This window comes from Methylobacterium sp. W2 (genome assembly GCF_020662345.1).
In the GTDB taxonomy this organism is placed as follows: Bacteria; Pseudomonadota; Alphaproteobacteria; order Rhizobiales; family Beijerinckiaceae; genus Methylobacterium.
In genome coordinates this window covers 1-55642 of sequence record NZ_VMOA01000027.1, presented here as the reverse complement: position 1 = coordinate 55642, position 55642 = coordinate 1, and the positions used below count along the sequence as shown (strand labels likewise).

The 55642-nt window shown below is 62.8% G+C and carries 55 protein-coding genes and 5 pseudogenes (1 of these 60 cut by a window edge); 21 read left to right on the top strand and 39 right to left on the bottom strand.

Annotation, left to right across the window (positions count from 1 at the left end; all coding sequences use genetic code 11):
* The 9 genes from trbE to FPV16_RS15840 all read right to left on the bottom strand — a co-directional run.
* A protein-coding gene (gene trbE, locus FPV16_RS15880; protein ID WP_227439359.1) for a conjugal transfer protein TrbE crosses the window boundary here: on the bottom strand, positions 1 to 139 show its start. 2300 nt of this gene lie to the left of the window's left edge; 139 of the gene's 2439 nt are visible here — the first part of the coding sequence; its start codon is at positions 137 to 139; its stop codon lies off the left edge, out of view.
* 13 nt (positions 140 to 152) lie between these two features.
* Positions 153 to 434: a VirB3 family type IV secretion system protein gene (locus tag FPV16_RS15875; RefSeq protein WP_127966060.1), complete on the bottom strand. Its 282-nt coding sequence runs from the start codon at positions 432 to 434 to the stop codon at positions 153 to 155.
* Positions 434 to 766: a TrbC/VirB2 family protein gene (locus FPV16_RS15870; protein WP_227439358.1), complete on the bottom strand. Its 333-nt coding sequence runs from the start codon at positions 764 to 766 to the stop codon at positions 434 to 436. Before FPV16_RS15870 ends, FPV16_RS15875 begins: the two co-directional genes overlap by 1 nt.
* Positions 763 to 1773, bottom strand: a complete 1011-nt coding sequence (gene trbB / locus FPV16_RS15865; RefSeq protein ID WP_227439357.1) for a P-type conjugative transfer ATPase TrbB — start codon at positions 1771 to 1773, stop codon at positions 763 to 765. Before trbB ends, FPV16_RS15870 begins: the two co-directional genes overlap by 4 nt.
* Positions 1774 to 2030: 257 nt before the next feature.
* On the bottom strand, positions 2031 to 2414 hold the full coding sequence (locus FPV16_RS15860) for a VOC family protein (RefSeq protein WP_227439374.1): 384 nt from the start codon (positions 2412 to 2414) through the stop codon (positions 2031 to 2033).
* 284 nt (positions 2415 to 2698) lie between these two features.
* Positions 2699 to 3136 carry a CopG family transcriptional regulator gene (locus FPV16_RS15855; protein ID WP_227439356.1) on the bottom strand — a complete coding sequence of 146 codons (438 nt, stop codon included), beginning with the start codon at positions 3134 to 3136 and terminating at the stop codon, positions 2699 to 2701.
* A gap of 12 nt (positions 3137 to 3148) precedes the next feature.
* Positions 3149 to 5140, bottom strand: coding sequence for a conjugal transfer protein TraG (locus tag FPV16_RS15850; RefSeq protein WP_227439355.1), 1992 nt, complete (start codon positions 5138 to 5140; stop codon positions 3149 to 3151).
* A 149-nt stretch (positions 5141 to 5289) separates the two neighbouring features.
* Positions 5290 to 5640 (bottom strand): VOC family protein, encoded by a 351-nt coding sequence (locus tag FPV16_RS15845; protein WP_227439354.1) that lies wholly within the window; start codon positions 5638 to 5640, stop codon positions 5290 to 5292.
* A 17-nt stretch (positions 5641 to 5657) separates the two neighbouring features.
* Complete coding sequence (locus FPV16_RS15840) at positions 5658 to 5954, bottom strand: DNA -binding domain-containing protein (protein ID WP_227439353.1); 297 nt, start codon at positions 5952 to 5954, stop codon at positions 5658 to 5660.
* Positions 5955 to 6160: 206 nt separating this feature from the next.
* Between FPV16_RS15840 and FPV16_RS15835 the strand changes: the two genes are divergently transcribed.
* On the top strand, positions 6161 to 6373 hold the full coding sequence (locus FPV16_RS15835; RefSeq protein ID WP_227439352.1) for a helix-turn-helix domain-containing protein: 213 nt from the start codon (positions 6161 to 6163) through the stop codon (positions 6371 to 6373).
* On the opposite strand, the gene FPV16_RS15830 is transcribed toward FPV16_RS15835, so the two are convergent.
* Complete coding sequence (locus FPV16_RS15830) at positions 6365 to 7264, bottom strand: LysR family transcriptional regulator (RefSeq protein WP_227439351.1); 900 nt, start codon at positions 7262 to 7264, stop codon at positions 6365 to 6367. The genes FPV16_RS15835 and FPV16_RS15830 overlap by 9 nt on opposite strands.
* Before the next feature lie 107 nt (positions 7265 to 7371).
* Positions 7372 to 8268, bottom strand: coding sequence for a DMT family transporter (locus FPV16_RS15825; protein WP_227439350.1), 897 nt, complete (start codon positions 8266 to 8268; stop codon positions 7372 to 7374).
* Between the two features lie 95 nt (positions 8269 to 8363).
* Between FPV16_RS15825 and FPV16_RS15820 the strand changes: the two genes are divergently transcribed.
* Both FPV16_RS15820 and FPV16_RS15815 read left to right on the top strand, forming a co-directional pair.
* Positions 8364 to 9251, top strand: coding sequence for a LysR family transcriptional regulator (locus FPV16_RS15820; RefSeq protein ID WP_227439349.1), 888 nt, complete (start codon positions 8364 to 8366; stop codon positions 9249 to 9251).
* 270 nt (positions 9252 to 9521) lie between these two features.
* Entirely contained in the window at positions 9522 to 10778 is a 1257-nt protein-coding gene (locus FPV16_RS15815; protein ID WP_227439348.1) for an IS701 family transposase, read from the top strand.
* 439 nt (positions 10779 to 11217) lie between these two features.
* Here the strand turns inward: FPV16_RS15815 and FPV16_RS26440 are convergent, their stop codons facing one another.
* The 12 genes from FPV16_RS26440 to FPV16_RS15755 all read right to left on the bottom strand — a co-directional run bounded on the left by FPV16_RS26440 (position 11218) and on the right by FPV16_RS15755 (position 20390).
* Positions 11218 to 12450: a DUF3363 domain-containing protein gene (locus FPV16_RS26440; RefSeq protein ID WP_413629309.1), complete on the bottom strand. Its 1233-nt coding sequence runs from the start codon at positions 12448 to 12450 to the stop codon at positions 11218 to 11220.
* Positions 12451 to 13558: 1108 nt separating this feature from the next.
* Positions 13559 to 14473: a lytic transglycosylase domain-containing protein gene (locus tag FPV16_RS15805; protein WP_227439346.1), complete on the bottom strand. Its 915-nt coding sequence runs from the start codon at positions 14471 to 14473 to the stop codon at positions 13559 to 13561.
* 4 nt (positions 14474 to 14477) lie between these two features.
* Entirely contained in the window at positions 14478 to 14813 is a 336-nt protein-coding gene (locus FPV16_RS15800; RefSeq protein ID WP_227439345.1) for a DUF736 domain-containing protein, read from the bottom strand.
* A 68-nt stretch (positions 14814 to 14881) separates the two neighbouring features.
* Positions 14882 to 15427, bottom strand: coding sequence for a S26 family signal peptidase (locus FPV16_RS15795; protein ID WP_227439344.1), 546 nt, complete (start codon positions 15425 to 15427; stop codon positions 14882 to 14884).
* A complete protein-coding gene (locus tag FPV16_RS15790) occupies positions 15424 to 15945 on the bottom strand; it encodes a DUF2840 domain-containing protein (protein ID WP_227439343.1) in 522 nt (173 codons plus the stop codon). The genes FPV16_RS15795 and FPV16_RS15790 overlap by 4 nt, the downstream gene beginning before the upstream one ends.
* Positions 15942 to 16196, bottom strand: coding sequence for a hypothetical protein (locus FPV16_RS15785; RefSeq protein ID WP_227439342.1), 255 nt, complete (start codon positions 16194 to 16196; stop codon positions 15942 to 15944). The genes FPV16_RS15790 and FPV16_RS15785 overlap by 4 nt, the downstream gene beginning before the upstream one ends.
* Positions 16193 to 16846, bottom strand: coding sequence for a ParA family partition ATPase (gene parA / locus FPV16_RS15780; RefSeq protein WP_227439341.1), 654 nt, complete (start codon positions 16844 to 16846; stop codon positions 16193 to 16195). The genes FPV16_RS15785 and parA overlap by 4 nt, the downstream gene beginning before the upstream one ends.
* Complete coding sequence (locus tag FPV16_RS15775) at positions 16843 to 17994, bottom strand: replication initiator protein A (protein WP_227439340.1); 1152 nt, start codon at positions 17992 to 17994, stop codon at positions 16843 to 16845. Before FPV16_RS15775 ends, parA begins: the two co-directional genes overlap by 4 nt.
* On the bottom strand, positions 17995 to 18264 hold the full coding sequence (locus tag FPV16_RS15770) for a helix-turn-helix transcriptional regulator (protein WP_113866491.1): 270 nt from the start codon (positions 18262 to 18264) through the stop codon (positions 17995 to 17997). It lies immediately after the preceding gene.
* A 191-nt stretch (positions 18265 to 18455) separates the two neighbouring features.
* Entirely contained in the window at positions 18456 to 18947 is a 492-nt protein-coding gene (locus FPV16_RS15765; RefSeq protein WP_227439339.1) for a DUF2285 domain-containing protein, read from the bottom strand.
* Between the two features lie 46 nt (positions 18948 to 18993).
* Positions 18994 to 19248, bottom strand: coding sequence for a transcriptional regulator domain-containing protein (locus FPV16_RS15760; protein ID WP_227439338.1), 255 nt, complete (start codon positions 19246 to 19248; stop codon positions 18994 to 18996).
* A gap of 299 nt (positions 19249 to 19547) precedes the next feature.
* Positions 19548 to 20390 (bottom strand): DUF932 domain-containing protein, encoded by an 843-nt coding sequence (locus FPV16_RS15755; RefSeq protein WP_227439337.1) that lies wholly within the window; start codon positions 20388 to 20390, stop codon positions 19548 to 19550.
* Between the two features lie 390 nt (positions 20391 to 20780).
* Here FPV16_RS15755 and FPV16_RS15750 point away from each other — a divergent pair, with 390 nt between their 5' ends.
* Complete coding sequence (locus FPV16_RS15750; protein ID WP_227439336.1) at positions 20781 to 21158, top strand: hypothetical protein; 378 nt, start codon at positions 20781 to 20783, stop codon at positions 21156 to 21158.
* A 67-nt stretch (positions 21159 to 21225) separates the two neighbouring features.
* Here FPV16_RS15750 and FPV16_RS15745 read toward each other — a convergent pair whose 3' ends face one another.
* Positions 21226 to 21543 carry a DUF736 domain-containing protein gene (locus FPV16_RS15745; protein ID WP_227439335.1) on the bottom strand — a complete coding sequence of 106 codons (318 nt, stop codon included), beginning with the start codon at positions 21541 to 21543 and terminating at the stop codon, positions 21226 to 21228.
* A gap of 806 nt (positions 21544 to 22349) precedes the next feature.
* On the opposite strand from FPV16_RS15745, the gene FPV16_RS15740 reads away from it, so the two are divergent.
* From FPV16_RS15740 to FPV16_RS15730, 3 genes are all read left to right on the top strand, one after another.
* Positions 22350 to 23060, top strand: a complete 711-nt coding sequence (locus tag FPV16_RS15740; protein ID WP_227439334.1) for a dual OB domain-containing protein — start codon at positions 22350 to 22352, stop codon at positions 23058 to 23060.
* Between the two features lie 138 nt (positions 23061 to 23198).
* Positions 23199 to 23837: a DUF488 family protein gene (locus tag FPV16_RS15735; protein WP_183195496.1), complete on the top strand. Its 639-nt coding sequence runs from the start codon at positions 23199 to 23201 to the stop codon at positions 23835 to 23837.
* Between the two features lie 14 nt (positions 23838 to 23851).
* Entirely contained in the window at positions 23852 to 24289 is a 438-nt protein-coding gene (locus FPV16_RS15730; protein ID WP_227439373.1) for a DUF488 family protein, read from the top strand.
* Positions 24290 to 24310: 21 nt separating this feature from the next.
* Here the strand turns inward: FPV16_RS15730 and FPV16_RS15725 are convergent, their stop codons facing one another.
* The 3 genes from FPV16_RS15725 to FPV16_RS15715 all read right to left on the bottom strand — a co-directional run bounded on the left by FPV16_RS15725 (position 24311) and on the right by FPV16_RS15715 (position 27889).
* A complete protein-coding gene (locus FPV16_RS15725; RefSeq protein ID WP_227439333.1) occupies positions 24311 to 24721 on the bottom strand; it encodes a hypothetical protein in 411 nt (136 codons plus the stop codon).
* A gap of 137 nt (positions 24722 to 24858) precedes the next feature.
* Positions 24859 to 26907, bottom strand: a complete 2049-nt coding sequence (locus FPV16_RS15720; RefSeq protein ID WP_227439332.1) for a ParB/RepB/Spo0J family partition protein — start codon at positions 26905 to 26907, stop codon at positions 24859 to 24861.
* A 355-nt stretch (positions 26908 to 27262) separates the two neighbouring features.
* Positions 27263 to 27889, bottom strand: coding sequence for a hypothetical protein (locus FPV16_RS15715; RefSeq protein WP_227439331.1), 627 nt, complete (start codon positions 27887 to 27889; stop codon positions 27263 to 27265).
* Positions 27890 to 27989: 100 nt separating this feature from the next.
* Between FPV16_RS15715 and FPV16_RS15710 the strand changes: the two genes are divergently transcribed.
* Genes FPV16_RS15710 through FPV16_RS15700 form a run of 3 tightly spaced genes read left to right on the top strand, consistent with a single transcriptional unit; the run spans position 27990 to position 33074 of the window.
* Positions 27990 to 29171 carry a Fic family protein gene (locus FPV16_RS15710; RefSeq protein WP_227439330.1) on the top strand — a complete coding sequence of 394 codons (1182 nt, stop codon included), beginning with the start codon at positions 27990 to 27992 and terminating at the stop codon, positions 29169 to 29171.
* A gap of 13 nt (positions 29172 to 29184) precedes the next feature.
* The gene (locus tag FPV16_RS15705; protein ID WP_227439329.1) at positions 29185 to 31167 is read left to right on the top strand and encodes an ATP-dependent nuclease; all 1983 of its coding nucleotides are present in this window, start codon (positions 29185 to 29187) and stop codon (positions 31165 to 31167) included.
* Positions 31168 to 31169: 2 nt separating this feature from the next.
* The gene (locus tag FPV16_RS15700; protein WP_227439328.1) at positions 31170 to 33074 is read left to right on the top strand and encodes a UvrD-helicase domain-containing protein; all 1905 of its coding nucleotides are present in this window, start codon (positions 31170 to 31172) and stop codon (positions 33072 to 33074) included.
* Positions 33075 to 33179: 105 nt separating this feature from the next.
* Here the strand turns inward: FPV16_RS15700 and FPV16_RS15695 are convergent, their stop codons facing one another.
* From FPV16_RS15695 to FPV16_RS15685, 3 genes are read right to left on the bottom strand one after another with little or no spacing between them, the layout of a single operon-like run.
* Positions 33180 to 33860: a hypothetical protein gene (locus FPV16_RS15695; protein WP_227439327.1), complete on the bottom strand. Its 681-nt coding sequence runs from the start codon at positions 33858 to 33860 to the stop codon at positions 33180 to 33182.
* Positions 33857 to 36991, bottom strand: coding sequence for a class I SAM-dependent DNA methyltransferase (locus FPV16_RS15690; protein ID WP_227439326.1), 3135 nt, complete (start codon positions 36989 to 36991; stop codon positions 33857 to 33859). Before FPV16_RS15690 ends, FPV16_RS15695 begins: the two co-directional genes overlap by 4 nt.
* On the bottom strand, positions 36988 to 37284 hold the full coding sequence (locus FPV16_RS15685; RefSeq protein ID WP_169575355.1) for an XRE family transcriptional regulator: 297 nt from the start codon (positions 37282 to 37284) through the stop codon (positions 36988 to 36990). The genes FPV16_RS15690 and FPV16_RS15685 overlap by 4 nt, the downstream gene beginning before the upstream one ends.
* Positions 37285 to 37602: 318 nt before the next feature.
* On the opposite strand from FPV16_RS15685, the gene FPV16_RS15680 reads away from it, so the two are divergent.
* Positions 37603 to 39381: a site-specific integrase gene (locus tag FPV16_RS15680; protein ID WP_227439325.1), complete on the top strand. Its 1779-nt coding sequence runs from the start codon at positions 37603 to 37605 to the stop codon at positions 39379 to 39381.
* Here the strand turns inward: FPV16_RS15680 and FPV16_RS15675 are convergent.
* Both FPV16_RS15675 and FPV16_RS15670 read right to left on the bottom strand, forming a co-directional pair.
* Positions 39357 to 39551 (bottom strand): annotated as a pseudogene (locus FPV16_RS15675) (IS630 family transposase); the annotation flags it as partial. The gene FPV16_RS15680 and the pseudogene FPV16_RS15675 sit on opposite strands and share 25 nt — an antisense overlap.
* 4 nt (positions 39552 to 39555) lie before the next feature.
* Positions 39556 to 39750, bottom strand: a pseudogene (locus tag FPV16_RS15670) (integrase); the annotation flags it as partial.
* Between the two features lie 673 nt (positions 39751 to 40423).
* Between FPV16_RS15670 and FPV16_RS15665 the strand changes: the two are divergent.
* Positions 40424 to 41110: a zinc metallopeptidase gene (locus FPV16_RS15665; RefSeq protein WP_227439324.1), complete on the top strand. Its 687-nt coding sequence runs from the start codon at positions 40424 to 40426 to the stop codon at positions 41108 to 41110.
* Positions 41111 to 41260: 150 nt separating this feature from the next.
* Here FPV16_RS15665 and FPV16_RS15660 read toward each other — a convergent pair whose 3' ends face one another.
* The gene (locus FPV16_RS15660) at positions 41261 to 41881 is read right to left on the bottom strand and encodes a tyrosine-type recombinase/integrase (protein ID WP_227439323.1); all 621 of its coding nucleotides are present in this window, start codon (positions 41879 to 41881) and stop codon (positions 41261 to 41263) included.
* 197 nt (positions 41882 to 42078) lie between these two features.
* Complete coding sequence (locus tag FPV16_RS15655) at positions 42079 to 42984, bottom strand: LysR family transcriptional regulator (protein ID WP_227439322.1); 906 nt, start codon at positions 42982 to 42984, stop codon at positions 42079 to 42081.
* Positions 42985 to 43083: 99 nt separating this feature from the next.
* Here FPV16_RS15655 and FPV16_RS15650 point away from each other — a divergent pair, with 99 nt between their 5' ends.
* Entirely contained in the window at positions 43084 to 43710 is a 627-nt protein-coding gene (locus FPV16_RS15650; RefSeq protein ID WP_227439321.1) for a LysE family translocator, read from the top strand.
* Between the two features lie 176 nt (positions 43711 to 43886).
* Here the strand turns inward: FPV16_RS15650 and FPV16_RS15645 are convergent.
* Both FPV16_RS15645 and FPV16_RS15640 read right to left on the bottom strand, forming a co-directional pair.
* A pseudogene (locus FPV16_RS15645) lies at positions 43887 to 44410 on the bottom strand (epimerase); the annotation flags it as partial.
* Positions 44401 to 45029, bottom strand: a pseudogene (locus FPV16_RS15640) (IS3 family transposase); the annotation flags it as partial. The pseudogenes FPV16_RS15645 and FPV16_RS15640, both read right to left, overlap by 10 nt.
* A gap of 224 nt (positions 45030 to 45253) precedes the next feature.
* On the opposite strand from FPV16_RS15640, the gene FPV16_RS15635 reads away from it, so the two are divergent.
* Positions 45254 to 45997 carry an SDR family NAD(P)-dependent oxidoreductase gene (locus FPV16_RS15635; RefSeq protein WP_227439320.1) on the top strand — a complete coding sequence of 248 codons (744 nt, stop codon included), beginning with the start codon at positions 45254 to 45256 and terminating at the stop codon, positions 45995 to 45997.
* A gap of 27 nt (positions 45998 to 46024) precedes the next feature.
* Positions 46025 to 46345 carry a hypothetical protein gene (locus FPV16_RS15630; RefSeq protein WP_227439319.1) on the top strand — a complete coding sequence of 107 codons (321 nt, stop codon included), beginning with the start codon at positions 46025 to 46027 and terminating at the stop codon, positions 46343 to 46345.
* On the opposite strand, the gene FPV16_RS15625 is transcribed toward FPV16_RS15630, so the two are convergent.
* Both FPV16_RS15625 and FPV16_RS15620 read right to left on the bottom strand, forming a co-directional pair.
* Positions 46334 to 47725, bottom strand: coding sequence for an MFS transporter (locus FPV16_RS15625; RefSeq protein WP_264483875.1), 1392 nt, complete (start codon positions 47723 to 47725; stop codon positions 46334 to 46336). The genes FPV16_RS15630 and FPV16_RS15625 overlap by 12 nt on opposite strands.
* Positions 47726 to 47806: 81 nt before the next feature.
* Complete coding sequence (locus tag FPV16_RS15620) at positions 47807 to 48553, bottom strand: SDR family NAD(P)-dependent oxidoreductase (RefSeq protein WP_227439317.1); 747 nt, start codon at positions 48551 to 48553, stop codon at positions 47807 to 47809.
* A 168-nt stretch (positions 48554 to 48721) separates the two neighbouring features.
* Between FPV16_RS15620 and FPV16_RS15615 the strand changes: the two genes are divergently transcribed.
* The gene (locus FPV16_RS15615; RefSeq protein WP_227439316.1) at positions 48722 to 49624 is read left to right on the top strand and encodes an AraC family transcriptional regulator; all 903 of its coding nucleotides are present in this window, start codon (positions 48722 to 48724) and stop codon (positions 49622 to 49624) included.
* Positions 49625 to 49668: 44 nt separating this feature from the next.
* On the opposite strand, the gene FPV16_RS15610 is transcribed toward FPV16_RS15615, so the two are convergent.
* Positions 49669 to 50658, bottom strand: coding sequence for a saccharopine dehydrogenase NADP-binding domain-containing protein (locus FPV16_RS15610; protein WP_227439315.1), 990 nt, complete (start codon positions 50656 to 50658; stop codon positions 49669 to 49671).
* 175 nt (positions 50659 to 50833) lie between these two features.
* Here FPV16_RS15610 and FPV16_RS15605 point away from each other — a divergent pair, with 175 nt between their 5' ends.
* The 5 genes and pseudogenes from FPV16_RS15605 to FPV16_RS15585 all read left to right on the top strand — a co-directional run.
* Positions 50834 to 51727, top strand: a complete 894-nt coding sequence (locus tag FPV16_RS15605) for an AraC family transcriptional regulator (RefSeq protein WP_227439314.1) — start codon at positions 50834 to 50836, stop codon at positions 51725 to 51727.
* 454 nt (positions 51728 to 52181) lie between these two features.
* A complete protein-coding gene (locus FPV16_RS15600; RefSeq protein WP_227439313.1) occupies positions 52182 to 52925 on the top strand; it encodes a Crp/Fnr family transcriptional regulator in 744 nt (247 codons plus the stop codon).
* A 424-nt stretch (positions 52926 to 53349) separates the two neighbouring features.
* Entirely contained in the window at positions 53350 to 54102 is a 753-nt protein-coding gene (locus FPV16_RS15595) for a bacteriorhodopsin (protein ID WP_227439312.1), read from the top strand.
* Between the two features lie 110 nt (positions 54103 to 54212).
* Entirely contained in the window at positions 54213 to 55043 is an 831-nt protein-coding gene (locus FPV16_RS15590; protein WP_227439311.1) for a Brp/Blh family beta-carotene 15,15'-dioxygenase, read from the top strand.
* A gap of 481 nt (positions 55044 to 55524) precedes the next feature.
* Positions 55525 to 55642: pseudogene (locus tag FPV16_RS15585) on the top strand (IS630 family transposase); the annotation flags it as partial.

Sequence of the window (55642 nt, the reverse complement as noted above, 5' to 3'; positions counted from 1 at the left end):
GGTCGGGGCCGCGAAACCGCGCGGTGCGCTGGAAACTGCCGTCCTTGTTGAGGACGACGCCTTCACCCACGAGCGCGACCCAGGGCAGGAAGTCGGCGAGACGGGCGGCGGTGCGGCGATATTCTGCGAGGTTCATCATGGGATCGGCCTCCTCAAACGCCGAGATGGCCGGGGATGCGCAGATGGCGGCGCACCACATCGACGAACATCGGATCGCGCTTGGCCGCCCAGACGGCGGCGAGATGGCCGACCGCCCAGATGGCAAGGCCGACCAGCCAGAGGCGCAAGCCTAGGCCAAGCGCCGCCGCCAATGTGCCGTTGAGGATGGCGAGGCCACGCGGCGCGCCGCCGAGCAGGATATGCTCGGTCAGCGCCCGGTGGACCGGCACGGAATACCCCGGCACGTCACCGCCCTGTTCGACAAGGCCGGCCATCAGACGAGCGCCCCGCCGCCGAACGAGAAGAACGACAGGAAGAAGCTCGACGCGGCGAACGCGATCGACAGACCGAAGACGATCTGGATCAGACGACGGAATCCGCCCGACGTGTCGCCGAAGGCCAGCGCCAGGCCGGTCGAGATGATGACGATCACGGCGATGATCTTGGCGACCGGGCCTTCGATCGACTGGAGGATGGATTGCAGCGGCGCTTCCCACGGCATGGAAGAGCCGGAGGCATGGGCGGCGGGCGCCAGCATCATGCTGATGGAAACGGCAAGGGCCGCGGTCGCCATGGTGTGGCAACCGCGCGAGAGGAAGCGGATCATCGGATATCTCCTGTAGGAAGGTTGAGGACGGGCTGGATGTCGCCGCCGTTGACGGCGGGCACGACGCGGTAATCGCCGTCCGGGCCGAGACCCTCGACGCGGGCGAGTTCGACGAGCCGGCGCTGCGAACCGCGTCCGGCGAGCACGGCGACGAGATCGATGGTCTCGGCGATCAGCGCGCGAGGCACGGTGACGACGGCTTCCTGGATGAGCTGTTCGAGGCGGCGGATCGCGCCGATGGCGCTGCCCGCATGGATGGTGCCGACGCCTCCGGGATGGCCGGTTCCCCACGCCTTCAAGAGATCGAGTGCCTCGGGGCCGCGCACCTCACCGATCGGAATGCGATCGGGGCGTAGCCGCAGCGCTGAGCGGACAAGATCGGAGAGCGAGGCGACGCCATCCTTGGTCCGCATGGCGACGAGGTTTGGCGCGGCGCATTGCAGTTCGCGCGTATCCTCGATGATGACGACGCGATCGGCGGTCTTCGCCACCTCGGCCAGCAGCGCATTGGTCAGCGTGGTCTTGCCGGTCGAGGTGCCGCCCGCGACGAGGATATTGGCGCGGGACGCCACGGCGGAGCGGAGCGCCTCGGCCTGTGCCGCCGACATGATGTCGGCGGCGACGTAATCGTCGAGCGTGAACAGGGCGACGGCGGGCTTGCGGATCGCGAAGGTGGGTGCGGCCACGACTGGCGGCAGCAGCCCCTCGAACCGTTCGCCCGTCTCGGGCAGTTCGGCGGAGACGCGGGGCGCACCGGCATGGACTTCCGCGCCGACATGATGCGCGACCAGGCGCACGATGCGTTCGCCATCGGCCGGGGCGAGCCGCTCACCCGTATCCGACAGTCCCTCCGACAGCCGGTCGATCCATAGCCGCCCGTCCGGGTTCAGCATCACCTCGACGACGACGGGGTCTTCCAGAAATCGTGCGATGGCGGGGCCGAGCGCGGTGCGCAGCATCCGCGCGCCTCGCGTCAAGCTCTCCGAATTCTGGTGCGATACCGCCATCTGATCCCCATTTCTCGAGGAGATCGACAGACGCTCCCCGGACCGGGATGATTAAAAGAGCCGGAAGTTTGGCTGATTCAACAAGTATCTAGCAGCGGGCGGCCATGGCGAAGAAAAGGCGGCAATCGGCGGGTTGTCTCCACACGTCCAAAGATATCACAGCCATCTCGACAACATCGGTGGCAATAGTTGGTAGGTATTAGCACGTCCACTTTTCCGCAAACCTTCCTGGAAAAGTGGACGGTCTAATACGGCACTCAGTCCGTTGGACGCCATCCGATTTCGATCAGGATACGCCCCGGTGCAAAGCAATAGAACAGCCAGCCGCCACGTATGGCTTGTGGCTCGCTCCATAGTTCTGCGCCAGCGGCGCGCAAGCGCTCGAATAGATCGTCCACTTTTGCGCGCGAGGGCTGCATAAAGCCGATATGGTACGTGTTGAAGCCCGCCGTCGGCGTATCAGCGCCTCCGAACTTCTCAATTGGACGACTGATGACAAGTTCCAGACCGGCGTCGTCATGCAGGATCGCGAGGCCATTTGCCCCGCGCGTTTCGATTTCAGTCAATCCGAGGTAATCGCGAAAGAAATCACGCGTTGCGGCTACGTCGGGCACGTGAAGATCAAGGTGGTTAAGGCGCATATTATCTCCATCATCAAAGATCGCGACGGAGCTTGAGCGTTCTGCCAGGCACACCGACGCGATTGCCCAGCCAATTGGCAGGACCGCGTCGTGGGTTCTCATCCGAGGACGGAACAGAGCTTCCAGAAGGAAGGGGTCGGGCTTACCGTATCCGACCCAAATGCCTTTTTCGACAGCTTCTCATAACTTATTAGAGGCAACGCCGTCAACGATGTGCGTTACTGGCGACTCGTAAGGGAACGTTGGCAACGGGAATTGCGTGCTTCCAATCTTACAAGAATATCTTACTCGGTTTTTGGGCTAGCCTGACTGTTCGCGTCTACATCCCGCGATAGTTCCTTTAGGAACCGATCGCCGGTCGCGAGCCTCCGTCCAAGCGATTGCAGGAACCCGTCGAATCGCTCCGCGCCCTTCGCCCGTGCCGACGCCTGCGCGCTGTCGGGCAGCGGCGGGGTCACGGTCAACCAAAAGCGGATGAACAGCGAGAGCGCCTCGCCAAGGATGGCGAGATCCTCGTCCAGGCCATCGACCTGCCGGCCGAGCTTGTCCATGCGGCGAGCGAAGACCGCCTCCAGCCGTTCGGAGGCGTCGGCGGACAAGAAGGACGCGACCGCCGCTTCGATCACGGCTGATTTGGACACGTTGCGGCGCAGCGCTAGCGCCTCAACCTTCTTCAACAGGTCCGGCTCGAAATAGACGTTCATGCGGGTCTTGGTTTGCATGGCGGCGGCTCCTTACAGTTCGATGCCATCGGCAGGGTCCATCGTCGCCTGCCTAGCGACGGAAGTGACCTGTTGGCGGATGGTGCGGGCTTTGGCGGCGTCCACGTCCGGTTCGTCGTCGAGCACGTCGAACTCACCGACTACCGGACGTTCGTCGGGAACGATCTCCTCATGCTCGGGCAATTCCGGCTCGCGGCGGATGCCCGCATTGGCGGGATCGATCGCGGCGGCATCGGGTGCCGCCGGTGCTGATGGTGCAACGGGCGTCGGTATCGTCAGTGCCGACCAGTCGTCACCCGATGGTGCTTTCGAGGCTTTGGCCCCGATGGACAGGTCCGGCGGAGGCAGCAACCGCTCCTTGAAACGAGCGTCTTCGTAGTAGCGCGCCTTCGTCGCCCGGATTGGCGGCACGCCCGCGACCAGCAGCAGTTCGTCCGTCGGCGGAAGCTGCATCACCTCGCCGGGGGTCAGAAGTGGCCGGGCCGTCTCCTGCCGCGAGACCATGAGATGGCCGAGCCAGGGCGATAGCCTGTGGCCGGCATAGTTGGTGGAATCGCGCATCTCTGTCGCGGTGCCCAGCGAGTCCGACACGCGCTTGGCGGTGCGCTCGTCATTGGTGGCGAAGGCAACGCGGACATGGCAATTGTCGAGCACCGAATTGTTCGCGCCATAGGCCTTCTCGATCTGGTTCAGCGACTGCGCGATCAGGAAACTCTTGATGCCGTATCCGGCCATGAAGGCCAGTGCGGACTCGAAGAAGTCGAGCCGCCCCAGCGCCGGAAACTCGTCCAGCATCAGCAGCAGCCGATGGCGGTTGGCGGCGTTCAATTCCTCGGTCAGCCGCCGCCCGACCTGATTGAGGATCAGGCGGATAAGCGGCTTGGTGCGGGCAATGTCGGACGGCGGCACGACGAGGTAAAGGCTGACCGGCCGCTTGCCCGAGACGAGATCGGCGATGCGCCAGTCGCAGCGCGCCGTCACCTTCGCCACCACAGGATCGCGGTAGAGGCCGAGGAACGACATGGCGGTGGACAGCACGCCCGAGCGTTCGTTGTCGGATTTGTTGAGCAGCTCGCGCGCCGACGAGGCGATGACGGGATGGACGCCCGCTTCGCCCAGATGCGGCGTGGACATCATGGCGCGCAGCGTCGCCTCCATGGGACGTTTCGGATCGGAGAGGAAGTTGGCGACCCCGGCCAGCGTCTTGTCGGGTTCGGCATAGAGGACATGCAGGATCACGCCGACCAGCAGCGAATGGCTGGTCTTTTCCCAATGGTTTCGCTTGTCGAGCGCCCCTTCGGGATCGACCAGTATGTCGGCGATGTTCTGGACGTCGCGCACCTCCCAGTCGCCGCGCCGGACCTCCAGCAGCGGATTGTAGGCGGAGGATTTCGCATCCGTCGGATCGAACAGCAGCACGCGGCCATGGCCGGCGCGGAATCCCGCCGTCAGACCCCAGTTCTCACCCTTGATGTCATGGACGATGACGCTGCCCGGCCAGGTCAGCAATGTCGGCACGACGAGGCCGACGCCCTTGCCGGAACGGGTCGGCGCGAAGCACAGCACATGCTCCGGACCATCGTGGCGTAGATAGTCACGCTCCAGCCTGCCAAGCACCACGCCGTCCGGGCCGAGCAGTCCGGCCGCCTTCACCTCCTCGGGCGATGCCCAGCGCGCCGAGCCATAGGTGGCGACGTTCTTGGCCTCGCGCGCCCGGATGATCGACAGGGTGATGGCGACTGCGATGGAGATAAATCCGCCCGACGCGGCGATGATCGCCCCTTCGACGAAGATCGCGGGCGCATAGGCATCGTAGGAATACCACCACCAGAAAAAGGCTGGCGGATAGTAGACGGGCCAGCCGGCCAACTCGAACCATGGGCTGCCAAGTTGTGCCTGATATCCAAGCCGCCACGCTGTCCACTCGGTCGCGCCCCAGATCGTCGCCAGCACGATGACGACGACGATGGTGATCTGGCCCCAAAGGACACGGCTTCCCGACATACAGACTCCAATCGGCAGATGAGACAGAGCCGATCAGAGAATAGGCGGTTTCGCGAGAGGCAACAGGAAAGAGCAGCGAGCGTGTTGCCGGATACCATGGCGTAGAAATCGGACGGGTCAGTTCGCGCCGGTAGGCGCATGATTGGCCCTCAGTCGTGCGTGAGAATATTCACCAGCCGTCCAAAAGGATCGCGCACGTAAAAGCGTCGAACGCCCCAAGCCTCGGTCACCGGGCCATATTCGATTACCAAACCGGCGGTGGATATCCGGCGGTAGACCTCATCCAGATTATCGACTTCGATGGAGAGATCGGGCACGGGCGTTCCCGCACCGCCCTCTGTCGCAATACTGATCTGCGGTGCCATAAGCCTCGACGACGCAAACGTCATGATCCATCCGTGATCCATCACGATGTCCATGTCGAGGATATCGCCAAAAAAGGCTTTGGCAGCATCCAGCTTTTCCGCCTGGATATTGGCGACGATACGTTTGACGGCCAAGTCCTATCTCCCTTCGACTACCGGCGTGGTTGGGCCTCGACTGCTGCTTGTTCCAGTATTTTGCGATAGCCGGTTTTTGTCATCCATTGAGCGCGGGCGAGATGGCTTTTCCAGCAAGCTCGTGTGCGGTCCATTTCCGCAACCGGATCGCGATGGAGCACGATCCGCGCCACCTCCGTCCAACCCGCTCCGTCCGTCTCGGCGTCCAGCAGGCGCAGATAGGTGACGAAATGCGCCTCGTCATAGATCGTCACCTCCGGCTCCATGGGGGCCAAGTCATCGACATCGGGGTCGAGTTCGGGTTTGACGCGCATCTGCGGCCTCCTTCCGGCACCGCGGCTCGGGACGATGATTAACTCATTTGGCTTCTCGTGTGAGACGGTTGAGACCTGGCGAGACAGTCGCGCCAAGCATCTCGCCGTCGCGAATAGTCGAAGCGATCCGATGAATATCACATCACGTGACGAATCGGAACTATCGTTCCTGGATCGATCATTCCTGTTCAGGCTCCGCTTTCGTCATGGATCTCAAGGAGATCATGGCGATCAATTTGCGTCGGATACGTCATGACAAGCGACTGACGCAGGAAGAGTTGGCGGACACCGCTGGCTTGAGCACACGCTATATCGGAGCGGTCGAGCGCGCCGATGTGTCGGCTAGCGTCACCGTCCTGGGTCAGATCGCAGATGCGCTGGGTGTCGAACCGGCCGAGCTCGTGACGAGATCAGGCTGACCGGCCCATTTCGGTAGCCAAGTCGAGCAGGTTTTTCAACGTGGGGCTGCGGTTGTGCGGGGACCACACCGCGCTGAACCGTGCCGGTTCGGCCTCATCTGCGATTGCGCGGAAAACGATGCCGGGGAACGGAATATGCGTCGTCGCCTCGGTCGTGAGGGTTATGCCGTCGCCAGCCGCCACCATCCCCATCAGGGTATCCCGCCCGACGTCACAGCGGCGAATACGCGGAGACTGGTAGCATTCGCTGACCCGGCGTACCACGTGGTCGAACACCTGAGGCCCCGTGCCACCATGGCGGATAAGGAACGTCTCGTCGGCAAGGTCGAGCCAGGCGAGGGATTTCCGGTCGGCCAGACCGTGATCCGCCGGCAAGGCGATGACCATCGGTTCACTCCATAGCTGTCGCGTATGGCAGTCGGGTGCCTGCACCGCACCGACGACGAAAGCCACGTCCAGCTTGCCATCGCGGACCAGCGCAATCGTTTCCGAAGATCGACCTTCTATGATCACCTGCTCGATCGTCGGATAGCTGGTGCGGAGCCGTCGGCGCAGATCGGCAAGGAAGCCACCGACGAGAGGACTTTGAAGCCCGATGCTGATATGTCCTTCGACGCAGTGTGAAATCGCGCCGGCAGTGCGGACGGCATGGTCTAACTGCTCGATACCGACACACACTTCGGAGACGAATCGACGTCCAGCATCGGTAAGTCGAACGCCTCTATGCCGCCGCTCGAACAGCAGGATGCCCAGTGCGTCTTCCAGCCGCTTAATCCGCGTACTCACACTGGATTGTGTCACGCCGAGAACGTTGGCTGCGTGGCGGAAGTTGAGGACTTCCGCGACCACAACGGCATGGCGCAGGGACGTGAGCGGAATGCTGTGCAGCATGTCACAGCCCGGCTCCGACACCTCCTTTCCGTATCCTGTCCTCCTCCAACGCATCGACGTCTACCGCGCATCTGAGAAGACGACGTTCGAAATCCAATGTTCTAACCTCACAGTCCCATGCCTTTTTGGATCTCTCGCTTGCTGGTGGTGGCAATCCAGATCCCGGCGAACACCGTTATGATGCCGATTGCGAGATTCCATCGGAGCGGTTCGGCTAACAACACGGCACCGACCAGGGAGGCGGTGACCGGATTGATGGTAACGGAGATTGCGACACGTGTCGGCGTCGTCCGCCCCAGAGCAAAAGCCCAGAGATAGAATGTGAGGGCGCTGCCGATGAGGCCGAGATAGAGTACGGCCAACCATTGCGAGGCGCCGAAACCCGAGACGGGGATAAAGCTGGCGCGCCACCATGAAATCGAAATGAGGCATATGGCGCCGACCGCCATCGCCATGGTGGTGAAGGGGATCGGACCACACCGGCGGACATAGGGGCGAGACCACACGCTATAGAGCGCCATGCAAATTGCTGCGCCAACCATCAGCAGATCCCCGCGCCAAGCGTCAGGTGGGGCTGAGGAAAGTCCTGATAGCAGCGCCGTCGCGACACCCGCCATGGCGACGAGCACGCCTGTGGATTTTCGCGCCGTCAGCTTTTCGACACCTAGTGCCGCGCCGACGACCATCGTGAGGACTGGCAGGGTCGACAAAGCCAACGCGCCGCGTGCCGCCGTCGTAAAAATCAGCGAGGCGTTGAACAGAATCGGAAAGAGGCCGAAGAACAACAGGCCCAGCCCGGCGATCGCGGGCCAGTCCCGGAGTGCGGGCCAGGGTGCCCGTTGAGCTAAAGCGATCGGCAGCAGGAAGATACACCCAAGGCCAAAACGGAACGATCCAATCGCCAGCGGATCGATCGAGCCCACCAGATATCGGGTTGCGCTGATTGATGTCCCGCCCAAGGCGCTCGATAGGACCGCCGCCAAAACACCCCAGATCTCGCCCATTGCCCGTCGCCATCTCCATGTTGTTGCGAGACCGTACTGCAAAAGGTATTAATCATGGAATAGAATTACTGGAATGTCAGTCATAAGGATTCGTCATGAGCATGCCCGTTCTTGATCTGGAACTCGTGAAAGCCTTTGTCGCGGTCGCAGACCAAAGGTCGTTCACGCGCGCTGCTGCCATGCTCAACCGCACGCAATCGGCTGTCAGCATGCAGATTAAGCGCTTGGAGGAACGGCTCGGTGTCGAGTTGCTTCATCGCACCAAAGTGAATGTGGATCTGAGCCCGGCAGGCGAAGGTCTACTGGGCTACGCGCGCCGCCTTCTAGTGCTAAACGATGAGGCTGTCGGCCGGCTACGCGACCACAAGGTCGAGGGAATCGTTCGGCTTGGCGTGATGGACGATTACGGCACCCTCGTCGTGCCGCCGCTGTTGGCAAGCTTTGTCTCCGGCTATCCGCATATTCATATCGAAATGGAAACAGGACTGACAGCGACAATGGGCGAACGCCTTGGTGAGGCTTTCGATCTCGTAATCTCGATGCATGCGGAAGGGCAAGGAGAGGGAGAGTTTTTACGGCGTGAACAGGCTGTGTGGGCGGCAGGAGCAGCGCATACCGTAGAGGAGCAGGATCCACTCCCCCTTGCGCTGTATCCGCAAGGTTGCCTGTTTCGCAAATGGGCATTGGAGGCGCTCGATTCGGCGAAGCGGCGATGGCGGCTTGCCTTTGTCAGCCATAGTCTCGGAGCCGCGGAATCGATCGCGGCTCAGGGCTTAGCGGTGACGGTGGTCAAGTCGGGGACCTTCCCGCCGAAGCTCAGGCCGCTTTCCGGTCGCGACGGCCTGCCGCGTTTGCCCGCCGCCGACATCCGCCTGCATCGCGCCTCGAATCTTTCGTCGGCCGGATCGCTGCTGGCAGATCATCTTGTTGCAGGCATGTCTAAACCGCATGCTTTCCGACAACATGAGATCGATACTTACTGACCGTGAAAGCTCGAGGGTCATCCCCTATACCCGGCGCGCCAGCCAGATGCCGAAAATTATAAGGGCTCGTGGCACAAATATTTGCGGAAATTACCACAGCTTGGACGGAAGCGGCTTCTGCGATGCCGACGACTGGCTGCAAAAATTGCAGTTGCGCGACTGTGGCTGCGCCAGCTTCACTAGCACTACTTTGGCAGAAGCGTGATTTTTGGGATTCCCTGCAGAGGAAATGCGTGATTCATAGGAAGCCAGCTTTGATGGAGGCTGGCGATGCAAGAGGATTGGCAGCGGGATCTCGAGCATTGGCTTGAGCCGTATCTGCAGAAGTTGGGTAACAAGACGCGGCGGCGGATGTGCCCGGCCTATATCGCCGGCTTGATTGGCCCCGGCGATCGCAAGAGCATCCAGCCCATGGCGGCCCGCGCAGACGCGCTCAGCTATGACCGGCTGCATCATTTCATCGGTGCCGGGATTTGGGACAGCGCGCCGCTGGAGGCGACGTTGTGGCGGCAAGCGGATGAGTTGGTCGGTGGCGACAAGGGCTGGCTGATCATCGACGACACAGCCCTTCCCAAGAAGGGCAAGGCCTCGGTCGGGGTCGCGCCCCAATATGCTACAGTACTGGGCAAGAATGCGAACTGCCAGACGCTCGTGTCGGTGACCTTGGCTTCGGGGGAGGTGCCGGTCATGCTGGGTTTGCGGCTATACCTGCCGGAAAGCTGGACCAGCGACACGGCCCGGATGGAGAGGGCTGGCGTGCCCGAAGATTTCCAATCCTATCGCACGAAGCCCGACATCGCCATCGAGGAGATCGACCGGGTCATTGCTGCCGGCGTGCGCTTCGGCTGCGTCCTTGCCGACGCCGGCTATGGCTTGCCAGCGCCGTTCCGGCAGGCGCTCAGTGCACGAGGCTTGCGCTGGGCCGTTGGTATTCCCCGGCACCAGAAGGTCCATCCTGCCGACGTGCAGTTGATCTTCCCGGTGGCAGGACGTGGACGACCACGGGTTCGGCATTTGCCCGACGTCAAATCCCGAGCAGCCCATGCCATGCTCGAAGATGCAAAATGGCGGCAGGTCAATTGGCGCCGAGGGACCAAAGGCCGCCTGACGGCTCGCTTTGCGGCCATGCGTGTGCGTGTCGCCGATGGCGCGCCACAGCGGATCGGCGCTGCTGGCGCACAGCATATGCTAGGTGAAGAGGTTTGGCTGGTGGGTGAGCATCGCTCGAACGGCGAGCGAAAATACTATCTCTCCAACCTTCCCGCCGACACCGCGATCAAGGACGTCGCCGGTGCCATCAAGGCGCGCTGGATTTGCGAACAGGCGCACCAGCAACTCAAGGAGGAACTCGGCCTAGACCACTTCGAAGGACGATCATGGACGGGGCTGCATCGCCACCTTCTCATGACAATGATGGCCTATGCCTTCCTGCAAACACGAAGGCTCGCGCAGGCGGGCCGGAAAAAAAAGAGTCTCCGGACCTCCGCCTCAGCCGAGCATGCCCGCCATCCGACAGGCCATCATTGACCGAATATCGCGACCTCCGCCGCGCCAATGCCCTCACTGCGGTGGGAGCCTATCAGTCATGCATCCCACACTTCTGCCAAAGTAGTGCTAGGCGGCGTGGACAAATCGTCGCCGCCTTTCTGGCGAAGGATTTCCACCTCTTCCTCGGACGCTACCTCGCTGCTTATGGCAATCCGCTGGCCGCGCTGAACGCCGCCACATGGGAACGATCGATATGTCGCTGGATGCACGGGTACTGGCAATTGCTCGTTGATCTGACTACCGACAAGGAAGAGGTGAGCGACCTCACTCTATCATGCCAGACTGGACGATGCGGTGACCGCCCGCCTTGAGGTCCAATCAGGGCACGTCTTAGCTAAAAAGTGCACTGGCAATTTGTCCACGCCGCCTATGACCGGCATCGCTTCGAGAGATTGCGACGGCTACGAACGATCGGTCTTCACAAACCCAATCCCCGCTGACGCCCAATTTGCCACGACACCGATCCACCTTGCACGATGCCAGTGACCTCGCGCCCAAGCTGCCGGTCGATGACAGGCCGCCACGGGACCAAGGTAAACTCGTGGCTTTTCTCGACGATGGCGAACTTTCCACTGGTGAGTTGAACCGACCCCGTGAAAGTGCCGCTGACCGTCTCGCCGTCTCCGGCAGCGCGGAACGACATGGGCCTGGTGACCGCCAGCTCGGCCCCGGCGCGGGCGACCTCGCGCGCTTCCAACGTCGATAGAAGATCGCGGCGATAAAGGACGCGGCCGTTCTGCTGACGGGTGGCGTCGCCTTGCTCGATCAACTGCTCGCGGCGACGGTCCATGGCCTGACTGACCTCCTGCCCGAACCCCGCCGGTGCGATGTCGGACGTGCCGCGCCCGACCAGCTTTCGGTCGAGCCAGGTCGCGCCATCCGTCGTGATCTGCTTTTCCAGATCGAAGGTCGAGAGGACGCGGATGTTGAGCTGCCGTCCCTGGCCCGCATCATGTGCGGCGGCGCGGGCCTCCAAGTCCTGCGGGATGCGCCAGTGGTCGGCGTCGATCCGATCGACGATGCCGGCGCGGCGCAGCGCCTCCAGACGGCGCACATGGGCATCGACGAACCCCTCATAGTCGCCGCCGGGCACACGGCCATCGAAGCGGGCCTGCTCCAGATGGCGGCTCGGCCGGTAGATGCCGTCTTCGGCCATACCAGCGAGGGCGCGGTCGGCCGGGCGTGGTCCGGCGTCGGTCGCGCCGATCTCGATGACGCTGCCGATGCGGGCGTCCGCCACCTTCGCCTGATCGACGCCGGAGACGTGATGGGTGTGGCCGTCGATGCCATCGATCACGAGGGTCAGGTTCTCGCCCAGTTCGTCCGAGAGATGCTTGTCGACCACGCGGCCGACGATCGGCGTCGCGGGCGCGGCGTCGTGGATCTGGAAGCTCATCGGATCGCGGTCGTGACCCTCGGCGCGCATCGCGTTCTGCATGGTGCGGACGATGTCGCCGCGCTCACCCATCTCGCGCAGCGTCGGCTCCAGTCTGTCGCTCAGGTCCCAGACGCCGGGTGACTGTTCGGTGGCGAGGCCCATCTTCTCCAGCTTGCCGAGACGGCGGATGCGCAGCGTCCGATCCTCCTGGCCGCGCGGATCGTCCGGCGCATGGCGCAGATCGAGCGCGCCGCCATCGGCCTCGTTCAGCATCGCCCGGTCGATGCGGGTAAAGCGGTCCTGATCGATCTCGACCGTCAGCTTGCGGCGCTGCTCGATCTCGGTGACGGGGCCGAGTTCCAGCGTCGTCAACTCGCTCGCCCGTTCGCGGATGCCATTGGCGAGATAGTCGCCGTTGATGACCAGATCCTCGCCGAGATCGTCGCGGCCGTTGACGACGACATGGACATGGGGATGACCGGTGTTGAAGTGGTTGACCGCCACCCAATCGAGCTTCGTCCCGAGGTCGGCTTCGAGTTGCCGCATCAGGTCGCGGGTATGGCCGGTCAGATCTTCGATCTCGGCGCCGTCTTCCGGCGAGACGATGAAGCGGAACTGGTGACGATCGTCCTTGCCGCGATCGAGGAAAGCGTCACCATCGGCGCGGTCCTCCGTCGCCGAATAGAGCCGACCGCGTTCGCCGTCGCGCGAGGTGCCGTCGCGCTGGATGTAGCGCAGATGGGCGGCGGCCTTGCCGCTCTTGCCGGCGGCGCGGACCGAGCGCGATTTGACGATGACACGGCGGCTGCCGGGCTGGCGATGGCTCCAGCCGTTCGACAGGTTGCGCGAGCGGACGAAGGCCGCGCCGCGACCGCGCTTGACGCCCCGGCCCGAGGCGACCGCGCCATTGCGGCCCGGCTTGCCGGAGGCTCCGGCGCTGCCGCGCGACACCCTCCCGGAAGCCGCGCCCTGCTGGCGGGCGATCTTTCTGACCTTGGTGAGGAAGCTCTTAGTCTGGCCGGCCTTCGACGCATCGGAGCGGATGCGGCCGGGTTTCGGCCGGAAGCGGTTGTCGTCGTCGGCGCTCATCGGCGGCAACCCGCCCGAACCCGCCGATTTCGACAAAGAGTGCCGCGAATAATGTGGCAGATACTGGCTTTACCGCGCCTCGCGGCACTATGCAGGCCCGGCGACGGTGCCGCCCCAAACAGTGTGCAGACAAGGGCTTGGCCACCGGATCGGACCCATGGGGTGCCGTCCGCTTTAATCTTGCCCTCCCGCCTTCCTACCCCTTCTGCCCGTCCTGACCCTGATTCCGCCTGATCCGATCCATACACGCTGCACACTGGAAAGCACCGCCGGGCACACCCAACCATCATGCTCATCGCGGCCCTCCCGTTTCTGCTCGGGCCACGAACAGGCCGCCCGACTGCGGCGCGATCGCCGAGAGATCGCGCACGGGCGTTGCAGCCAGAGTGTCATTCGACTGCGCAGGATCGGCGGGCGATGTGCGCTCGGCCTGCGCGACGAACAGCGGCGCGCGTGTCCATGACAGCGGATCGGCCACCGCAACGGCGACCGCCCCTGTGATCGCGCCGCCGCCGATCAGCGGTGCGAGCGTGGCGACATAGGCGCGGGTTTCGGCGGGCAATGGGCGACCGGAAAGATGCTCTTCGTATCGACCGGGACCGGCATTGTAGGCAGCGAGGAATCCCGGCGATCCGTAGCGGTCATGCAGCTCGCGCAGATACGCCGCGCCCGCCAGAATGTTGTCGCGCGGATCGTAGGGATCGCGGCCGAGCCGATGCCGGGCGCGCAAATCGTCCCAAGTCGCCGGCATGATCTGCATCAGACCCATCGCGCCCTTGGACGAGATCGCCCGCGCCTCGTTGGCGCTTTCGACGCGCATGACGGCCCTGATCCACGCCGCCGGGATGCCGAACCGCTGCGCCGCCTCGGCGATATGCGCGGCATGAGGATCGGTTTGGGATGGGGGCTGGACCGGCTCCGGCTGCGCCCGACAGGGCAGCGGCATTGCGACGGCAAGCATGGCAGACAGCAAAAGGACCGCCAATCGGACGGGCGTTCTGTCTCCGCAACGACGCCAGCCTGCCAGCGTGCTCGCTGCGGTCAAGGGTTCGCGCGAAGCGCCGATCTTCGATCGCCCTGGACCTACGCTGCGCGCGCCGGCCGACGGATCGTCGAGCGGGACGAAGGGATGAGACGGCCTGTTCGCGAACAAAGGGATGGGACTTCGACGGGACAGCAGGCGCGCAATTCTGAAGGGATAGTGCATGGGATCACTCCCGCTCGCCGCGCTTGACGGGTCGCGTCCAGTGCAGCGACCAGGCAGCTCCGCCGTCGTCATCGCGGAACAGGTTGGCGCGGATCGGTTGCGGCAAGGCGGGATCGTCGATCAGCAGCGAGATGTATTCGCCCGCGCGTTCGCCGGTACGTTTCCAGCCCGCGCCGATCTCCGGCCCGTCGTCGCCGCCGTGGTGGATGCGATAGTCCGGCGCGTTCTCGGCATCGGACGGCTCGGCCGCGACGATGGTGAGTTCGCGGAAGAGTGTGAACGTATGGATGCGCCCGACGAAGCCCGTCGTCTCGCGCGTGAATTGGCCTATCTGCGGCATGGAAGTCTCCTCGATGCTGGGGGTTGGGTGGAAGCCAGCGAGCAGCGCGCCCGCCGGAAACGTGGCGGTCAGCGCGTCGCGGCGCGCCAGACGAAGCGACCATCGCCGGCCTCGTCGGTGTAGATCGGCGTCGCGCGGCCGATGACGGTGCTGATCGGGATCGGACCGAAGTAACGACCGTCGAGGCTGTCGCGGACTTGCCGGTTCATCAGGAAGATCTCGTCCCCGGCGATGCGGCGGCAGCCCTGCCAGACCGGCAGGTCGCGGCCCGAGCGGTCGCGGTCGAGCGCCGCGCCAAGCTCGACGCCATCGACCGTGATCGTGCGGCGGATTCGGCAGACCTCTTGCTTTGGCAGCCCCATGACGCGCTTCAAGAGCGGTACACCGCGGCCGATATAGCCGCGCTCCACCATGAAGTCGGCGAGCGGCTCGGGCGGATCGATCGCGACCAGATCGGTGACGGTCAGGTCTTCGGGCGGATCGATGGCGTAGAGGCCGATCGGCGCGCTGGCGGAGACGTTCCAGACCAGTCGGGTCGGCGTCGGGATAAAGGACGCGATGGCGACGCCCATGATCGAAAAGTACGTCACCATCACATAACCGAAGCGGGTCATGGCGCGACGCTCCGGCGCAGAAGGAACGCCCGGTGCTGGTCGGCGCTGTAGGCGCGCGGCTCGTAACCGGCGGTGAGCCGGTTGTGGACGTGGCGCCAATGGTCGGGCGAAACATCCTCCGGATCGATGCCGATCGCCTGGATGGCGTCGATGTGGCGGAGCACCTGTTCGACCTTCGGCCAGCCGTCGATCTTGAGCAGGATGTCGCCGCCGGGCCGCACGAAGGGCAGCGTCTGATAGGGTTCGTGCGGCTCCACGGCGCGCACGATGTCGATGCGCGAGATGATCGTGCCGAAGTCGTTGGACGCCCAGCGGACGAAGGCGAAGATCGCACCGGGCCGGAATGCGAAGATGCGCCGCCGCCGGTCGATGACGGTTTCTGCCGCGAGCGGACCGAAGCGAACCCAGTGCTCGATCTTCTTCTCGATATGCGTCAGCTCGACATGGGTCAGTTCGTCGGACTGAAGCGCTGACGGCACGGGGCCGCCGCGCACGCGGGGAGCCGCGTTGCCGGTCATGGGGTATCTCCTTCGGTGGCGGGGAATTCGCGCGCGAGCAGATCGCGCAGCATGTCGGCGACGGTGACGCCGCGCTGGAAGGCGACGATCTTGATCCGGCCGCGCAGCTCCGGCGTGATGTCGATCGTCAGCCGGGCGGTGAACGCAGCGGCATCGCCGGTGCGGGCCGGTGGCGTTTCGGTCGCCTTGATCCAGCTTTCGGGATCGGCGGGACGCGCCGCGAAGCCGCGTTTCGGGGATCGCTCGCTCATGGCGCGATCCTTCCGATGTTGAGGCGGCCGATCTCGGCGGCCAGCGCGGCGATCTCGCGCGCGGCCGGACTGTCGGCGTCGATCTCCGATGCCAGCCGGCCTGACTGCGCGGCATCGGCGAAGACGACGCGCTGGCCGATGGTAGCGGCGAGCAAGGGCGGATCGTGATCGGCCAGCGTCTCGGCCGTCTCGCGGGCGATGACGGTGCGCGCACCGCAACGGTTGAGCACGAACCGAGCGGCCAGCTCGGGCCGGTAGATGCGGGCTTCCGTCAGCAGCGCCAGCATCTCGGCGGAGGCCCAGCCGTCGAACGGCGACGGCTGCACCGGGATCAGCACCAGGTCGGCAGCGAGTAGTGCCGAGCGCATCAGGCCGGCGACGCGCGGCGGGCCGTCGATGACGATATGATCGATGTCGCGGGCCAGCTCGGGCGCTTCCCTGTGCAGCGTATCGCGGGCCAGGCCGACGGTGCCGAACAGCCGTGGGCAACCCTCACGCGCCCGCTGCTGCGACCAGTCCAGCGCAGAGCCTTGCGGGTCCGCGTCGATCAGCGTGACACGGCTGCCAGTCCTCGCCCATTCGCCGGCGAGATGCAGGGCCAGCGTCGTCTTGCCGACACCGCCCTTCTGATTGAGCAAGGCGACGATCATGGCCGCCCCCGGTTCGGGCGAATGATGGTTCGCGTGCTCGCGGAATCCTGAGCCAGTCCACGTTTCGAGGCACCATTGACGGCACCGGCACCATGGTTCGCGCCCGCGCGCGTCAAAGATAAAGAGTTAGATTCTCTATTAGACTCTAAGTTAGCAGTCGGATTCCGCGTTTCGAGCCAAAGGTTTAACTGCGGTCCGTGCGCCTGATGTGCCGATAGGGCTGCGCCTGATGTACCGATACCGTTTGCGCCTGATGTACCGATGGCTTCCACAGCCTTATCCACAGGCACTGTGAATTGTTCGACGGGCCGGATTTGCAGGAGTTCGCGCCGTCCTTCACGCCAGATGTCGAGGCGGTATCCGGGCAGCGGCTGGCGGGCGGCGATGCGCCGGAGGTCGAGCGCAAAGTCGGAAATCCGCGCGAGGCTGCCGGACTTTTCGTGGAGATGGGCGATCTCGAACAGCCAGCCATGGGCCTGACGGCCGGCGTGCTTGCGGGCGACGCGATAGAGCCAGCGTTCGATGCCGCCGGTCAGGCGGAAGTAATCCGGGTCGATGGTCAGGACCAGCGAGCGATCGACGACGCCGTTGTAGAACCATTCGGGCAGGACGAACTCCATGCCTTCGACGCGGCCGTCATGGGTGGTCATCTCCTCCCACTCGTTGATCCAGGAGAATTGCCGCCGTCGCCAATGGACACCGTTGCGGATGGTGGTGGCGACGACGGTGGACTGGAGCCTCGCCAGCGAGGCCTTCAGCAACTGGTACTGGCGATTGCCGGTATCGCGGCCGATACCGCGCAGGAGCTGGTACGGCGTGAAGCGGAAGAAGCGCGACGTGCGCAGGCCGTGGTTTTCGGCCTCGACGATCTGGCTCGCCGCCCAGATCAGCACGTCGGCGTCCCAGATGGTCGCCATGCCGTGCTCGGGCATACCGAGCACCTGCACCTCGATGTCGGCGGCCTTGTAGAGGATGGGTCTGGTGCGCGGCGTCTTCGATAGCGAGAAGAACGGCCGCTCCATCAGGTCGCGTTGATCGCGCGGGCTGGCATCGCCCGTCGCGACGACGAAGGGATCGAGCCGCGCCCGTTCACTGCCGGCAAGGCGTTGCGTACGCCGTCCGGCGTCAGGGGAGGAACCGCCCGACATTCAGCGTGCGCCCCGTTCGGCGGGCGTCAGAGGCCGTGCCGGAAAGACCCGTTCGGCGTCCTTGTCGGTGGTGGATTTGCGGGCGGCGACCGCCGTCCAGGCTTGCAGGTCCTCCAGCGCATAGACAACGCGCCCGCCGATCTTGCGATAGGTCGGGCCGGTGCCGTAGGTGCGGTGCTTCTCCAGCGTTCGTAGCGAGATGCCGAGAAAGCGGGCCGCATCGGGCGTGCGCAGGAATCGGGGCGGCAGCCCCGTCTTCGGGTCGATCATGGAAATGCCTCCGGGTCGGGTTCGGCGGCTGTCGGGGGCGACAGCGGGCTATGGCGAACCGTGGCGGAGGATCGGCGGCTTGCAGCGTGCCGGAATCAGGGGGGTGCGAACTCGGCACCCGATGCCGGAATCAAAGGGGTGACGATCCGGCACCCCGGAGGGGCCGGCTCAAGCCAAGGCCACGCCGCTCCTCAGCGGCGGCGTGGCACCCGGACGGGATAGTGGAGCAGCTCGCGATAGCCGCCGCGCATGTAGAACAGGCCGTCCGCAACGAGGCGGCGGACCTTGTTCTTCAAGGGGCTGACCTCCCAATCGTTCTTCGACCGACCGCGAAAGCCGAGCAGCGCCTCGGCGATGACGCGATAGCTGGCCCCGGCCAGCTTTGCGTCGAGGGCGCGCAGAATCAGGATGTGCCGGTCGCGGGTCTGCGATGGAAGGTCGTGCCGCCGGTCGCCGGGCGGGCGTCCGGCCAGCGCCAGCCAGAAGCGCAACGCCGCTTCGGCGCGTAACTCGAACAGGGTGTCGAGCGGCAGGATGACGACGAAGCTTGTCGGACCTTCGGGCGGAGCGTTCGCGAGCCAGAAGCGATGCTCCCCGCCCGATCCGCGCCAGAGGCCGTGCCAGGTGCCATCGACGGCCGATCGCGCCGCGACGCCCGGAAGCCTCGGCAGCACGATGGGCATGGCAAAGTTGTCGGGCGGATCGCTCGATGGCTGGAGCCAGAAGGCGTCAGGCTGAAGCGCATGCGTCCAGAAGAGAGATGCGCGATCGGCGGGCTGGTCCGGGTCCGCCGCGAAATCGCAACCCCCATCGGTTGGTGAAGGCGGTCTGCGCGTGGGTGTCGTGGCGGGGTTTCTGCTTCAGGCGATGGAAGTCGCGGCGATACTCGTCGTCGCGACGGAGATATTCCCAAGCGAAGCCGGCGGCAGGAATGCTGTGTGCATGTCCATAGGCGGCCGGCGCGCGCCAATCGGAACTCGGCATGGCGTCACCTCTTTTCTTCCAGCATGGGATCAGCGCTGGAAAGACGAAGTGTCCACAACTTTGGATATACTCTGAAGCCAGAGTTACGGGATATGTAGATCGCGCAATGCGATCAATATTGGTGAATCATTGCTTAACATTGCGGACGTGTTTTGGCGAGCCGGGTGCAGCCCGGCGAGCGGCGGCCGTGGCATCGACACGGCTGCGCCGCCGATCCGGGTCCACGGATCGGCGGAAAATCGGATAGCCGTGCAAGAGCAAAGCCGTGCAACCGGAAACCCGGCTGCACGGCTCTACGATCATCCGCGTTTCAGGCGCTGCATGCCTTCGGCCAGCGTCCACAGCGCACGGTTCAGCCCGACATTCTGGTCGATGCCGTTGATGGGGCGGGTCTGGCTGCGGCGGATACGGCCCTCGGCATTGGTGCGGCGACCGTCCAGCCCGCCGCGTATCATGTTCTCCTGAATGACGTTGAACGTGCTCCACAGGCTTTGCCCGACATCCTCGCGGCGGCGCGGGGCGATGATCTGATCGGGGCGAACGGGGCTTTCCTCCTCGCCATAGCGGGCGACAAGGCTGGCCTCGGCCAATACGTGCCGCTCGTCCTGCGACAGGCGGGTCTCCTTCATCGTCTCCGTCGCATCGATCAGGCGGGGGAAGTCCTCGGCGACCGTATAGACTCCCTCGATGATCTGATCCTGTATGCCGCCCTTGTGAGGGACGCGGACTTCCTCGAAGCGCTCGCCCGCGATCATGCTGTTGGTGCAGACAAAGCGCAGCATTCCGGCGAACATCTGATAGGCCGACGTCCCGTCATGGCTGTTGACGATGATGACTTCCGCCGCCTCGGGCTTGCCGATGCCGTCATCGCGGCGCAGGCGCAGCATATGCTTGGCGTGGCTGTGCCGGCTGCCGTCGCGCGGCACCGACTGCACGGCGAAGAACGGAAACCATCCTTCCTTGCGCAGCCCCTCCACGATCTCGATGGTGGGGACGTACACATAGCGGTCCGACCGGCTGTCATGAGCCTCGCGGGCGAACACGGACGGGACGTGTCGGTAAAGGGCTTCGTTGTCGAGGGCTTCGCGCCCGCTGATCTGGTGGCTGTTGCGGCCGAACCGGGTGGCGAGTTGATGATACATGATCTGTCTCCGTGGGTCTGGGTTGGAGCGCAGCGCTGCGCTGCAACCCTGGCCGTCGCCGAGACCGGGGTAGCAAGGTGCAAGGGCGGCCGGGCCGGAGGGGGATCGCCCGGCCTGCACGGAACGGAGGAACGACGTGGAGGAAGGCCGGGGACACCGGCCCGGACGAGCGCCAGCGATCCCTTGCACCGCGCGGGGGCAGCGCCCCTAGCCAGACCCGCCCGGCATGAGCGCCTGCGGGCGCCGGGCACGGAAATCCGATCGGGATGTGCAAGGCCGTAGAACCTGAAAACCGTCCATCCTGATCGCCGTATCGCCTGACAGGCGGCAGGTTGGCTTTGGGCACGCGCATACCCACATGCAAGGCGACGATATGGGGAGGTAAATACTTTGGCGGACTATCTCGTAACCTATGATTTCAAGGTCGGCGCGCCGTCGCAGTACAGAGAGTTTGTCGAATGTGCGGAGATCGAAGGCCTCGTTTATGTGTACGATCGGGGCGACGATCTTGCGCGCCTGACCAATACGACGATCTGGGGCGTGTTTCCTGACAAAAAGGCCGCAAAGGCTGCTTTCGAACGGGCGCAAACCTCAGCGGAGAAGAATCTTGGCCGCAAGATCGTTCTCGAAAAGCGCGTCATCACCCAGATGGCTGATGTCTTCGTCCGCTCCGACATAAAGAAGCCCCGTGACGCTCGTTGGACCAAGTCGACGAAAATCGAGACCTGCCGCGCCCATCAAAAGAACGATCCTTTCTTCGCCTACTGAGGCAGGGGTGGCGACGATCATGACAAAGCCCCGCTCGGGCGAGCGGGGCTTCTGGAGTTGTCCGGCTTCAGTCGCCGTTGCGGCGGGACCAGATGAGGTTATGGGCTTCGCCGTCCTCGCCCTCGACCAGGCTGGCGTAGATCGGTGCCGGGAAGCTCGGATCGTCCAGCTTGACGGAGAGATATTCGCGCTGCGTCTCGCGGGCGGTCTTCTTCCAGGCCGCGCCGAACTCGGTGGCCCCTGCGAAGATGCGGAAGTCAGGGCCGCGCTCGCTTTCGCCCTCGGTGGGGACGAACTTGGCCTTGACGTTGAGGGTCAGGGTCTTGACCGCGCCGGTGAAGCCCGCGCCGTTTTCGTTCTTGGTGAAGGTGCCGATGGTCGCCATTGTCATGTTCCTTTTCGCATCCGGCCGCGCCTATCGCGGCCTCGATGGTGGTCGTGCGACCGGGGACGCGGCCCCGCACCCGTAGGGCTGCAACGCAGTGGAAGGCGGAGGGCGACGGCTTTTTTGCTTCGCGATGCAAAGCCGAAGGCGGCGGAAAAAAGCTGGCGACGGCCGTTGCGGGAAGCCGAGCGAGGCGCAGCCGGTCTTCGGTCAGACCCAATCCATTCGAGGACGCCGTGGGTGTGGCTGACAGGGAAATCAGAGGGACATGATATTGGTGGCGGTCGGCCTCCGCGCCAGACATGAGAACGGTGGACAACTGTCGGTCGGGTCAACCTGCCCCTGACCTTCGACGGCACGGCCAGTCCATGGTCCACGAGCAGACGTGGTTGCTTCCCGATCTTCATCCTCTTCGAAGCGCCGGCATTGGCAAGCTGGAGACGATCACCTGCTGAGCAACATGACCGTTCTCGCCAACTGGCGATTTGAGCTTCCCAACGCGCTACCCGGCCGAGGGTGTCGATGCCGAGAACGGAGACCCGCCCTCATGGTCCCGCCGCTGCTACTGTGGCCGGATATCTCTAGAAGCCCGGCTCGCCCGAGCGGGGCCTCATCATCGGAACGGCCATCCACTGCCGCTCTTCGCGTTAGCGATTGAAGCCGAATGGCGGAAACGCGCCTGTGGCGTGGTTCCGGCGCAGCCGAAAGCGCGGCCCGCAGGGCAACGCCACTCCTTCGCTCGCTATACTTGCAAAGCCACCCTGAACAGCACAGATTATAGCAAATAGGGGGAAAGGCTCAGATCAATGCCGACTTACGAACTAATAATAACGGATGTCACGCGATACGGTGATCTGTTCTGCGTCGCAGGGTGGGACTTGAACAATGGCGGCATGATCCGCCCGGAGCCGCCGACCGCGAACGCCGTCGCGGAAGCATCGCGATTCTGGACGGATCAGCACGCCGGGCCGGGCAAGTTCTTCGCTGTCGGCAATCGCGTTCGATTCGATGCAGCGACACCACCAGCGAATTTCCCGTTCCCCCATGCGACCGAGGATCGCGTTGTAATTGCCGGCAACAACAGCGCGGTCCTTGGTCAGATGACTGCCGCGCAGATCGCACACGCCGTCGCGGCTGGTGTATCAGCGTCGATCGACCAGGCCTTTGGCGGCCATTTGCATCGAGCCTATTCGGGCAAAGCCCATGTGGTCGCCGGTATGCAGACCGGCTCACTCGACGCCATCTTGATCCAGCCAGGGTCGATATCCTTCTACGAGGACAATCCATCCCCTGGAAAACGGCGGCTCCGCGCGCTCATCGACCAGGCTGGCGTCGAATATGACTTCTCCGTGCCCGCCGATGCCGCGAGAAGCCGGTTCCTCGCGGGAGGGGTAGCTGCATTGGAGGCCGATGCCGCCGCAAGCCAGAGCATTCATGTTCGCCTTGGCTTGTGTCGTCCGTTCGCGGCGATGCCGAATAGTTGCTATGCCCAAGTCAACGGTATGTATTTCCTGTGACCATCGCATACTACACGAGCAATTCGCATAGTCGGAAAAGTCTATATTGCGCGCGAAGATTGCTGGTCGCGCAGGTGCATCATTGATATGATCGCGACGCGCTGAAAATGGAGATCGTGTCGGACGAACGGTCGTAGCATGAAGGAGGCTGGGTTGGCGGATGCGGCTGTAGAGGTTCTGACGATCGGGCATTCGACACTGCCCTATGAGCGTTTCCTCGCGCTGCTGCGTCAGGCGTCGGTCACGGCGGTCGCTGATGTCAGGACTGCACCGTTTTCGCGGCACTTCCCGCACTTCAATAGGGATACCCTGCGCGACGAGCTGCGCCAGGACGACGTTGCCTATGTCTTTCTCGGTGAAGAACTGGGTGGGCGTCCGAAAGGCAAACGATTCTTTTGCGACGGCGTGGCCGATTACGAGAAAATGGCTGAGACGCCCGACTTCGCGCGAGGACTGGAGCGTGTCATCGACGGGGCGAAGAAGTATCGCATCGCCATGATGTGTTCGGAGCATGATCCGCTCGATTGCCATCGCTGCCTTCTGGTGGGCCGGGCGTTGCAAGAGCGCGGGGTGGCTGTCCGCCATATTCTGAGCGGAGGTCAGATCGTCGATCATCGGCAGATTGAGGACAGGCTGATGGACATGGCGGGCAAGAGCGATATCGATCTCTTCGAACCGCCCGCAAAGCGACTTGCCGCAGCTTATCGGGATAGAGCAATGAAAGTCGCGTTTTCCGAGCGAGAAACCAGCGCGCGAAAACCGGCGGCGGCGGAGTAGATGATTTGAGCGGTGTGGATTTAACGACGATCGGCTTCACCAAGACCACGGCCGCCAAATTTTTCGACCGGCTGAAGAGCGCGAGCGTGAAAAAGGTGATCGACGTCCGGCTCCACAATACGTCGCAGCTCGCGGGTTTCGCGAAAGCCGATGACCTCGCTTTTTTCGTGAAGACGATCTGCGGCGCGCAATATGTGCATCAGCCGCTTCTCGCCCCGACCGACGACATCCTGAAAGCCTTCAAGCGGGACAAAGGCGACTGGGGTATCTACGAGAATTCGTTCATGCGGCTGATGGCGCAGCGCAAGATCGAGGACAGGTTCAAACCCGAAATGTTCGAAGGCGGATGTCTGCTGTGTTCCGAGGACAAGCCCCATCATTGCCATCGGCGGCTCGTCTGCGAATATCTGAACAGCAAATGGGACGGCACTTTGAAAGTCAGGCACCTCTGATCCTGCCTGACCAATCCACGGTCACAATTGATACGGAATCTTACGGACCAACCGCATCAGCGCCGAACCGCCGCCGAACCCGCCACCCATGATGCAGAATATCTCCCGCCAGACCTCGGACGGCACGTCGCCCGTGACGCCGTGGACGAGGGCGTAGCCCGCGACCGCGGCGGGCGCGGCGAAGACCAGCGCCACAATCGCGCACAGGACCGGCGAGCGCAGGGATGCGAAGGCGATTACCAGCAAGCCATAGGCTGCGGCCCCGGCGACGAGACCGACGAGGCCCGCGCCGATCAGGCCGGAGCCGGAAACATAGGCCCATTTCGCCGCCTCGATGCCCATCATGAAGGGTAGCGCATAGACGGCGAGCGTATAGGCCAGGGTAGAGAGACCGGCGACCAGCGCGACGGTCATCAACATGAGTACGATCATCGAACGATCCTCCTTAACCCGATGACCGCGAAGGGCATCGGATCGGTCGCGCGGGGTCGATCCCCGGGCGACCGATTTTTTTTGGCGTGATGGACGGAAGGAAGGCCGGGACCGCTCGCGCGATCCCGGCCCGGTCCTCACTCGGCGGCGATCTGGAAGGCGTCACCGTCCTGCTGCGGCTCGTCCAGCCACGCGAGCCGCGCCGTCCGTAGGGCGGCGGGTAGCCATCCTGTTCCGGCCAGAAACTGCTCGGCGGCATCCGCCATGTCCGTCTTCTTCAAGCCCGCGATCCGCTCCGCCGCCTCGTCGCTGACGGCCTCGCGCACGACGGCGAGGATATGCGCCTTGGTGACGCGACCGAGATAGGCTCGCACGGTCGGCGTCCAGTGCGCCGTCATGTCGAGCGCCACCGCCGTCGCCAGCTTGTCCGCCGTCGCATGGGCGTGGGGCTTGCGCTCCCACGGCTGCTTGACCGCATTGACGGTGAGCGAGGCGCAATGGGCGAACAGCGCCATGATGCTGGCATGGTCCAGACCGGCGATGAAGCCCCACAGGTCGGCAACATCACGCGGCATATCCGCCGCCCAACCGGCATGACGATCCGCCAGCGCCTTGCCCGCCGCCGTGTCCTCGATGCCGTCCGCGTGGGAAGCAAGGTAGCTGCTCGTTGGGCGGATTTCGAGGCAGGCGGCATCCACCCCCCGATAGAAGGTCTGCGCCGCCAGCGCGTGGGTGACGGCGATCAGCGCCATGTCCGGCTGCTCGCCCAGAGCAAGGCGAAGGCCCAGCGTCCGGTGCGAGGTCAGGTCACGGATGAGAAGGTCCGACAGCGGCTTGCCCGCATCCCCCGTATCTTCCTCGGTCTCGATCGCGGAAACGGCATTGCCGTCCTCGTCCCGGTCGCCGTCTTCGATGATCTCGCCATCGCCGTTGACGCGAACGCTGTCGATCACGCTGCCGCCTTCACCGTCCTGACCTTCTTCGGTTTCAGGGAACTCATCCTCGGCGCGGATGAAGCCGCGCTCGATGCGGGCTTCCCCGTCATGAGAAAGGATGACGAACACACCGCCACGGGCGATGTCGTCCGCATCATAGGCGTGACGCAAGGCGTCGATGCGCTCGATCTCGGCTTCAAGCTCCCCGAACCGCCTATCCACGTCATCGGGCAGTTCCTCGGCGCTGTCATACTGCTCGGACAGGGCGTCATATTCGCCTTGCGCAGCGGCATAGGCTGCTTCGTCTTCCTCCGACAAGGCCATCAGATGCGGATAGGTGCGGCGCAAGCCGTTGCCGTGCGGATAGTCGATATGGACAGACGCCCATTTCCAGCCTTCCCCGGCCTTTATGGTGTCAGCGATCCCGTCCAGCTTCTCGATCACCAGCCGGTCGAGCAAACCGGCATCCTCATAGAAGCCGCCGCGATCCTCGGTGAACAGGTCACGCAGGATCACGCCACCGGCTTCGATATAGACTTCCGCGCCGACGAAGACCGCCCGCCGTTCCGTCGCCGCGATGTGCATCCGGGTCAGGTCGCGCCGGATGGTGGAAGGGTCCTTGTTCCACGACAAGTTCTCGTAAACCTGCTCCTGCCGCGCCGGATCGTCCACGATGGCGAAGGCCATCAACTGCTCCAGAGTCAAATCCCCATCGCGATAGACCTGCATCAGCCTGGGGCTGACCGCGCCGAGACGCATCCGCTGGCGCACGACATGGGCGCTCACGCCGAAGCGGGCGGCGATTTCCTCCGCGCCCCAACCGCGCGTTTCGGCAAGCTCGCGGAAACGCTCGAACTGGTCGGCGGGCGAAAGGTCTTCGCGGGTGACGTTCTCGTCCAGACTGATTTCGCTGGCGTCGTTCACGGTGTCGATGACGCAGCGGATGGGTTCGGTCTTCTTGATCTGCTTGCGCTTCACGCGCAGCAACTGCGCCAGCCTGCGGCCTTCGCCGATGCTGACGAGATAGAAGCCGGTCGCAGCTCCGTCCGTGTCTAGCTCCGGCTCCACCACGAGGTTCTGCAGGATGCCCTTGGCGTGGATGCTCGCCGCCTTCGCCTCGATGGACGCTTCGCTGTGCGGCGTCTTGCGGGCGTTGTTCGGATGCTTCTTGAGCTTGTTGAGCGGGATGAACACCTCCGTGCCGGTGAAAATGGCGGGGGTGGCGGTCGTATCATTGGCGATGGTCGTCATGGTCTTGCTCCTCATGGGCTTGGGTTTCGCGCAGCGAAGCGCCGCGCTGAAACCCTGCCCGTCGGCGAGACCGGGGGGTGCAAGAGCCAGGGCGGCCGGGGTGGAGGGGGATCACCCGGCCTGCACAAGCGGATGTCCGTAATGACGGATGTGCTGAACATCGCATCCGCGCGGAAGGTCGGGGAGACCACCCCGGTCGGCGCGGCTTGCCGCGCTTCACCCTTGCCCGCGCCAGGGGGCGGCGCCCCCAAGCAACTCGCTCGGCGTGAGCGTCAGCGGGAGCCGGGAGAAAAAAGCCGGATCAGGATGTGTAAAACCGAGATGCCAGAAAACCGTGCATCCTGATCGCCGCGGTTTATCCCTCTGGTGGCGCGTGACCCAGTTCAACAGCCTTGCGACGCTGCGCCGTCGTCAATGCGCTCCAGAAGCGATGGACGCGCGCGGTCGGCATCTGTCGAAGATCCTCGACGTGCTGCGCGCGACGAAGCTCGACCTGAAAGAACGACGGGTGGTGATCGACGTTGAACGCCTGGAGCTTCCAGAACACGACGGCGGCATATTTAGGCGTGAGCTTCTTGTTCTTGCGATAGTAATCGAGTGCTCCCGACAGGATGGGGTTGCTCTCTTTCGTCGCAAGCTGCTCAAGGGTGCGGATGCAGGATTCCAACTGCATCTGCTGGGTCAGTTTGGTGAGGTGTCGTTTCGCCTCTGTCGGCGACAGACGCCGACCCTTCTCAAGGACGGCCACGTCGAACTGAAGTATGCAGTGGGAGCCGACCCAGAGCTTCGAGTCGGTATATTGATTGGCGATCTCGAAATGGTAGCGAAGATCCTGCTGGCCGCAGAGTTCGCAGGTTTCGATGGGCTGTTCGTGATCGACCGTATTCTCGGTAAAGGACCATTCGCCAAAAGCAGTCGGCAGGGTTCCGGCCACTGAAAGCGGAAGAATACTGTCTCGGACCCGCTGCGTGTACCCGCCCATGGTGACATCGCCCCTTATTTAAGAGCGCTTACCTTAGCTCATTTCCTATTTAAGCCAAGCGCCTATTGCTTAAATAAGGCTGCGGCATCATATTCAGCTCATGTCCGAACCCGCGCCCAATCTCCGGCTAGGCCGCTTCGTCGAAACGCCCGTTGCGGGCGAGATGGTGCGCGCCTTCGTGCCGCCGCCGTTGCCGCCAGAGCCGTCGATCGACGTGCTCGCTCTGCTGGAACGGCTGAGCCTGGCGGAGCGAGCGTTGGGGCGTCTGGACGGCATTACCATGCTGCTCCCGCGTCAGGAGCTGTTTCTCTATATGTATGTGAGGAAGGAAGCGGTCCTCTCGTCCCAGATCGAGGGTACACAATCGACCCTTTCGGACCTGCTTCGCTTCGAGACCGAGGCACAGGCCGGTCAGCCGATCGACGATATCCGCGAAGTCTCGAACTACGTCGACGCTATGATGTACGGGCTGGAGCGGCTGGAAGACCTGCCGCTGTCGCTGCGTCTGATCCGTGAGATGCACGCGCGCCTGCTGCAAAGCGGACGCGGCGGCACGAAAAGCCCCGGCGAGTTCCGGGGTTCGCAGAACTGGATCGGTGGGACACGCCCCGGCAATGCGCTCTTCGTGCCGCCGCCACCGACTGAAATGGATGCCTGCCTCGATGCGCTGGAGCGTTTCATGCACGAGGAAGGCTCGCGTCTTCCCGCCCTCATCAAGGCCGGCCTGCTGCACGTTCAATTCGAGACCATCCACCCGTTCCTGGACGGCAACGGCAGGATCGGCCGCTTGCTGGTCACGCTGTATCTCTGCGTCAACGGCGTGCTGCGCAAGCCGCTGCTCTATCTGAGCCTCTATCTCAAAACCCATCGTGCCGACTATTACCGCCTGCTTCAGGAGGTGCGCGAGCATGGCGCGTGGGAAGCCTGGCTGGACTTCTTTCTCACGGGCGTCGCGGACACCGCTAATCAGGCGTTTGACGCAGCCACCCGGATCGTCGAGCTGTTCAAGGAAGACCGCGAGCGCATCACGATGGAGAGCGATCGGGCCGGCTCGGCGTTGCGCATCCACGATCTGTTTCAGCAGAATCCCTATCTGACGGCCAACCAGCTCGTCCACCAGACGGGCCTTTCGGCCCCCACGGTCAATGCGGCGCTCGCCGATTTGGAGCGGTTCGGCATCGTCGAGGAAGTCACGGGCCGCAAGCGCGGCCGCGTTTTCAGTTACCGGGGGTATCTCGCCATCCTGAGCGAGGGCACCGATCCGCTCCCCACTGCCGCCTGACGGAAGGAAGCCTGTGCGTATTGACTCTGTAACCCTGTCCGGCTTCCGCTGTTTCGGTCCTGATCCGATCACGGTGCCGATCTCGCCCGAGATCACGGCGGTCGTCGGCCCGAACGCGGCGGGCAAGACCGCGCTGCTCCATGCATTGTCGAAACTGTTCGGCGTGTCGCGGACGCAGCGCACCGTGCAGCGTTCGGATTTCCACCTGGGTGCCGGCGATGATCCCGACGATCGTGAACCCAAGGATCTGTTCATCGACGTGTTGATCGGTTTGCCGGAGTTAGCCGATGGCACCGCGACGCCGGAGACGATCGCGCCCTCGTTCCGGCACATGCAGATCGAACGGGAGGGCAAATCGCCGGTCTGCCGCCTGCGTCTTGAAGCACGATGGGAAGATGACGGGACGGTCGAGGGTGAGGTTTCGCAGGAGCTGTTCTGGGTCGATACGCTCGATGACGAGCCGGCCGAGGACAAGCGCCATCCGGTGTCGGCAGCGGATCGCGGCCTGATCCAACTCTATTACACACCCGCAAGCCGGGACGCTGCGGCGCAGATCAAGGCGACGACGGGTGCGCTCGCTGCGCGCCTGCTGCGAGCTATCGAATGGTCGTCCGAAACAGAAGAGGCCGTTCAGGAAGCCACCGAAAGCCTGGCGACAGCTTTCGAGGGCGAGTCGGCCATCGCCGCAATCGGCAAAGCCTTGCAGGCGCGCTGGTCCGGGCTTCACGACGATGTTGTCGATACGAAACCCCGGCTCAGCCTGGTAAGTCGCCGGTTCGAGGACGTCATCAGCAAGATCGCCGTCATTTTCGAGCAGGGACCGGACGGCCAGGAACGCGGTCTCGACGCCCTGAGCGACGGGCAGCAATCGCTGTTCTATTTCGCGTTGGCTGCGGCAGTGTTCGATCTGGAGCGCGAAGTTGTCGCCGGCACCGTGAACGGCTTCCGTGACGATACCCTGCGTATCCCGGCGCTCACGCTGTTCGCGCTGGAAGAGCCGGAAAACCATCTCTCCCCATACTTCCTCGCGCGCATCATCCGTCAGGTCCGGTCGCTGACCGACGCTGGCGGCGCGCAGGCGATCGTCACCAGCCATTCGCCAGCGGTGCTGAGCCGCGTCAATCCGCGAGAGGTCCGCTACTGCCGGTGCGACCCGAAGACGCGGGTCTCGACGGTCAAGAAAATCAAGATTCCGCCGGGCATTGACGAGGCGTCCAAGTTCGTCCGTGGCGCGATGCTCGCCTATCCTGAACTCTACTTCGCCCGGTTCGTCCTGCTGGTCGAAGGCGACTCGGAACGGATCGTCCTGCCACCCTTGGCCGATGCGCTCGATCTCCTGATCGATCCTGCCTTCGTCGCCATCGTGCCCTTGGGCGGGCGGCATGTGCAGCATTTCTGGCGATTGCTGAAACATCTCGGCATCCCGCACGCGACCCTTCTCGATCTCGATCTGGGTCGCGACGGCGGTGGCTTTGGTCGCGTGAAGACGGCGATCGAGAAGCTCATCGAGTTCGGCGTGCCAAAAGCAACGCTGCTGAAACTTGATGAGGGTGTGCTGTCCGACGAAAGATTTGCGGCTATGCACACTTGGCAGGACCCGGAAGATCGCAAGATTTTGCAAGGGTGGATCAATTGCCTGAAGCCGCATGGCGTCTACTTTTCAGCGCCTCTGGACCTCGATCTGGCTATGCTCGAAGCCTTCCCGGACGCCTATAAGGCGATCATCCCAAAGGGTGGCGGTCCGAAGATGGCCGCCGACAAAGCGGCGGAAGTGGTGCTCGGGACAGCGGGACCGGGGCTCACGCTCTACACCGGTCCGTTCAAGGACTATCCGGCGCTTCTGCCAGCCTACCGTTATCACTTCCTCACCAACAGCAAGCCTGCAACGCATCTCGCAGCTCTGACCCACATCAAGAAAAAGGATCTGGCCGAGAACATGCCTCCGGTTCTGGCCGAGGTCCTCAAGCACATCGCCAAGTCGTTGCGGCGGGATTAGCCATGGCGGTGCTGTCGCGACGGGTACGCCCCGATGATTGGAAGCCGGTGGGCGTGGAAGCGCTCGAAGCGAATGCGTTGAAGGTGGTTCGCTCGACAGACAATCGATCCGTCATCGCCGGCCCCGGCGCGGGCAAGACGGAATTGCTGGCGCAACGCGCCGCCTATCTCCTTCAGACAGGCGCCGCGCCCGCGCCAAGGCGTATTCTCGCGATCAGCTTCAAGCGGGACGCCGCGACCAACCTCGCTGCGCGCGTCCGTCAGCGCTGCCATCGCAATCATGCCGGGCGCTTCGACTCGATGACCTTCGACGCCTTTGCGAAAGGGCTTATTGACCGCTTTGGTCAGGCGCTGCCCGAACGCTGGCGGCCACGGCCCGATTACGACATCATGTTCCCCAATGATCGTGATTACCGCGATTTTCTGTATCAGACGGTCGGCACGCCTCCTGCATCAGTTGGCACCTATGCCGACCTCCAGGCGATAGCGGTGAAGACATTCGAGCGCCGTCATCTTGTTGGGTCGCCGCTCCCGGTGGACGGTTGGCCAAAGCCGACGCCGGGCCAATGGGCCGCGGACCGCTTCTGGCAAACCTCGCTTCACGAAGGCAAGAAGAGCATCCTGTCGTTCCCCATGATCGGGCGGCTCGCCGAACTCCTGTTGCGGGTCAATCCGATGGCGCGTGACGCGCTTCGACTGACCTATTCTCACCTGTTTATGGACGAATTTCAGGACACGACGCAGATCCAATATGATCTGGTTCGAACCGTCTTTCTCGGCACTGAGACGGTGATCACGGCTGTGGGTGACAACAAGCAGCAGATCATGCGCTGGGCGATGGCGATGGATGATCCTTTCACCGCGTTCGACGCCGATTTCGGCGGGAAACGGACGCCGCTCTATAACAACTATCGGTCGTCGCCAGAGCTGGTGCGTATCCAGCATGTCCTTGCGCAGGCGTTGGACGCCCGCGCCGTGGCGCCGGTATCGAAAACGGCGGGCACGATCGCCGGGGACAGTTGCGCGATCTGGGACTTTTCGACGCCGGAGGTCGAGGCGGATCGTCTGGCGGCGTTCGTTGCCGCCGAAATGAAGACCCACAAGCTCGGCCCGCGCGATTTCGTTATGCTTGTCCGCCAGAAGGCCGTCGATTACGCGGCTGTCCTCGAACCGGCATTCGCGGCCGCCGGTATTCCCCTGCGCAACGAAGCCGGGACCGTTGGCGCGGTCATGCTGCAAGAACTGCTGGCGGAAGAAGCATCGGAGCTCGTCGTCGCCATTCTGCGGCTCGCGACGACCAAGCGGGCTGGCCGATACTGGACAGACTGTCAGGAAGCGTTGGCGGCCCTACGCGGTGTCTCGCCGGATGAAGAGGCCGCGCAAGCGAGACTTGCCGGCGAATTGGATGCCTACGCGATCAAACTGACCGCCGCGCATTCCAGTCCACCGAAATCGAAGGCCGTGGCGCGATCCATCGTGGACGACATTCTGGCGTTCATCGGCCGAGAACGGCTAATTGCGGTTCACCCCGCCTATGGCCAGGGCGGCTGGCTCGACAAGGTGCTGGACGCCGCCGCCTTGCATCTACTGGCATCCTCAGCCGGCGGTATCGACTGGCCGTCAGCTCTCGACGCCTACGAAGGCGTTCATGCTACTCCGCTGATGACGATCCATAAGAGCAAAGGGCTCGAATATCACAGCGTCATCTTCGTCGGTCTGGACGATGGCGCATGGTGGAGTTTTGCCGGCGATCAGATCGAGGCGACGGCGGGGTTCTTTGTCGCTTTTACTCGTGCCAAGCAGCGCGTTATTTTCACCTACTGCGCGCGGCGCGGTTCCCGAACAAAGATCGCGACGTTGTACGATCTTCTGGGCAAAGCGGGCGTGCAGAGCGTCAAGGTTGCCTAATGCAGCCCCTCCTTGGGGTGTCACATACTTACGACTGCGCTTCGTTGCGGAGGGGACCGGCGATAAGCGCAGGATCATATATTTGAGGGGAAGCGCATCGCTCAGTTATGCTGCCACAACGCTCGCTCTCGTCAAACCGGGATACTCTAGGATGAGGTGATAACAAGAAAAGGCGGCGGGATACGCCTTTCCGGCAGGCACTGTCCTTGAATGGCTGGAAACGCGGTTTTTTCTCTCGACCTGCCCAGGGACCGGATCGAGTTCACAAGCGAGCTTTTGCGCAATCTTTGCGAATGCATCGTCCGCGTCACCCTTCAACAAATAGCCTAACATCGCGCCAGAGTTGGAAAATGGAGCGTAGCGGCATGTCAGAAATTGCTCGGTGACGTCGGACACATAGCTTGCGACGGCATTCGGCGTTTCGAGAACTTTGGCTTCTATCGGCCACATGATTTGCTCATTGGCCCTGAGGACGAAGGCAAGATCATATTCTGGCGGTTGTGCGGGCGGAGGCAGCATGGTCTCCCGCTCGAAGGGACCATGCTGGATGTAGAAAGGCTCAAACCCTGTCATCGAAGATCGCACGCGCGGTTCGAGCAATTGTGTAATGCTCCGTTCCAAGTCGCGCGGGTCAATTTGAGGTTTGTCGGCCTGCATGCTTGCATATGCAGACCAGATGAAACCCAGCAGTGCTTCCGTTGGATTCTGCATCCACGCCTGGGCTAAGACGACAAAGTCTGGGTTGACGATTCTTGCCGACCGGATATCGCCGCTCCCCTTTATCAATGCAGCGAGCCTTCCGGTGCTTCTTCGGTGGTCTGAGCCAACCGGAAGAGATCCAATGCGACTTCGTCGCCGTCCTGCAGCGCGGTACTACGCGTCCAAAAACGCTTCTGGTCTGGCTTGACGATGAAAACTGTCGGCACCCCGTCTTCGACATCATAAATGCGAACTACGCGTTGATTGAAAATACCGCCTTGCGAACGAATGCTCGTATCGAGTCGGCGGAATTCGCCGAGAAGTTCGTCAGAGTCTACTTTCTTGACGCCGATGCTGTCGATCGACGCCCCCCCAAGCTCGAATGCAACTAGCCGGTAAGGAATGTGCTCTTCTTCAACGTGGAAAATGCTCGCAGCAATCGATTTTTGCTCGCCAAACCCTGCCTTCAGGACGCGGGCGAAAATCTCACAATAGGACCGTAGATGCGCTTCAGGATCGGCCCCCACCAATAGTGTGGACTGGCGGCCCACTGACTGCTCGTTTCCGATGAAATCGCCCAATGTATAGTCGATCATATCCTCGACCAATATCCGCTCGGGCTCATTGAGCTGAAACAACTCGAAGCTCAGTCGATCAATCGTGTCCGGCGCATCGAGCGAGTAGGTCCATTCAGCTTCGCTGTGCGGCACCGGCAGGCCGAGTAGTTCTCCCTTTGACGGCTTGGGACGGTAAAGAAACCTACCGCTTGTTAGGAGCAGGATGTAGACCGCAACCTTACTGTTGAAGACCAAACACGCAGAATTAAGCACTGCCTCTGAGTCGCAGTGGATGGAGTAGTAGCTTTCGTTGCAAAGTAGCCCTTCGCCATGCGCGCTTCGTGTCAGACGCGCGTTGAAACGTCCCGAAGGCTTGGTCCAACTTTGCTTCACGATTAGCTGTGGCGCTGCGAAGGGAGCAACGCTCGTTGATGCGCGCGAGTGGATTGGCGCGTTTCCCATCTTTGGAAAATCGGCGACATCTAAGTAGTGGGATACGCCATCGGGGAAAGAAGTGTCGTTGAAAATGCGCCATTCGCTGAGAGCAGGGACAATTTTGGTGCGATCTCCAAACTTGATGCCCTGTTGACTCAGCATATCCGCCCTGCTCGCGAGCGAAGGGTAAGCTCGCAGCCGTTTGAGCAGAGTGATGTCGCGTTTGCTGCCCCACATCAGCTGAGTCCAGATCAGTTGATCGCTAACCGCCTCGGCCACGGTGAGCGCGCGCCGGTCATTGGGCTCGATCACAACTGTAAATTCGTCGACGAACGGCTTCAGATATCTCGGGCTGATATAGTCGATTACGTCCTCGGCGGCAGGCGCCGCCTTGGTCAGAACTATTACACAAACCGGCGCCGCCGATGTCTTGGTAGTATGCGTCTTTCGCTTGAAGACGCTGAAGCGCAGCGCCGAGAGATTATAGATTGTCTCCACCCGGTGGGAAAGCAGCAGCTTTTGTCGGAACTCGATTGCAGTCGGGCTAATGTTGAACAGCAGGCTATTCGCCGACTGGATCAATGCGACCCGTCCGTCTCCCTTTGCGAGTTCGGCCGCCTTGACCACAAACAGGCCACCAATGTCATTATTTGTGACCGGCCATTTGCGTCGCTCATCTAAAGCCCACTCACGCGCCCTGTCAGTGATCACGCCGTCACCCCACGGCGCGTTGCCGATGATCAGGTCATAGGAATTCGCATCGCTCGCACAACTGAACCCCTTGTGCGTTTCGTTGAAGAAGTCAGACCGAATCAGACGCACGTCGCGCATCGACGGGAAACTGACCTGCGTCCAGTAGTGTCGCGGCTCGATCTCGTCGCACATCGCCAGATAGAGGCTGAAGCAAGCGACACGCACGGCGTGCGGATCGATGTCAACGCCAAAGATATTGCGCTCTAGCAGGCGCCGCAACACTTCGGCGCGCACCGGCTGATCGGGATTTGCAGCTTTCCAACGATGCACCAGCCGCTGGAAGGCCTTGACGAGGAAAATGCCGGAACCGCAGGATGGATCAAGTATCCTCAAATCCCATTCCGTGCCGTGCCACGGCAGCACGCGATCGAGCACGAAGTCGACCATATGGGGTGGGGTGTAAAAGATCCCATCCTGCGATGCACGTTCGGTGACGAAGGTTTCGTAAATACTGCTAATGAATTCGAGTGGAATCACGTCGAAGGCGTACTGCGGCCACAGACAAGCTTGCCTCGACTGCATGTCGAGATCACCACGGATAAATTCCGCGAGCAATCCAAGATGGGCCGGCGAAACGATGCTGCGTTCCTTGTTCCATCCGATCGCGCGGGCCTCAGCAGTGTCCCCCTTGCCGGGAAAGAGGTCGCCATTAAACTTCGTATTTAGCCAGTCGAACAACCGATAGGTGTCTTCATAGTTTGCAAGGACACTGCTGAACGAAGAATGGCGCTCTTCGAGAACCTGATCCTTGTGAAGGCGATGTAACTTGGCCTCAGTCAGTGCCGGATTGCCGTCCTGGTCTTTGCGATCGAACAGGAACTGGACGAAGATCACCCTGGCAAGGAGATCGTGGCACACGTCGTCATCGACCAATCCGCGCGCGGCAAGCTCGTCGCGGATATAGCGCATATTGCCGAGCAGCATCTGATCGGCGCGGCCGTCCCGATCAAACCGCCCTTCATGCATGGCGAAAAAATGACCGGAGACCAGGTTGACCCAATGAAGCGCGCGCGCCGCGCGTCGCTGCAAATCTGTCGACTGATCTCCTGCCATCTCAAGCGTGGTGAGAGCGGTGACAAGATAGTCGGCGATTGGACGATCGGGGTTCGGCGCTTCGCAGCAGCTCCATACCCGCAGCGTCGTGGGTTCAATAGTGATGAGCGTGGGCGAGTGCGAGAAGTTCCACGATAGCCGCTGAAGCTCGCGCAGCGCGTCGGCGCTTGGACTCTGATCGAACTCGACGACAATCGCGAGCGGCGGTTCGGAAGTCGCTGCGTCGGGATCCGCCATCAGGACACCAAGGCGTGCATTGCGAAAATCGGGGGAAGAGCCGAGGGAACGACCGATCTTGTCATGAACCAACGACGCATAGACCGACGCCCCTGAACCCTGGGGATGGGTCACCTGCTTCGGCTCAGGCCATCCGAGCATTTCGTGCGCCATATCAAGCGTGATGGAGATCGATTGAGTCATGGCAGCAACTCAAGACGGCCTTGCTTGTCGCCTCCAAACTTGCCGACAGCCGAAGCTCCACGCGGCTTCTTTGCGCTTTTGGTCAGATTGAGACGCGAGAAGATCGGGTCGATTGGGATGCGGTGAGCCCCCAGCTCAGAAAGTAACGCTGCGATCACGGCCAAATGCGTCGGGACCTGGCCGCGTTTTGCATTGTTCGACACAGAATTGGGACGCATGCCGACCAAATCGGCAAACTTGCGCACGCTCAAGCCGGCCTTGCCGAGTTCCGATATAAACTCCTCATACGACAAGTCTGCCTCACATCCAGTTCACACGTTTTAATGACCCTAACACATTAAAATATGAGCGTCGAGGCTCGATGGTCCGCCCAATGGTAGCCCCCATTACCATCAAAGCGCATCGCGGCCATCTACGGAGACCGTCGCATTCTCCCGACAGGCATCCCGATATGCGGCGTTAGAGGGCTATAGCGTAGACATAGTGCTCATCATCGTCGGGCGCGGCCCGCCAGTGCCTTGCTAAGTGACTGGAAACGCAAGAAGCCTTGACGATCAGACACTTGGTTGCCACCTCTGCTACAGGTTGCTGCTACAGTCGGTGCTCGTCAAATGGCCTTGGATCCCCGCCTCGTTCGCCGCAAAAATGGTGGTTACGCATTCCGTGGGTGGGTTCCAACGGAGCTGCGCGAGTTGGTGCCAGGGGGGCGTAGCGGCCAGAAATGGATCTCGCTCGGCACGACGAATCGAGCAGAAGCCCAACGTCGTGCCCGCGTGCATTCGGTCAAATTCGATTGTGAACTTAATATCGCCCGCACCCGTCTGCGTGGTGAGGCGGTGAATGTGTCTAAGGCTGAGGCAGAACGGTGGGCTGGTACATGGCTTCATCAGCTGCTGGCAAAGGATGAGCAACAGCGGCGTAACGGGCCTGGAGTGGGGCAAGCTGAGGAATTTGAAGACCAATTGCAGGAGGCCGATTATGAGCTCGAACGCCTGGAAAAATACGTCAGGCAAGCGCTCAGAACGGGCAAGATGGAGAACGATGAGTACGGTCTACCGAAAGTCTATACGGCGGACGGAGTCGAGCTGAATCCTGACACCTCGGCGTGGAAGCTGGCCGCCTATGAGTTTATGAAGTCATCCCAGGTCGCAGTGAAGGCCCTACAAGCCCGGAATCGGGGCGATGTCAGTGAAACGCCACAACCGCCAGCAGCGGTCGCTCATGTGACTAATTGCTCAGTGGACGGACTGATCAAAGACTACCTTGACGATCCGACCTCTACGCGAACCCCAGGCACATTGAAGACCTATCGCACAGTGTTCCGTGCAATGCGTGAGCTTCTCGGGGCGGACACAGATATAAACAGTATTCATCGGACAGATTGCGAGCGCATTCGCGCAGTTATTATACGCCTCCCCAAAAATGCGACCCAACGCTTTCCAAAGCTTTCCCTTCTTGAGGCGGCAAATTTGGCAGACGAAAAAAATCTTCCAAGGCTTGGTATTGCAGCCGTAAATAACTATCTCAATAATTTATCATCCTTGTTTAAGTGGGGCGTCAAGACTTGGCGGGTGACACGAAATCCTGCAGAAGGCCTCGCGATCACTGATACGCGCAACCAAAGGGAGCTTAGGCATTCCTTCACTCCATATCACCTTCAAGCTATCTTCAATGCCCCCCTTTATAGAGGATGTCGCGATGATGAAGATGGTTATGCCAGGCTTGGCTCTCATGTAATCCGCCGCGGACGATTCTGGGTCCCTCTCCTTTCGCTCTGGACCGGCATGCGATTGGGCGAATGCTGCCAGCTGCGAACCGATGATGTGACATCTTATGACGGGGTCAATGTCATTCTTATCAACGACTTGGCTGATGGACAAGAAGACGAAACGGATCGAAAACGGGTAAAAACTGAAGCTGGACGCCGCTTCGTGCCAGTACATCCTGAGCTAGAGCGCATCGGTTTCTTGGATTTTGTCGAACGTCAACGTCTCCGCAAGGAGAGGAGGCTATTCCCAGAAATTGTGCCAGACTCCCAAGGCAGTTTGTCTGGAACATTTTCCAAGTGGTTTAATGACAAGCGCAGATTTCTAGGTAAGCTAGGGCTTGTTCAGGATGGTATCTCGTTTCACAGCTTTCGCCATAATTACCGAGACGCTTTGCGAGAGGCCAGCATTCCCTTGGATTGCGTTCGGGCTCTCGGTGGTTGGCGTCGCGATAGTGATGGGGAGGAAGCAATCTATGGAAATGGCCACCGTGCTGAGACTTTATACAATCATATTGTAAAAATTAATTATCCCAAGTTCGATCTTTCTCATTTATATCTGGATAAGAAGAAAGAATGTTTTACTGGATCCTTATCCGATCAGGTTGGGTCAAATGCGTCGTAGCCTGCAGCTACGACGTAGTTGTGGCATTCGACCGTTGTGAAGCGCCTCAAGTCCTGTTCGATGGTTTCGCCGAGGTCTGCAAACGTGCGGGCGGTCTGTACACGCAAGCTGGTTTTGAGGTTGGCAAAGGCCAGTTCGATTGGATGGAAGTCGGGCGAGTAGGCTGGCAGGCCACACCGTGCTCTCAAGCTTGGTATGGCCGAGCAGCAGCTGGCAGGCTCGTAGGTTGCACGTTCGCCGGTAGATCAGCGCGACCTTCGTGTGGCGCTGGCTGTGCGTGCCGTGCCCTGCCGGGTTGATGCCAATCAGCGCCACCCACTCCTCGACGAGCCGGCCGTACTAGCGCGTCGTCAAATGCTTGGCCGAGCGCACGAACTGCATCTGTCCGAGCGCGTCGTGATGCCGGCCAACAACCTCAGTCTGATCTTTCACCGAGGACGCCGAGGCTCCACCGTCGACAGGGAGGCCGCGCTTTGACCGCCTCGCATCCGACCAACGCGGTCGTCGTCGGTGCGTCCGGCGGCATAGGCGGGGCCTTGGTCCGAGCGCTCACCGAGTGTTCGACCCACGCGCCAATCGTTGTGCTTTCTCGCTCGGGGGGGCTTAAGTCCCGCAGGGCGTCCGAACCCTTCCGATCGACCTGAGCGACGATTGCGGCGGCGGCGGCGGCGGCCAACCAAGCCGTTCATCATCGCTGCTGTGCGCCATAAGCGGACACCAGCACACCACCCGGCAGCAGACATTCATTCTCAGATGAGCGACCGTCCGGTGTCGACCGAGGCTATGTGAAAACGCGTTTCGGGCTGATGCAAGCAGAAGGATTTCCCGCAGGAACGCTCAAGGGTCGCGATCGCGTCCAACCGAGCTGATGTTTTTCAATCTGTCATGGAAGATTGCACTTCGGCGTGGCGAAGTGCCAACGTTTCTACACAGCCTGCACGCAGTCCGGTATTTGACGCTTGTGGCGCGATTGTCGGACGGTGAACATCTCGGGTAAGACGCCGCGCTTCCACGGCTACGGCCGCGTGCCTACATTACCCTTGTGCCCGTCCTCCTAGCGCTTGGCGCAATCCTCCTGTTCGTTCTGGTATTCGGCCCCCAATGGTGGGTGCGCCGGGTGATGCAGCAACACGCTACCGAGCGGCCGGACTTGCCCGGGACCGGCGGCGAACTCGCCCGCCATCTGCTCGACCTGGCACGGCTGGAGCACGTCCTCGTCGAGATCGCGCCTGCCGACCACTACGATCCGGTCGCGAACGTCGTGCGACTATCGCCAGAAAACCATGACGGCCGCTCGATCACGGCGGTCGCGGTTGCGGCGCACGAAGTCGCCCACGCGCTCCAGCACGCGGCGGGGGACCAGCTCCTTGCGGCGCGGGTGAGGTTCGCCCCGGTTGTGCAGGGCTTCGAGTTCGCCGCGGCCGTGGTGATGATGACCGCGCCCGTGGTGCTCGCCTTCGTCCATTCGCCCATCCTGCTCGCCCTGCAGGTGGGTATTGGCATCGCGCTCCTCGGCGTTCGCGTCCTGTTTCACTTTCTGACGCTGCCCGTTGAACTCGATGCGAGCTTTCGCCGGGCCCTGCCCATCCTGGAGACGGGTCGCTACCTCGACGCCAGCGACATGCCCGGTGCCCGCACCGTTCTGCGCGCCGCCGCTCTTACTTACGTGGCCTCGTCACTCGTTGCGCTCGTGAACATTGCCCGCTTTCGGCGGCTCCTCCCGTTCTAAAACCTTTGGGGCGAGCGCCGGATTTCCCAGTCGCGCTTACTGGGAAGCGCACCATCTCTTTCCGGTCAGACCTACTTCGCTGCTTGGCACCCTTATGGGCCGGCGGGGAACTGGGTGCGGCGGCCTGCGGGTAAGCCGCCGCGATGTTCGCTAAATGTCGGTCTGCTCGGACATGACCAATGCGTCGTCTGCCTCGATACCGAGGTAGCGCACCGTGCTCTCCATCTTGGTGTGGCCGAGCAGCAGCTGACAGGCACGTAGGTTGCCTGTCCGCCGGTAGATGAGTGCGACCTTCGTCCGACGCAGGCTGTGCGTGCCGTACCCCGCCGGGTCGAGGCCTATCAGCGCTACCCATTCGTCGACGAGCCGACCATACTGGCGCGTCGTCAGGTGCTCGCCCGGGCGGCTGCGACTCGGGAACAGCCAATCACTCGCACGAAGCCCCCGCAGCTTGAGCCAGGCAGACAGCGTCTCACGGGTGGTTTCGGTCAGCTCGAACAGGACGGGTCGGCCAGTTTTCTGCTGGACGATGGTGGTGTGCAGGCGGACGCCGTCGCCGAGGTGGACATCTGCCACGCGTAAGCGGACGAGGTCGCAGCCACGCAGCTTGCTGTCGATGGCAGTGTCGAACAGGGCGAGGTCGCGAGTGCGGCCCTCGTGCTGTAAGCGGGTGTGGATCGCGCAGATGTGCTTTGGCTTGAACGGCGGTTTGGGACCGATCAGGCGGCCAAGGTTCCACGGTCGGCGGGTGGTGTTGCTGGTTGAAGGCATGATGGAACTCCGGTTAAGGAGCCATCAGCATCTCACTACGATCCGCCGACGCTGCAGCTGCGCGCCATAAGCAGGAGTTAGCGGCGTGCCGAGAAGCAGACGTTCCGCATCCGACCCAACCACGCCATAGAAGCTTGTTGGGGCTTTCTCTAGAAGCGGACGTTCAGCGAGCCGAAGAAGGCCCCCTCAATTCGACACTACAGACTTCCCGTGATGTCCCGTCCAATCAGTTCGAGGACGGCATCGATCAGCGGGTTGTGATGCGCAGTGGACCAGACCAGCGCCGTAGCGACGATCTCGACCCGCTCTTCCAGTGGCCGAAAGACGACGCTCGATGGAGCCAGCTTTTCGGCCCTCGACGGCACAAGCGCGATCCCCTGGCCGCAGCCCACGAACGCGATCTGCGACGTGACGGAACGAACTTCATGGAGGATGCGGGGCGAGAAGCCTCCGGCGCGACAGGCCGCCAGCACCCGGTCGAAGTAGACCGGGCTCGAACGGCGCGCGAACATCGCGAAGTCCTCCTGCGCCAACAGGGTGAGGGGCACCTCGGCCATCGCCGTCAGGCGGTGCTCCTTTGGGAGGACCACCGCTAGCCGGTCCTGCGCCACCGGCCGCGACTGGATCGTTGGCCCGAGCACGCCCTCTAGCCGAGCGAAGGCGAGATCGATGTCGCCGGCTTCGAGGGCGGGGACGGCCTCGACGCTATCTATCTCCGTGATCGCGACCGTCAGGCCGGGATGCGCGGTCCGTAAGGCGGCGACCAGGGGTGGAATGTCCTCGACCAGCGCGGCGTTGATGGCGCCGATGGTCAGTGTCCCGGTCCGGCCTGCCACCGCCTCCCGGACGGCAAGTTCCAACCGCCCCGCCTGCTCCACGAACTTGCCCACGGCCGGGAGGATCGCTGCGCCCGCCGCCGTGAGCCGGACCCCACGACGGTCGCGCACGAACAGCGCGGCTCCCAGGGACTGCTCTAGGGCCTTGATCTGTTCAGTGAGCGGCGGTTGCGACATCCCCAGCCGCTGGGCCGCGCGCCCAAAGTGGCGCTCCTCCGCAACGGCCTGGAACAGCCAGAGGTGCCGAAGCAAACGGAAGTTGACCATCGGTGATAGGCTCAGCGGATCACAGGCATTCGATCTTCGTATTTTACCTATGGAAGCGGCGGTGAGAAGGAGTGGTGGACACGCTTTCGGCGAGAGACCATGCCCGACACTTCAACCCTCACGGCCTACCTCATCGTCATCCTTGGCTTGGCCGTAACGCCGGGGCCGAACATGATCTATCTGATCTCCCGCTCCATCGCCCAAGGGCGCACGGCTGGGATCGTCTCCCTCGGCGGCAGCGCCCTCGGCTTCGTCGTCTATATGGCCTGCGCCGCCTTCGGGATCACGGCGCTGCTGTTGGCCGTTCCGATGGCCTACGAGGCTCTACGGATCGCCGGGGCGGGATACTTGATGGTTCTCGCTTGGCAGGCGGTCCGGCCCGGAGGGCGTTCGCCGTTCCAGGTGAATGCACTGCCGAGCAGCGGACGGGGCAAGGTTCTGGCGATGGGGTTCGTGACCACGATGCTGAACCCGAAGGCGGCGCTCCTCTATCTCGCGCTCCTGCCGCAATTCGTGGTTCCGGAACACGGCAGCATCCTGTCGCAGACCTTGATCCTCGGAGCGATGCACATCGTCCTGAACCTCACCATCGGCGTCCTCATCGCCAGCACGGCCGGTGCCATCGCCTCGGGCTTGGCTAAGCGCCCCTCCTGGCTCTTGGCGCAACGCTGGCTCATGGGGAGCCTGCTCGCGGCCTTCTCGGTCAAGATGGTGTCGGCGGCTTAGCGCCAGTTACTGTGACCCTGCCTGCGTGCGTGTTATTGAACGGCCCATTACCTAAGCTGCGACGCGTAAGCGTACCAGCCAGAAACCACCCGACTTGGTCGTAAAGCGGACAGTCGAGACCCGACCTCGATCGGACGTTCGGGAGGTCCGTTTGCGGGCGTTCGATCGCAGCGACGTCAGAACACGGCGTGGTCTCCGCGCTCGGCAACCGCCTCGCCTCGGATCAAGCGAGCGTAATAGTCGAACAGTGTTTCCGACCCTGTAGAGGGGGGCGCACTCGCATCGTATCGCCCTGTCGCCGGGTCCAGGACAGCATGGACTCGGTGGCGTAGTAGCGCCCGATGCGCGCGAGCTCGGCCTTCGCTGCCAGTGCCGGCACCAACCGTCCTAGCGTTGCCAGAACAGCAATAATCACGTCCAGCATCACTACCGGGACATGGGTAAATCGCGGTTCTCGCTCAAGCAAGGCGAAGAGCCGCTCGCCCTGCGCCTTCGGTGTGACCGCTTCGCCCGGCCCGCCGATCGGGAGCACGCGATTGCGCCGGTCTGCGTTGTCGACGCAATCGGCAAGGTAGTTGCCCAGGTCGTCTTCGCTGATCGGCTTGCAGGCGGTCATCTTGCCGGTGCCGAAAACCAGGAATGGCTTGCCGCGTTTCACGCGGTCGATCTGGCCCGAGAGGGATTTGAAGAAGGCCGTCGGTCAGACGATCGTGTACAGGAGCCGTCGTTGTCCCAGATCCGCCCTCGCTTGGGCTGCTTGGCCGGCACTTTCAGCCCCTCACGCCGCCAAATGCGTTCGACGCGCTTGTCGTTGACGAACCACCCGGCCGCCTTCAGCAACGCACTGATCTTGCGGTAGCCGTAGCGCCCGTACTTCTCGGCCAAAGCCACGAGATCAGCCGTCAGCGCCTCTTCGTCGTCGCGGCCCCGCGGTACCTTGCGCTGTGTCGAGCGATGCTGTCCGAGCGCCCGACAGGCGCGGTGCTCGAAGACGGTCATCGTCAACATGATGTGCTCGACACAGGCGCGTCGGCGCGCGGGGCCCAGAAGCTTCCCCGGGACGCATCCTGCAAGATCAGCTTGTCGAGGGTGAGATCCGCAATCGCCTTTCGCAGCCGAGCGTTCTCGGTCTCCAGATCCTTCATCCGCCGAACCTGATCCGACTTCAGGCCGCCAAACTCACGCCCCCACCGGTAGTATGTCACTGAACTCACGCCGAGCGCGCGGATTGTATCGGCCACGCTCTGGCCCAGTGAGATCAGCACATCCGCCTGCCGTAGCTTGGCGACGATCTCCTCGGGCTTCGGGTGCTTTGCCATCTCGTCCGTCCTCCAGGCTCAAAAGCCATACCAAAGGGCGGACCACTTCAATGGGGGCTGATCAGTTTGCGGTCTGGCAGCTTCTGGGGTGAACACGTCGGATAGCTGCCATATGCTTGTCGCCACCGCTGAAGCAGGAATAGGCAACATCCGGGCAGGATCGGGAGCATCGCCTGAATGCACGTGCCTTTAGGAGGAGTGCACGAAATCAGGTGGAAACGAGCATGACAATCGCGATCATCACCGGCGGCAGCCGTGGCCTTGGCCGGAGCACTGCAATGCAATGCGCTGCTCGCGGCATAGGCGTCATCCTGACCTACAACAGCCATCCAAAGGGTGCCGACGGCGCCGTGCGAACAATCCAGTCCGGCGGCGGCGAGGCCGTTGCGTTGAAGCTGGACGTTGCCGACACCGGCTCGTTTCCGGCGTTCCGGGAGGCCGTGGCGGCGGCGCTTGCAGCGACCTGGGACCGGGATAGCTTCGACCACCTCGTCAACAATGCCGGATACGGGGCGTTCAACCCGATCACCTCGGTCACCGAGGCGGAGTTCGACGGGCTGTTCGCCGTCCATTTGAAGGGCCCGTTCTTCCTGACCCAGGCGTTGCTGCCGCTGATGGCAGACGGCGGCTCGATCGTGAACCTGACCAGCGCCACGACACGGGTCGCGACCGCCGGCGTGGCGCCCTATGCGGCGTTCAAGGGCGGTCTTGAGGTGCTGACCCGCTACATGGCCAAGGAGTTTGGCGAACGCCGCATCCGCGCCAACGCCGTGTCGCCCGGTGCCATCCGCACCGACCTCGGCGGTGGGCTGAACGACGAATTCGAAAGGCTCCTCGCCGGACAGACCGCACTCGGCCGGGTCGGCGAACCCGACGATATCGGCCGCGTCATCGCCAGCCTGTTATCGGACGATAGCGCCTGGATCAACGCGCAGACGATCGAGGTCGCTGGCGGCTACGTCATCTGATCCGCAGTGTCATTGAAAGATACAGACGTGTCCCAAGCCATCGAGATCACCACCTTTCGGCTCGCCAGCGGCCTGACCATCAACGAGTTTATCACGGCGAACTCGGACATCGATCCGTGGCTCCGGAAGCAACCCGGCTTCGTCTCCCGTCATATCTGCGAGCGCGACGACGGCTTCGTCGTCGACATGCTGGTGTGGGAGGCGGCTGAGGCCGGGCATCGCGCCGCGAACGGCGTGACGACCGAGATGGCCGCCTCGCCCGTTCACGCGTCGATCGATCAATCCACCGTGGAGTGGACGATCGCCACCGTCCGGCACAGTTTCAACTGTGATGGCTCAACCTGGTAGGAGGGCCGGCCGCACGATAGTGGTTTGCTCGACATTTCGCCACGCAACGATTGCTGCGACGCTCGCGATGATTGCCCCGCCGACGAACGCTGCTGGCAGGCCCGAAGCGAACCGGCCGGGGACAACGGCGAAGGCATAGATCGAGGTGATCGCCGCAATCCCAAGCGCCCCGCCGATCTGCTGGTCCATCTGCAGCAGGCCCGATGCGGTGCCAGCGTGCTCCTCCGGAACACCGTGCATGATGGCGACCGTGCCCGGTGCGAAGATCAGCGCGATACCTGCTGCATGGATCAGCAACGGGATAAGCACGCCCGGGAAATAGCGGCCGTGGTCGCCCAGCAAGGCGAATCCGACGAGGCTGACCGCGACGGTCAGGCTACCCGCAACCAGCAGGGCACGAGCGCCGAACCTGTCGATCATCTGCGGCGCGAACTTGCTTATCGCGTAAACAGTGACGGTGAGCGGCATATAACCGAGGCCGGCACCCAGCGGCGTCCAGCCGAGCACGCGCTGCAGATACTGCACCAGCATGAACAGCACAGCGAAATGCACGCCGACGATCAGTGCCATGGCGGCGAGGCCACCGAGGCGCGACCGGTCCTGCAACAGGCGCAAGTCTAACAAGGGCGCTGAGTGGCGCTTCTCGACCTGGAAGAAGGCGAGCGACAGCACGACCGCAACGCTGAAGGACAGCAGCGTGCCCGTAGCCGTCCAACCATGGTCCGCCGCGCTGATGAAGCCATAGACCAGCGCGACCGAGCCGATCGTCGCAGTTAGTGCACCGGCGGTGTCGAGACGCGCCGGCTTGGGGTGGGTCTCGGCCACAAGCCGACCGATCGCCGTCACCACGAGGAGGCCGACCGGTACGTTGATCAGCAGCGCCCAGCGCCACGAGAGAAAGTCGGTCAGCACACCGCCCAGGATCAGGCCGGCGGACGCGCCCATCGAGGAAACGGCGGTAAATAGCGACAGGCCGCGCGCCTTCTCCGCCTCGTCGCGCGCCATCACCATGACCAGTGCGAGGACGCTCGGGGCCGCCAGCGCGGCACCGACACCCTGGACGACGCGGGCCACGATCAGCAGCATGGGTGTCTGCGCCAGGCCACCGAGCAACGACGCAGCGACGAAGACGATCAGGCCCGTCCTGAACGCGCGGACCTGCCCGATCATGTCGCCCAGCCTCCCGCCGAGCAGCAGCAGGCCGCCGAACGCCAGGCCAAAGGCATTTGGCACCCACGTCAACTCCGCCGGGCTAAAGCCCAGGTCATGCTGGATACGTGGCAGCGCAACGACAACGATCAGGAAGTCCATCGCAAGCATGAGTTGCGCTGCAAGGACCACCCATAAGGTGAGCGTACGCCGTCGAGACGTGGTTGGCATAATTGTATTTCCAATGATCGAAGTTGTATTTCCAAGGTCGAGGCTGTTCAAACCCGGGGGCACTAGGCCCCCGGCCCTGGACTAGAGGCCGCGTGCGCCGCCGGTGACGCGGATGGATTCGCCGCTGACCCAATATGAGTCGTCGGAGGCGAGGAAGACCGCGACTGGGGCGATATCCTCGGGTTCGCCGACGCGGCCGAGTGGCGTCTCGGCGAGCAGTCGCTCGCGCAGTTCGCCGGCGAACTTGCCGTCCGTCGCTGGCGTGTTCGTGTAGCCCGGCATGATCGCGTTCACCCGGATCTTGCGCGGCCCGAGTTCGCGCGCCAGGCCATAGGTCAGGTTATCGACCGCGCCCTTGGTGGCGGAATAGACGCTGCCGCCGGCCGACGGGTGGGTGCTGAGGATCGAGCTGATGTTGACGATGCTGCCGCCGGCTTCGCCGAAATGCTTCGTCGCCTCGCGAACGCCTAGGAAATAGCCGAGCACGTTGACGTTGAACTGCTTGTGGAACGCCTCCTCGGTGAGGTCGGAGACCATCTCGAAGACTGCGACGCCGGCATTGTTGACGAGCACGTCGAGCTTGCCGTGATCGGCAACGACCGTGTTGAACAGGCGCACCACGTCGGCCGATTTTGACATATCCGCCTGCACCGCGACAGCCTTGCCACCGGCTGTTGCGATCGAAGTGACGACCGCATCGGCGCCCTCCTTGCTCGTTGCATAATTCACGATCACGGTGGCGCCCTCTGCGCCAAAGGCCTTGGCGATGCCGGCACCGATGCCGCTTGAGGCGCCGGTCACGATCGCAACTTTTCCGTTCAAACGCATTGGATAATCCTTTTCAATCAGCGACCTGATGCGAGAGACAAGGTGGCCTGCTCGTCGTCACGATATGGCAGCGGCTGGGGTGGGACCCATGCCTCCCCTTCTCGATCTTATGCCTAATCTTCTCACCCTTGCTTGTTTCAGCTGTCTAACGGTGCCAATTGGCGAGTTATGAAAAGCCAGATGGACGAGTTGCGCGGCATCGTGATGCGCGCTGGAAGCCGGTGGACGCCGACCGGCCTGCCTCGGGTGGCGATGGTGCGATCCGAGGGCTGTGCGGACCAGGTCTACGAGCCGATGCTGCATTTCGTCCTGCAGGGCTCGAAAAGCCTGTCGATCGGCGACCGGAACCTGCGCTTCGACGAGGCGACCTATTTCGTCGTCCCGGTTCATGTGCCCGCGACGGGAGGGGTCCAGTCGGACGGCGACGACCAGCCATACCTCGCCGTCAGCCTGGCGCTTGATCCGACGATTATCGCCAATTTGATCGCCGAGATGCACGAGACCGGCACGCCGAGTCCGACCGGCTTTGCCGTGTCCGCCGCGACGCCGGAGCTGATCGACGCCTGGCTACGCATGATGCGGTTGATCAATCGCCCGGCCGAAGCTCGAATGCTCGCCGCGACGATCGAGCGCGAGATCCTGTTTCGCGTCCTGATCGGCCCTCAGGGCGACAAGCTGCGCGAGGTCGCCTGCGCCGATAGCAAGCTGGCGCAGGTCAGGCCGGCGATCACCTGGCTCCGCGACCATTATGCGGAAGCGATCCGGAGCGAGCCGCTGGCGGCGATGACCGGCATGAGCGTCGCGGCGTTTTACCGGCACTTCAAGTCGGTGACGTCGATGGCCCCGATCCAGTACCAAAAGCAGCTTCGACTGCTCAAGGCACGGCGCCTGTTGCTGTTCGAGACCCATAATGTCGGGTCGATTGCCCATATGGTCGGCTATGAAAGCGCTTCGCAGTTCAGCCGCGAATATACGCGGCTGTTTGGCATGCCGCCCGGCCGGGACGCTGCACGGTTCAGGGTCGCGGCAACCGCTAACGACTATGTCCCGGTCCAGCAGGCTGTCGGCTAAGCGCCAGAGGGGCATAATGCCCCCGGCTGGCGCTCAGCGATCGGTTATAGATCCACGATCGTCGTGTCGGCTATCGTCTCCGCAAAACCGTCGCCGAACAGGCCGGCGGGTGTCTGGAAGCCGGGACGGGCCTCGCCGTTCAGCACGCGCCGAGCTGCCTCCGCTGCTGCGATCGCCGTGAATGTATAGCCGTTGACCGTGTTGAGGATCGAACGAACGATCGCGCCGTCCTCGCCGGTGACTTCGACCGCCGCATGGTAGGGACTGGCTTCAAGCTGGGCGGGCGTCGGCCCATCGGGCATCGCGGCAAGGTCGCCTTCCGGGAAGACGGTGTCGGTCAGATAGACGAAGGTATCGATGTTCGGGATTCTGGTCGCGCGCCAAATCGTGATGAGGTCCGGGAGGGTGACACCGAACGACGAAACCGGTCCGTCGCCGAAGTCGAAATCGCGAACCGCCCCGGCTTCGTGGTCGACCAGCGCGCCATCGACACGGTGTAGGAGCTTGGCGGTGACGTTCTCGCTGGCGGAGACTGCCGACCCGCGCGAGAACCCGCCCGCGACGTGCATCGCGATGCTCAGGCTGCGCGGCTTCGCGACGCGTTTCACGGCATGGGCGGCAAGCGATCCCAGCATTGCGACACTGCCACCACTGCCCGGCAGCAGCATCACGTCTGCGGCGGTCGCGGCCTGGTCGAGCTTCTCAGCCAGCTGGTAGCTGTCCAGCTCGGCCGCAATGTCGAGATAGTGGACCCTCGCGGCGATGCAGGCCTGCATAAGTGGTTCGGCGGTGCGCATGAACGGCCCGGCGGTGTTCAGCAGCACGCCAACGTCGTGGAGCGCGGCGTGTGCAGCAGAGATATCATGCACCGCAAACAGCCGATATTCGACGCCGAGCTCGGCCGCCAAGGCGACAAACTTTGCCTTGTCCTGCTCTCGGCCTGCTACGACGATCGCGAGGCCTGCCTTCTTCGCATTGGCAGCCGCCATCCGCCCCGTGTAGCCAGCGGCACCGTAGATCATCAACTTCTTCACGCTCGTAGCTCCGGTTCAAAAGGCCACCCGACACTGTATCCGTCGGGCTTCAGCACCTGCTGCCTGTCCCGTAGATAAGCCCGCGCCCGACCGCCTGCGCCCACGATCCTCTCCGAAACCTGCCTGATCCTGCTTGCCAGCTTTGACCGAGTGCGCGCCCGGGTTAACACGAGGCATGAGCATCAACCTCAGTGAGCTGCGACGCCTCGCTGCCAGAGCCCAGAACCGACCGACGATGACCGGCATTCCACGCGTTGCGATGGTTCAGGGCGAGATTCCCGAACACAGGCTCGCCGCCGTCTACAGCCCGATGATCAACCTAATCCTGACGGGCTCGAAGACTATGACGGTCGGCGAGCGCACCTTTCGCTACGATCAAGCAACCTATTTCGTGATGTCCGTCGACCTGCCCGCCGTCGGCGCCGTCCATCCGTCCGACGAAGGTGCCCCATACCTTGCGGTCAGCCTGACGCTAGAATCCGCGATCGTCGCGAACCTGCTTGCCGACCTGCCGAAACCGACCGGCGGCGGCTTGTACAGCTCTGGTTTCTCCGTCGCGCCCGTCACCGAAGAGTTGCTAGATGCCTGGGTCCGAATGCTCCGCCTGATGGACCGGCCCAACGATGTTCCTGCGCTTGCACCCGCCTATGAACGCGAGATCCTCTACCGCGTCTTGCAGGGACCGCTCGGCTGGATGCTGCGCGACATCGCCGCCCCCGGCGCTGCCCTGTCGCGCATCGGCGTGACGATCCGTTGGATCAGGGAGAACTTCACGACCCCGCTACGCGTCGAGGCGCTGGCATCAATGGCGGCCCTCAGTATCTCCGCCTTCCACCGCCACTTCAAGGCGGTGACCGCACTCAGCCCATTGCAATATCAGAAGCGGATTAGGCTGTTGCACGCCCGGTCGCTGCTGATCGCCGGGGAAGGCAACACGACCTCGGTTGCATTCGGTGTCGGCTACGAAAGCGCCACGCAGTTCAGCCGAGAATATGCCCGCTTCTTCGGACTGCCACCATCAAAGGACAGCCGCCGCATCGTACAGGCACTCCAATCAGAACCGGCTTAGCGGTGCTCAGGAACGACTGGTTTCAGGAAGCCCGAAATTTCTGAGCTACGTCCGACTGGGGTCGAGATCCGCCCGTCCGGTATACGGCTAAAATGGGTGGATCGCCGTCAGTCCACTTTGGGGGCACTGATCCATGGAAGCGGATATCATCAGTGAGCCTGCTCACGACCCCTTGCCGACACTCGGAAGGTTTGCTTGCAGGCTTTCGGTGAGGCAGAGTTTCAAGACTGGATCGGGGTATATTATTGCCAGTCTGCGTTTAGACGAAAATTTTTAGCTGAGCAGCCATTCGCCTTTTTTCGCCGCTCCACGTCGCCCCGTTAGAATTACTAATGTATGATGGTACCTGCGGCCAGTTATTGCTTTATATTGAAAAAATCGTCAGCCGTTCCGATACAGGTGCTGATGCCTGGGAGAGTCGCGCGCTTCCGCCTGCAATGTAAGGCGAAGCCACGTGGTCTCGAAGTCTTCCCATTTCCTACAACCGATGGTCACCAAGCTGGAGAGCATCTCCCCCCTCACGGAGGAGGAGCGCCAAGCCGTCGAGACCTTGCCCGTCAAGGCTCAAGCTATCAGAGCGGATCGCGACATTGTCCGCAATGGCGAAACGGCCACGCAGTGCTGCCTCATTCTCGAAGGCTGGGCCTGCCGCTACAAGATCATGGGCGAGGGTAAGCGCCAAATCTTCTCGTTCCATATCGGCGGTGACATCCCGGATCTTCAAAGTCTGCACATCCCACGGATGGATCACAGCCTCGCCACGATGACAGCTGCAACCGTGGCCTTCATCCCCCACGAGGCGATGCAGGATCTCACCTACCGCTTCCCACGCCTCGCCGCCGTGCTCTGGCGCGACACGCTGGTGGATGCAGGAATCTTCCGTGAATGGATGGCGTGTATGGGCCAGCGCTCGGCCTACGAGCATCTCGCCCACCTCTTCTGCGAGTTGTACCTCAAGCAGGAGGCTGTGGGGTTGGCCAGTGAGTACCGCTGTGCCCTGCCACTGACGCAGGCTGACCTTGGGGACGCCACCGGCATGTCGAGCGTGCACATTAACCGTACTCTGCAAGAGATGCGGGGCAACGGGCTCATTACCCTCCGTAGCAACACGCTGGTCATTCTAGCTTGGGATAAGCTTGTCCGCGCTGCTGAGTTTGACAAGGCCTACCTACACCTGCAGGAGCGATCAGCCGGATGAGCCCGAACGTCCCGCCGGTACGTAGATCATCAGCCTACCGAGGCCGTCGTCCATTCGACCGGTGAGGAGCCGGTGGCAAACGTCCGCTTCAGAAGAGATAGGCTAGGGTCCGCTCCCCAACCACCCCCGTCGTAGGGCGGACGGATAAATATCGACCCATCCTCGCCGTTCCAGCCATCTGCTTTCCCGCCTATGAAGCGACATTCAGAACACCGCTGAGTATCGAGCAAACTCGCTTTTGAGCATGCTTCACAGGTGTATCTAGTCGGACCCTGTCGCGCCGGCAGCGAACGCGACCTGAAGGTTCTGGGGTCGCGTGACTGTGATGGGCATCCCAAGCAACGATCGCAGTCGGTGAACTTTGTGCAGGAGTGCGGCCACGTTCGGGGCATGCTTTTTATCCTCCTGTACCGATGAGTTTTCGATGACGCCTCAATTCTGGCTTTGGCTCGGCTTCGCCGGCATGGCGGCAGGTGCCGCCGCGATCCTATTCATGGGCAAGCGACGGACACACGCCGAGGAGGCGGATACCATCATCCACGGGATCGTGCCGATCATCGCGGCCTGCTCCTACTTCGCAATGGCGACGGGGCAGGGAAGCCTTGTCCTGCCCGCCGGTCCCGACGCGGCGGACACCGCCCGCCAGTTCTATTTCGCCCGCTACATCGACTGGACCTTCACCACGCCTCTGCTGCTCCTGGGCCTCTCACGCACCGCGATGCATTCGGGGATGCGCCGGCCGGCCATCGTCTGGGGCCTGATCGGTTCCGACCTGATCATGATCGTGACCGCGCTGGCCTTCGGCCTCTCGACGGTTGCCTGGATCAAGTGGACTTGGTTCGCGATCTCCTGCGGCGCGTTCCTCGCCGTATTCTACGGAATTTTCGTGCAGCTGCGCGAGGAGAACGCCGCTGAGCGGGCCGACGTGCAGTCCGCCTTCCGGCGCAACGCCGTGTTCCTCACGGTGGTCTGGTGCATCTACCCCGTGGTGCTTCTCGTCGGCCAGGATGGCCTAGGGATCCTGTCGCCGGCGGTAGCCCTGGCGGTCGTCGCGCTCTCGGACCTGACCGCCAAGGTCGTTTACGGGATCATGGCTACGCGGGAAACGACACGAGCGGTCGACCGTGATCTAGCCGAGGGGCGTGCTACCACGACGCCGCTGCGCCGGGCGGCCTGACCCGGATGGCGGCTCGTGCGACCATTCCGGTCCTTGTGACCCCCGTTCGTGCGAGTCGCCGACGTCTGGGTTCGGCGGGAGCCGGGCCCCTGCTCCTGGCGGGGGCCCTCGTGGCGCTCGCCCTGGTCACCTCGGCCGCCTTGCCACGCCAAGCGTCCTGGCTTGTGGCCCTGGCAATCGTGATTGTCCTCGGCGTGCCACACGGCGCGCTCGATGGTGCCGTGGCGGCCCCCCTGCTGCGCCCGCGCTACGGCCGGGCGTGGTTCGGAATCTTCGCCGTTCCCTATCTCGGCCTCTCGGCCCTGGTCCTGCTCGCCTGGCAGGTCGCACCCTTGGTGACCCTGGCGGGCTTCCTTGCCTTGTCGGTCCTGCATTTCGGTGAGGAAGATGCCGGTCCGGGCCGGCCGTTCGAGGCCCTGGTGCGCGGCGGGCTGCCGATCGCGCTGCCGGCACTGCTGCGGCCCGAGGAGACCGCCGCGCTGTTCGCGGCCGTCACGCGGGTAACGATGGCGCATCTCCCCGGCTGGTGGATCGCTGCCGCTTGGCTCTGGCTCGCGATCGCTGCCGCGTGGGTGCTGATGCGCCGACACCGGGGCGCTGTACTGATTGAGATGGTCATCCTGGCGCTCGCCTTCCGGCTGCTGCCGCCGCTGACGGCCTTCACCTTGTACTTCGTCGGCCTTCACGCCCCTCGGCACATGCGCGCCCTGGTGCAAGACCCAACCCGGGCGCCGGGCATCGACACGATGCGCAAGGCTGTCTGCGCCTCGCTGCCGGTCTTCGGGCTTACGCTTGTTCTGGGCGCCGGTCTCTGGCCGCTCTACGCCGCCGACGCGAACGACCCCGCTGCCACCCTCCTGTGCCTCACCCTGCGAATGCTGTCGGCCCTGACGGTACCGCATGTACTCCTCGACCGGATTGTAGGCTGGTACGAGCATTAGCGGCCGATGCCGGTGACTGCATTGCCGATTAACAGACACGGCCTCGATTTGAAGGTCGGTCAATCATCAGCCGTGCACGTAAGCCGCTATTCCGCTTCCCACCCATCTAAGCCGTTCGTTATCGCCGCTGTGCGCCATGAACGGACATCAGCTGACCGCCCGGTAGCGGACATTCAGTGTCGGATGACCGTCGCCGTGTCGGCCCCTGGAGCGGGCCGCTCCTATGCGATCAGTTCTACCGAGCTATCAGCCGAACTGCGGGGACACGGAATGTCCTCTCCTCCCCTGGCGCTTCTGACAGCCAAACCACTTACGGCTGCGGGTGGGCCTGTGGCGTGGGAGCCATTTTTGGCTTGGCGGGCGTTGGCGGAGCCGGATCGGGTGGCGGGCTTGGCTTATACCAGCGAGCGCTGATGGTGACTCATGGGGTTTCGGATCGGCGGCGGATCTGATTCGATGCGGTGAACCGGGGAGGTTTGCCATGTCCGCAGCCGTGCCGCTTCGCGAAGACTTCAACGCCGACGCTCTGCGCCATCTGGCCAAGACGAGCCGGGATGCCGGGCAAAGCCGGCGTCTTCTGGCGCTGGCGACGATCTACG

What these genes read in the sequence shown, in the direction of transcription:
- FPV16_RS15745 (WP_227439335.1), bottom strand. Translation starts at nt 21,543, where the DNA reads ATGGCGACCATCGGCACCTTCACCAAGAACGAAAACGGCGCGGGCTTC.
- FPV16_RS15725 (WP_227439333.1), bottom strand. Translation starts at nt 24,721, where the DNA reads ATGATCGTACTCATGTTGATGACCGTCGCGCTGGTCGCCGGTCTCTCT.
- FPV16_RS15855 (WP_227439356.1), bottom strand. Translation starts at nt 3,136, where the DNA reads ATGCAAACCAAGACCCGCATGAACGTCTATTTCGAGCCGGACCTGTTG.
- FPV16_RS15770 (WP_113866491.1), bottom strand. Translation starts at nt 18,264, where the DNA reads ATGATCGACCCGAAGACGGGGCTGCCGCCCCGATTCCTGCGCACGCCC.
- FPV16_RS15785 (WP_227439342.1), bottom strand. Translation starts at nt 16,196, where the DNA reads ATGAGCGAGCGATCCCCGAAACGCGGCTTCGCGGCGCGTCCCGCCGAT.
- FPV16_RS15760 (WP_227439338.1), bottom strand. Translation starts at nt 19,248, where the DNA reads ATGCCGAGTTCCGATTGGCGCGCGCCGGCCGCCTATGGACATGCACAC.
- FPV16_RS15775 (WP_227439340.1), bottom strand. Translation starts at nt 17,994, where the DNA reads ATGTCGGGCGGTTCCTCCCCTGACGCCGGACGGCGTACGCAACGCCTT.
- FPV16_RS15680 (WP_227439325.1), top strand. Translation starts at nt 37,603, where the DNA reads ATGGCCTTGGATCCCCGCCTCGTTCGCCGCAAAAATGGTGGTTACGCA.
- FPV16_RS15635 (WP_227439320.1), top strand. Translation starts at nt 45,254, where the DNA reads ATGACAATCGCGATCATCACCGGCGGCAGCCGTGGCCTTGGCCGGAGC.
- FPV16_RS15720 (WP_227439332.1), bottom strand. Translation starts at nt 26,907, where the DNA reads ATGACGACCATCGCCAATGATACGACCGCCACCCCCGCCATTTTCACC.
- FPV16_RS15850 (WP_227439355.1), bottom strand. Translation starts at nt 5,140, where the DNA reads ATGTCGGGAAGCCGTGTCCTTTGGGGCCAGATCACCATCGTCGTCGTC.
- FPV16_RS15615 (WP_227439316.1), top strand. Translation starts at nt 48,722, where the DNA reads ATGAAAAGCCAGATGGACGAGTTGCGCGGCATCGTGATGCGCGCTGGA.
- FPV16_RS15825 (WP_227439350.1), bottom strand. Translation starts at nt 8,268, where the DNA reads ATGGGCGAGATCTGGGGTGTTTTGGCGGCGGTCCTATCGAGCGCCTTG.
- FPV16_RS26440 (WP_413629309.1), bottom strand. Translation starts at nt 12,450, where the DNA reads ATGCTGAACGAGGCCGATGGCGGCGCGCTCGATCTGCGCCATGCGCCG.
- FPV16_RS15815 (WP_227439348.1), top strand. Translation starts at nt 9,522, where the DNA reads ATGCAAGAGGATTGGCAGCGGGATCTCGAGCATTGGCTTGAGCCGTAT.
- parA (WP_227439341.1), bottom strand. Translation starts at nt 16,846, where the DNA reads ATGATCGTCGCCTTGCTCAATCAGAAGGGCGGTGTCGGCAAGACGACG.
- FPV16_RS15870 (WP_227439358.1), bottom strand. Translation starts at nt 766, where the DNA reads ATGATCCGCTTCCTCTCGCGCGGTTGCCACACCATGGCGACCGCGGCC.
- FPV16_RS15790 (WP_227439343.1), bottom strand. Translation starts at nt 15,945, where the DNA reads ATGACCGGCAACGCGGCTCCCCGCGTGCGCGGCGGCCCCGTGCCGTCA.
- FPV16_RS15840 (WP_227439353.1), bottom strand. Translation starts at nt 5,954, where the DNA reads ATGCGCGTCAAACCCGAACTCGACCCCGATGTCGATGACTTGGCCCCC.
- FPV16_RS15655 (WP_227439322.1), bottom strand. Translation starts at nt 42,984, where the DNA reads ATGGTCAACTTCCGTTTGCTTCGGCACCTCTGGCTGTTCCAGGCCGTT.
- FPV16_RS15755 (WP_227439337.1), bottom strand. Translation starts at nt 20,390, where the DNA reads ATGTATCATCAACTCGCCACCCGGTTCGGCCGCAACAGCCACCAGATC.
- FPV16_RS15700 (WP_227439328.1), top strand. Translation starts at nt 31,170, where the DNA reads ATGGCGGTGCTGTCGCGACGGGTACGCCCCGATGATTGGAAGCCGGTG.
- FPV16_RS15740 (WP_227439334.1), top strand. Translation starts at nt 22,350, where the DNA reads ATGCCGACTTACGAACTAATAATAACGGATGTCACGCGATACGGTGAT.
- FPV16_RS15710 (WP_227439330.1), top strand. Translation starts at nt 27,990, where the DNA reads ATGTCCGAACCCGCGCCCAATCTCCGGCTAGGCCGCTTCGTCGAAACG.
- FPV16_RS15820 (WP_227439349.1), top strand. Translation starts at nt 8,364, where the DNA reads ATGAGCATGCCCGTTCTTGATCTGGAACTCGTGAAAGCCTTTGTCGCG.
- FPV16_RS15605 (WP_227439314.1), top strand. Translation starts at nt 50,834, where the DNA reads ATGAGCATCAACCTCAGTGAGCTGCGACGCCTCGCTGCCAGAGCCCAG.
- FPV16_RS15800 (WP_227439345.1), bottom strand. Translation starts at nt 14,813, where the DNA reads ATGCCGCAGATAGGCCAATTCACGCGCGAGACGACGGGCTTCGTCGGG.
- FPV16_RS15650 (WP_227439321.1), top strand. Translation starts at nt 43,084, where the DNA reads ATGCCCGACACTTCAACCCTCACGGCCTACCTCATCGTCATCCTTGGC.
- FPV16_RS15875 (WP_127966060.1), bottom strand. Translation starts at nt 434, where the DNA reads ATGGCCGGCCTTGTCGAACAGGGCGGTGACGTGCCGGGGTATTCCGTG.
- FPV16_RS15595 (WP_227439312.1), top strand. Translation starts at nt 53,350, where the DNA reads ATGACGCCTCAATTCTGGCTTTGGCTCGGCTTCGCCGGCATGGCGGCA.
- FPV16_RS15805 (WP_227439346.1), bottom strand. Translation starts at nt 14,473, where the DNA reads ATGCACTATCCCTTCAGAATTGCGCGCCTGCTGTCCCGTCGAAGTCCC.
- FPV16_RS15625 (WP_264483875.1), bottom strand. Translation starts at nt 47,725, where the DNA reads ATGCCAACCACGTCTCGACGGCGTACGCTCACCTTATGGGTGGTCCTT.
- FPV16_RS15860 (WP_227439374.1), bottom strand. Translation starts at nt 2,414, where the DNA reads ATGCGCCTTAACCACCTTGATCTTCACGTGCCCGACGTAGCCGCAACG.
- FPV16_RS15765 (WP_227439339.1), bottom strand. Translation starts at nt 18,947, where the DNA reads ATGCCCATCGTGCTGCCGAGGCTTCCGGGCGTCGCGGCGCGATCGGCC.
- FPV16_RS15715 (WP_227439331.1), bottom strand. Translation starts at nt 27,889, where the DNA reads ATGGGCGGGTACACGCAGCGGGTCCGAGACAGTATTCTTCCGCTTTCA.
- trbB (WP_227439357.1), bottom strand. Translation starts at nt 1,773, where the DNA reads ATGGCGGTATCGCACCAGAATTCGGAGAGCTTGACGCGAGGCGCGCGG.
- FPV16_RS15830 (WP_227439351.1), bottom strand. Translation starts at nt 7,264, where the DNA reads ATGCTGCACAGCATTCCGCTCACGTCCCTGCGCCATGCCGTTGTGGTC.
- FPV16_RS15660 (WP_227439323.1), bottom strand. Translation starts at nt 41,881, where the DNA reads ATGCCTTCAACCAGCAACACCACCCGCCGACCGTGGAACCTTGGCCGC.
- FPV16_RS15690 (WP_227439326.1), bottom strand. Translation starts at nt 36,991, where the DNA reads ATGACTCAATCGATCTCCATCACGCTTGATATGGCGCACGAAATGCTC.
- FPV16_RS15735 (WP_183195496.1), top strand. Translation starts at nt 23,199, where the DNA reads ATGAAGGAGGCTGGGTTGGCGGATGCGGCTGTAGAGGTTCTGACGATC.
- FPV16_RS15795 (WP_227439344.1), bottom strand. Translation starts at nt 15,427, where the DNA reads ATGACCCGCTTCGGTTATGTGATGGTGACGTACTTTTCGATCATGGGC.
- FPV16_RS15620 (WP_227439317.1), bottom strand. Translation starts at nt 48,553, where the DNA reads ATGCGTTTGAACGGAAAAGTTGCGATCGTGACCGGCGCCTCAAGCGGC.
- FPV16_RS15835 (WP_227439352.1), top strand. Translation starts at nt 6,161, where the DNA reads ATGGATCTCAAGGAGATCATGGCGATCAATTTGCGTCGGATACGTCAT.